Raw genomic sequence first — 57,671 nt, forward strand, 5'->3', positions numbered from 1 at the left:
AACGCTGTCAGGAAGGTTATTCTCGTTGACAGCGCAGGCGTTCTTCCAAAACGGACCTTTAAATACTATTACAAAGTGTATACGTATAAAACGTTGAAGAAATTATTGAAACTGCCTCTTATTAACAAATACGAGCAGACGATAATGGACCGTGTAAAAGGGAAAGTCGGCTCTTCTGATTATAAAGATGTTTCCGGCGTTATGCAGCAGACCTTTGTCAAAGTAGTCAATGAAGATTTAACCCATCATATGCCGGATATTAAAGTACCTGTTCTTCTTGTATGGGGAGAAAACGACGAAGCTACACCGGTAGCTGATGGAAAACGAATGGAAGAATTAATACCCGATGCGGGATTGGTCGTATTGAAACGTGCAGGCCATTATTCCTACCTCGATAATTTAAATGAATTTATCGTTATTATTGACCATTTCCTCCAAAAGGAAAAAAAGGAGGCGGCAAGCCTTGATTAGTCTGCTTATTTTACTGTTTATTATTGCCTGGGGGTATTATACGCTGCGTCTTGTGAAGCGAAGCACGCATATGCTCCAGCTGAACAGTTATAGAAACGAAAGAATCTGGAAATGGATGAAAGAACATCAGGACCGCGTGTTTCCTATTAGAAGCTTTTGGCCGCTGCTAGCGCTGCTGCCATTATTTGCAGGAAACGTCTGGCTCGCGCTGACCATTGGAATTATAGTATACGGTGTTAATGTATTAATGATGCAGGAGACAGCAGAGAAAAAGAAGCTGGTCGTAACCAAAAGAGTCCGGCGCCTGTTTATTACGGTTACGTTATTGTACGCAGCGGTTATTATCGTCGGGCTGTCGCTCAGTGCCGGTATTAACGGTTCTTATTTCTGGCTTATTGCCCTGGCCATTCTGACAAACATTTTCGTGTACTTTATGGTGATGATGGCAAACTTAATCAATATGCCTATTGAACGCCAGATTAACCAGCATTTCTTTAATGATGCGGAACGGATTATTAAGTCCATGCCTAATCTGGAAACCGTCGGAGTAACGGGAAGTTATGGCAAAACAAGCACAAAGCATGTGTTGGAAGCCGTTCTTTCCTCTCAGTTTAATGTTCTGATGACACCGGAGAGCTACAATACAAGAATGGGTATCACATTGACTATCCGTAATATGCTCAAGCCGTACCATGAAATTTTTATAGCGGAAATGGGTGCCAAACAAGAACATGACATTCAAGGCGTCTGTGACCTGGTCCACCAGAAATACGGTATTATTACAGCTATCGGTGAACAGCATCTGGAGACATTTAAGACGCTTGATACCATTAAGAAAACGAAGTTTGAAATTGTGGAAAGCCTGCCAAATGACGGCACCGCGTTTTTAAACAAAGACGATGAAAATATCATGTCCTATGAGCAGCGCAACCAGGTACGCACGATGTATTATGGAATCGATGCGGAAGATCTTCACTTCCGTGCAGATAATATTGCGTTTTCTTCTAAAGGGTCCACTTTTACTATTATGAAATATGATGGCAGCTCCGTGGATGTAGAGACAAAGCTGCTTGGTCGTCATAACATTTACAATATCCTGGCGGCAGTAGCTATTGGTTCGGAAAAAGGTATTCCGTTAGAGAAAATGGCACGTGCCGTGAAAAAGCTCCAGCCGGTGGAACACCGCCTGGAGCTCAAGAAGCCGCAGGGGAACATTACGATTATTGATGACGCCTTTAACTCCAATCCGGTAGGGTCAAGGATGGCACTTGAAGTGCTTGGCCAGATGCCGGAATACAAGATGCTGATTACTCCGGGAATGATTGAACTCGGAGATAAAGAGTACGACCTGAATAAAGCATTTGCCGAGTATGCGGCGGATGTGTGCGATTTTATTATTTTAGTAGGGAAAAAGCAGACAAAGCCTATGCAGGACGGCCTTCTGGAAAAAGAATTTCCGGAAGAGAAGTACTACGTAGCCGCTGACCTGCAGGATGCCTTAAATAAAATGCACGAGAAAGCTGTCCAAAAATCCATTGTGTTATTGGAAAACGATCTGCCGGACACATTTAATGAGTAGAGAATGCGAGGGACTTACCTATGAGAACTAGAGTTGGTGTTTTTTTCGGAGGAATATCTGTAGAGCACGAGGTATCGGTTATTTCAGCGGTACAGGCAATGCATGCCCTTGATGAAAAATTATACGAAGCAGTACCTGTTTATATTGCAAAAAACCGCCAGTGGTATACAGGAGAAGACCTCCGCGACATTGAAAACTATAAAGACCTTAACCAGCTGTTTGAAAAGCTGCAGAAAATTACTGTTACGGGCGGGGATGACGGCGGCGTAGTGCTGCAGAAAAAGCCTGTTCCTAAATTCGGGAAGCGTGTTGTCGCGGAAATTGACGTGGCTTTCCCTATTGTTCACGGTACGTTTGGAGAAGACGGCGTGCTGCAGGGATTCTTTGAACTAATGGATATTCCTTATGTAGGGTGTGACGTTATGTCCTCTGCTGTCGGTATGGATAAAGTGATCATGAAGCAGGTGCTCCGTGATGCACAGATTCCGGTTCTTGATGACATTTGGTTTTACGGTACGCACTGGTCCGACAATCCGGAAGGAATTACCGCGTTAGTAGAAGAAACGCTGGAGTATCCGGTAATTGTGAAGCCGGCTAATCTTGGATCAAGCGTAGGCATCAGCAAAGCCGGAGACCGCGATGAACTAAGAAGTGCGGTGGAAGAAGCGATGGAATTTGCCAGCAAAATTCTTGTAGAGCACATGGTTGAAGATATGAAGGAAATTAACTGTTCAGTTGTAGGCGACTACGAAGAAGTAGAAGCTTCCGTATTGGAAGAAGTATTGAAAACAGAAGACATTCTAAGCTATCAGGATAAGTATCAGGGCGGCGGCAAAGGCGGCGACGGTGCAAAAGGTATGGAAAGTACAGACCGTGTCATTCCAGCGCCCTTGGATGAAGAGCAGACAGAAGATATTCAGCAGCTGGCAAAAGATACGTTCCAGTCACTTGGCTGCAGCGGCGTCTCACGTATTGATTTTATGATCGACCAGGCAACTGATATGATCTATGTAAACGAAATTAATACAATCCCGGGCTCCCTTTCCTTTTATCTTTGGGACCCAGCGGGCAAAGATTATACAAGCTTGACGCATCAGCTGATTCAAATGGCGTTGAAGCGTAGAAGAGAACGCGAAAAACTTACGTTCTCGATTGACTCAAACTTATTTTCCACCCAGAGCGCAGGCGGGCTCAAAGGTGGAAAAAGCGGAGCTAAAACAGCATCCCGCAGCTAGTTGGAAAAACAGTAAGAATCGGAGAAATGTCTCCGGTTCTTTTTTCTTTTTCTGCAATAAAAAGATTGCATCCTATAATTTCATGGGGTATAATATCATTTGGCAGTAAGGAATTCATCTGTCTTTGTTTGTACGGCCCGTTGGTCAAGTGGTTAAGACACCGCCCTTTCACGGCGGTATCACGGGTTCGAATCCCGTACGGGTCACCATTATTTTTTTGTTTATACCAAGCAGATCAATGTGGAAAGTTTGTTTTGGAGGGGTAGCGAAGTTGGCCAAACGCGGCAGACTGTAAATCTGCTCCCTCTGGGTTCGGCGGTTCGAGTCCGTCCCCCTCCACCATTTAAAAATAGAACGAGCCATTAGCTCAGTTGGTAGAGCATCTGACTTTTAATCAGAGGGTCGGAGGTTCGAATCCTCCATGGCTCACCATTTTTCAATCATGACAATAAAGTCATGGTTTTTTTTGTGTTTTAAGAGAAGAAAATAGAATTTAAAATCGAGGATAAAAAGTAAAAAAAAGGAAAATATCTCTAATAATATGCATATAAAATACATAATTTTAAATAGCTCGTTATATTATCTTCCGAAAAGCAAAGCGGGAAAGAAAATTCATGCTACCTTGATGAAAGAATTTACTTTGAATATATGAGGTGGGGCGTAGCATGAGAGTTAAAGACATTTTTAAATTTAAAGATGAACGTATTAAAATTCTGCATTTCTGCTGGTTTGCTTTTTTTGTTTCTTTTTTCGCCTGGTATAATATGGCGCCGCTTGCTACAACTATGATGGATGATATGGGCTGGCTGACTACTCAGCATATAGCAGCACTAGGCATTATTAACGTAGCGCTGACAATTCCGGCCCGAATTGTAATAGGGAGTTTACTGGACCGCTTTGGACCGCGTATCGTTTATTCTTCTTTATTGGTACTTATGTCTTTTCCTACTTTTATATTTGCATTTGGAGACACCTGGATGCAGCTGATGATTTCGAGGTTGCTGCTTGGAAGCATCGGCGCAAGCTTTGTTGTTGGTATCCGGATGGTATCCGAATGGTTTCCGCCTAAGCATGTCGGCTTTGCAGAGGGTATATACGGCGGGTGGGGGAACTTCGGCTCCGCGGCCGCTGCGATGCTTCTTCCTTGGCTCGCGCTGACTCTTTTTGGAGGAGACCAGGGCTGGAGATATGCGGTAGCGTTTACCGGAGTCGTTACGTTTGTATATGGTTTTATCTTCTACTTTAACGTCAAAGATACACCGGACGGGCGGGCAATGATCAAGCCGAAGAAAGCAAGCGCCATGGAAGTAAGCAGCTATAAGGATATGGTCCAACTCATTTTCTGGACGCTTCCCCTCGGCGGAGCATTAGCTCTCAGCGTATGGAGAATTGAACAGCTCGGATTTGTGTCTGAACCGGCGTTGTATACAATATGGTCGCTTATTGTTGTTGTTGTTATTTATCAGGTATACAATATTTTAAAAGTGAATCTGCCCATTTTGAAAAAAGGGGTTCCGGAAGACGATCGTTATAACTTTAAAACGGTAGGGGCGTTGAATAGTACGTATTTTGCGAATTTTGGAGCCGAACTTGCCATTGTAGCGATGCTGCCGATGTTTTTCCAGCTTACCTTCTCGCTTTCTCCTGCCAATGCGGGGCTGATAGCTGCATCGTTTGCGTTTATTAATCTGCTGGCCCGGCCGCTTGGAGGCGTTCTTTCTGATAGAATGGGAAGCCGCCGGAAAATTATGCTGATTTATATGTTTGGTATCTCCTTTGGCCTGATTGGGATGGGAATGATCAATTCCGGTTGGCCGCTGTACTTAGCTGTACTGGTGACTATCTTTACTTCCATGTTTGTACAGGGAGCAGAAGGAGCCACGTTTGCGATGGTGCCGATGGTTAAAAAACGCATTACCGGTCAGGTAGCCGGTATGACAGGTGCTTACGGAAATGTCGGAGCTGCTGTGTACTTAACGCTTTATACGTTCGTTACGCCCCAGCAGTTTTTCTTTATACTGGCAGGGGGAGCGTTCGTCAGCTTTGTGATCTGTTATTTCACACTGGAAGAACCACAGAATTCTTTCAGCGAGGATTACTACTACTCTGAAGACGATCTTGCCCTCGCAAGGGAATCAGATGAGAAGATAGCTGAACAAGAAGTAGCCGCCTACAAGCGGTAAAATACAGAACGCCTAAAGCTTCGGCCTCTGCCGGAGCTTTTTTGGTGAACCGGCTTGAAAGCAAAAGCTTTGTTGACGGCAAAAAATATGAATGGTATAGTGGAACATGTCCTAGAAAAAAGGGAATGTTCATGCGGGTGTAGTTTAGTGGTAAAACCTCAGCCTTCCAAGCTGATGATGTGGGTTCGATTCCCATCACCCGCTCCATACATACTATGATAGAAGGGGCCTTAGCTCAGCTGGGAGAGCGCCTGCCTTGCACGCAGGAGGTCAGCGGTTCGATCCCGCTAGGCTCCACCATTTCTATAAAATACAAAGCTGTCGGCTGTAAGCCGGCGGCTTTTTTGTGCGTCCATTTGTTAAAATAGTCGTCAATATCCGAAACAGAAGAACCGTGGTACAATAAATTGTGCTTAATTGGAATAGAAATCCATTCCTCTTTGAAATCAACGGAAACGAACTATACATATATTTGTTTTGAAACGAAAGGGTTTATTCTGCGTAATTAAGAGACCCGGAAAGGGTGGAGGTCATACGAGATGGATGCGGTTGTCAAACGTCTGATTAAAGCGATAAAAAAAGAAGACGATCAGGATGCTTTTGCAGAGCTTGTGGACCTGTATAAAGATAAAGTGTACCAAATCGCATACCGGATGACCGGAAACGCTTATGAGGCTCAGGACGTTGCGCAGGAAGCATTTCTCCGGGCTTATGCCAATTTGGAAAGCTATGATGAATCCAGAAAGTTTTCCACATGGCTGTTTCGAATCACCACCAATCTCTGCATCGACCGGCTCCGCAAGAGAAAACCGGATTATTCCCTTGATGCGGAAATCCAGGGAACCGAAGGGCTGAGCGGCTATTCCCAGCTGTCTTCAGAAGACCTGCTGCCGGAAGAGCAGGTAGTAGCCTTTGAAATGCAGGAATGGGTGCAGACTGAAATTGCAAAGCTCCCTCCTAAATACCGGTCTGCTATTATTCTTCGATATATTGAAGATTTATCGATAAAAGAAATCGGCGATATTCTCGATCTTCCGGATAATACAGTAAAAACCCATATTCATCGTGGAAGAGAAGCGCTGCGTAAGCGGCTTAGAAATATTTAAGAGGGGAGGGACTGTCATGGCCTGCCAGAAAAAAGAAGAAAAACGAATCGATCAGTATGTAGATGGAGAACTAAATGCCGTCGAACGAAAAGAACTGTTTGCCCATTTTGAGAAATGTCCGGACTGCGCGGCGCACTACCGTGAGTTAAACAGAACCGTCATGTTTGTCCAGAGTACGTCCCATATAGAGGCGCCCATCCGCATGACAGACCAGATCATGCAGAACCTTCCTTCCAGAAAAAAGAAGCCCGGCTGGAAAAAGTGGGGCAGGAAACATCCGGTATTGGCAGCAGCGGCTATTTTTCTGCTGTTAATGTCATCAAGCATGATGTCTATCTGGAATGACCAAAGCGGCGGCCAGATCGCAGTAGCCGGAGGAGAAAATGTAGAAATTGATCATGAAAACGGCAAAGTGATTGTGCCCGCAGGAGAAGTTGTTCACGGGGATCTAATGGTCCGCAATGGTGAAGTAGAAGTGCATGGGGAAATACAGGGGGACCTTACAGTCATCAACGGAGAACCATATTTAGCTTCAGCCGGCCGGGTAGCCGGTGATATTGAAGACGTAGACCAGGCTTTGGAGTGGATGTGGTATTACGTCAAGAAATTCACGACGGAAGCATTTACCTGGAATACAGAAGAATAAAATCACATGTGCTATTTTTTTCATCGACAGTGAAACAAAGAAGGAACAAAGAACGTCTATACACACTTCAGAAAAGAAAAGACCACTGTCGTTTTCAAGAAGAACAATAGAGAACTTGTGCTATAATGAATCTGTTGTTTTCTTTTTTTCGTTAGACAAAAATGGAGGAAAAGCGCATGTTTTTTGGAGAGGATTTTAACCTGTTGCGAACCCTTGGCGCAGTAGTGGACATTGTGCTTGTTGCCTACGTAGTATATAAACTGATTACAGTAATCCGGGGAACAAGGGCAGTTCAGCTCGTTAAAGGGATCTTATTTATTCTTATTATATGGTTTTTAAGCAGTGTATTTGGCCTGAGAACACTGCAGTGGATTATGTCCCAAGCCGTTACATACGGGCTTCTGGCCATTATTATTATCTTTCAGCCGGAGCTTCGAAGAGCGCTTGAGCAGCTCGGAAGGGGCAGGTTATTTGGACGTGCTTTAATGGCTACAGAAGAGAGCTCACGAAAAACGGTGGATGCGATCACGAAATCTGTACGGTATATGTCCAAGCGCCGAATCGGTGCGTTGATATCCATTGAAAAAGGCACGGGCATGAATGATTATGTAGAAACAGGCATTCCAATGAATGCCACGGTTACCTCGGAACTGCTCATTAATATTTTTATTCCGAATGCTCCTTTGCACGATGGAGCGCTGATTATGCGAAACAATGAAATTGCAGCAGCGGCCTGCTATCTGCCGCTGTCCGAAAACCCTTTTATCTCAAAAGAACTGGGAACCAGGCACAGAGCAGCTCTTGGCATCAGTGAAGTGACGGACTGCCTGACAGTCGTAGTTTCTGAGGAAACCGGCAGTGTATCGGTGACCAAAAACGGAGAACTGCACCGTAATCTAGATGAAGAAACGCTTCTCGCCATGCTGGAAAAAGAACTGATTTCCGATGATCGTAACAGCAATGGTTTGTGGCAGTGGGGGAGGTCCTAATTATGATGGATAACATGTTTAGTAATAAATGGTTTGTCCGTTTTATATCCTTGTGCATTGCTATTATGCTGTTTATGATGATCAATATGAGTAATAATGTAAGCAATCAGGCAAGCGTACTGCCTGACCAGGAAGACAGCACGTTTGAACTGGAAGACGTGGAACTTATCGTAGATTATGATGAAGAAAATTATTCTGCTACAGCTACGACACCGGATGATCTGCGCGTTCAGCTTTCCGGCTCCCAGACCTCTCTTACATTGTTCCAGCTCTCCAATACGTCTTACGAAGTGTTTGTAGACGTGGAAGGACTTGGAACTGGGGAACACCAGGTGCCGATTGAAAACAGAAATTTCCCGGCTGACCTTGAAGTCTCTGTCACTCCGGAGTATGCTACGGTAGTGGTCGAAGAACTGGAGAGCGTTTCTTATCCGGTAGAAGTAGAGCTGACCAACGAAGATGAAACAGAAGAAACGTACCAGGCGGATGATTTCACAGTCACCCCCGGCAATGTTACTATTCAGGCCGGCTCCAGTGTACACGAAAGTATAAATGAAGTTTCCGCATTCGTCGATGTATCTGGAGCGGCCAGTACGATTGAAGGCGAGAAGGAAGTAGTCGCCTATGATGACCAGGGAAATGAGCTTAATGTCCAGATCGAGCCACAGGCTGTAAATGTAACAATGGGAGAAGAAGGCACATCAGCTGAAGTGCCGATTACTTTAACGAGAGAAGGAACACCGCAGGACGGAGTTAGTATTGCAGCCCTCAATCCTTCCCAGGAGGAAGCGTTGGTATCGGCACCACAGGATGTGCTTGATACCCTGGATACGATTGAAGCACCTGTTGATTTATCAGGTATTGGCGAAGGAGGCGGAACGATTGAAGTAGCGCTTCCGCTTCCGGAAGGAGCCAATGCTGTGCAGCCTGAAACGATTGAAGTAGAAGTTGAAACTGGAGAAGGCGGGACAACTTCCTTCTCCAATATTCCTATAAATGTTGAAAATGTTCCAGAAGGACGAACAGTGCAGTGGGAGTCTCCGGCAGGCGGAGCCATGAACGTATCAGTAGAAGGAACGGCTGATTCGCTTGAAGGCCTTAATGCCGGGGATATTTCTTTGAGTGCGGACTGGCAGGAGGGTGGGAGCACTGCTCCCGGTACAGCCAAAACTCTCACACTGCAGGCGTCCGGGCCGGATAATATAGAAGTTACTCCTGCCTCATCCGAGATAATCGTCTCTACTGTAGAGAATGAAGAAGACTCCGGGGGAGCTGCCGAAGAATCGGAAGAGCCGGACGAAGCCCAGACAGACCCTGAAACAGAAGAGGGTGGGGAAAATGCTCCGGAAAGTCCGGAGGAACCTTCGCCTGAGCCTTCCCCAGAGCAGCCTGAAGAAGAAACCCCAGTGGAGGAATCCCCTGCCGAACCCGATACTACAGAAGAGCCGGAAAATGGCCAGAACGATGTAGAAAGCAGTGAAAACGGGGAAGATACCACTGGAAGCGTGCAGACAAATCAAACAGATAATGAAAATGAAGGAGAGATAGATAATGGGTAAATATTTTGGGACGGATGGTGTTAGAGGTGTTGCCAATACGGAGCTTTCTCCTGAACTGGCATTTCGAATCGGCCGAGCCGGCGGGTACGTACTTACGAAAGAAACTGAAAACCCTAAAGTGCTTATTGGAAGAGATACACGCATTTCAGGTGAAATGCTTGAAGGAGCCCTGGTAGCAGGACTTCTTTCCATCGGAGCAGAAGTAATGAGGCTCGGTGTTGTTTCCACGCCGGGAGTTGCTTATTTAACAAAAGCATTAAGTGCCCAGGCCGGTGTAATGATTTCAGCTTCCCACAATCCGGTGGAAGATAATGGAATTAAATTTTTTGGATCGGACGGCTTTAAGCTGACGGATGCCCAGGAAGCAGAGATTGAAGTACTGCTGGATGGAGAGGATACTCTTCCACGGCCGACAGGAAAAAGCCTTGGCATCGTAAATGATTATTTTGAAGGCGGCCAGAAATATATCCATTTTCTCAAGCAGACTATCAACGAAGACTTTGCCGGCCTGCATGTAGCGCTTGACTGCGCACACGGAGCTGCCTCGGCACTTGCACCGCATCTGTTTGCAGATCTGGAAGCAGACATTTCTACGATGGGAAATAATCCGGACGGTTTGAATATAAATGACAATGTAGGATCGACCCACCCTGAAGGCCTTGCTGCTTTCGTGAAAGAAAAAGGAGCAGACATCGGACTTGCGTTTGATGGAGATGCGGACCGCTTGATCGCCGTTGATGAAAAAGGAACGCTTGTAGACGGTGACCAGATTATGTATATTTGCGCCAAGCACCTAAAGCAGGAAAACAGACTCACCGAGAACACACTGGTTACGACAGTAATGAGTAATCTTGGTTTGTATAAAGCATTGGAAAAAATCGGGGTAGAAACGAAAAGGACAGCAGTCGGAGACCGCTATGTCATGGAAGAAATGCGCAAAAATGGATTTACGCTCGGAGGCGAGCAGTCCGGTCATTTAATCTTCCTTGATCATATTACGACAGGAGATGGCATGCTTTCTGCGCTTCAGCTTGTTGATATTATGAAATCAACTGGAAAGAAACTGTCCGAGCTTGCTTCTGAAATGGAGATTTTCCCGCAGAAACTCGTAAATGTGAGAGTGCATAATAAACATGAAGTAGCGTCTAATCCGCATGTAAAAGAAGCCATTGATAAAGCAGAAAAAGAAATGGCCGGCAACGGACGTATCCTGGTGCGCCCTTCCGGAACAGAATCGCTTGTACGGGTTATGGCAGAAGCAGAAACCAAGGAATTGTGTAATCGTTACGTAGAAGAAATAGCAAGTATAGTTGAAGAACACATGGGAACCCAAAGAGCATAAAAGCGTCTTTCTGAGCATCTTGGGCCTGGCTGCCTGAGATGCTTTTTTTAGTTTGAATTTCTTTTTGTCTTTCCATTCCTTATCCCGGCTCTTGTTGATTGTTGGAAAGCCGTATTTCATTTTTGAAGGAGGAGCCGCACGTGCCGGAAAATGTTCTTTTTGCCTTTGCGTTGACTCTAATGGCAGGCCTGGCTACTGGAATAGGAAGCTTTCTGGCTTTCTTTACTTCTACGACTAATACTAAATTTCTTTCCGTATCGCTTGGGTTTTCGGCGGGCGTAATGATTTATATTTCGATGATTGAAATATATGTAAAGGCCCAGGAGTCTCTCGTAAGTGCTCTTGGGAACACGGGCGGCCAGTGGTCGACAGCCGGCGGTTTTTTTGGGGGCATGCTTTTGATTGCAGCCATTGACAGACTGATTCCCAAACAGGGCAATCCCCATGAATTAAAACGTGTGGAAGATATGGCTGTAGTCAACCGTTCCAGGCAGGAGCCGGACTTGTTGAAGATGGGGACATTTACGGCGCTGGCGATTGCCATTCATAATTTTCCGGAAGGGATCGCTACGTTTGCATCGGCTCTCGAAGATCCAACGCTTGGTATAGCGATTGCCGTCGCGATTGCCATTCATAACATTCCGGAAGGAATTGCCGTGTCGGTGCCCATCTATTTCGCTACTGGAAGTAAACGAAAGGCCTTTAAGCTGTCTTTTCTATCCGGCTTGTCCGAGCCGCTTGGGGCGATAATCGCTTTTTTATTTCTAATGCCTTTTTTAAACGATGTCACATTTGGCGTTATGTTTGCTGGAGTGGCAGGTATTATGGTATTTATTTCACTCGATGAGCTACTGCCTGCCGCGAAGCGGTATGATGAAACTCATCTTCCCATTTACGGATTGATTGCCGGAATGGCGGTCATGGCGGTCAGCCTGCTTTTATTTATCTAATAACCTACAAAGGATGTTCAATGACATGCAGGATATATGGACGCTTCTCAAATATTTGTTTCTGGGCCTTTTTCAGGGGATTACAGAACCTATCCCGATTTCTTCAAGCGGACATCTCGTTATTGTTCAGGAATTAATCGGTCTTGGCAATACAGGGCTTGAATTTCTGGTGCTCGTTAACTTTGGCTCGCTGATTGCTGTGCTGATAGTCTATTGGAATGATATTCTCAAACTTGCGACAAATGGTATTAGTTACGTTACGACAAGAAAGGCATCCGCACGCGGAGATTTCGATTTTATTTTGTATCTGGTAATCGCAACAATACCGGCAGGCGTTATCGGCCTGACGCTTGGAGACTTTATAGAAGCAGAGCTTGATAAAGTATGGATCGTGGGAGCTACGTTGATTGTAACTGGGTTTGCACTGTGGATTATCCGTAATCTGCGGGGCAGTAGAAACGATGGGCAGTTGAACTGGAAAGATGCTGTTATCATCGGTCTGGCTCAGGCTGTTGCTTTAATTCCAGGTATCAGCCGCTCCGGGGCAACAATTGTAGCTGCAATGCTGTTAGGTACAAAGCAGGAAACAGCACTTCGTTTTTCCTTTCTGCTTTATATTCCTATCAGCATCGGTACGACTGTGCTATCCTTAGATACGATCTTAGGAGAAAATCTTCCGGATATGTGGGTGAATTACCTGGTGGCTTTCGCAGCCTCCATTATCGCTTCCTACGTTTCCTTAAAGTGGTTTATGAACATTATGGCAAAAGGAAACTTGAAGTACTTTGCGATTTATTGCTTTGTTGTTGGTACCCTTGTACTTCTTTTTATCGGGTAATTGATAGAAAATATGCCAGGGAAAATGCCTGTGAGCACATGCTTACAGGCATTTTTATCTGGATAAGGTTTCAGTCCGTTGATATTTAGGGTAATCTATAAGAGTAGAATCATTTGTTCTCATAAAACGGCAGCTGAAGCCGAAAACCGGTTTCAGCCCTTTTTATGGAATGGGGTTCTTTTTTTAAGGACCGATAAGCTGTCTAATGGAAAAATTAATCATAGGAGAAGTGAACATGAAGAAAAATCACACAATGATGCAGTTTTTTGAATGGCACCTGGAAGCAGACGGGGCCCATTGGAACAGGCTTAAAGAAATGGCTTCTATGCTCAAGGAAAAAGGAATCGATTCAGTCTGGATTCCGCCGGCAGCTAAATCAGAAACACCCGACGATAATGGATATGGGGTATACGATCTGTACGACCTGGGAGAATTCGACCAAAAAGGGTCTGTACCGACAAAATATGGAACAAAAGAAGAGCTTTTGGAAGCTATTGCCTCCTGCCATGAGCAGGATATCTGTGTTTATGCGGATGTTGTGATGAATCATAAAGCAGCAGCGGACGAAAAAGAAACCTTTGAAGTTGTGAAAGTGAATGAAGAAGACCGCCATGAAGATATAGGAGAGCCTTTTGAAATGGAAGGCTGGACGAAGTTTACGTTCCCGGGTCGCGGTGACACCCACTCTGATTTCAAATGGAACCACACTCATTTTAACGGCACAGATTACAATGCCAGTGAAGATGAAGAAGGGATTTTCCGTATTCTAGGTGAAGACAAGACCTGGAACGAAAATGTAGCAGATGAATTCGGAAATTATGATTTTCTTATGTTTGCCAACTACGACTATAACAATCCGGAAGTCCGGGAAGAAATAATTTCATGGAGTCAATGGCTGACGGATACATTAGGGGTTGATGGTTATCGACTGGATGCCATTAAACATATAAACTATGATTTTGTGAAGGAATTTGCCGAGCAGGCGATGGAGCATGGGGGCGAGGACTTTTATATTGTCGGGGAATTCTGGCTCTCCGATCTTAAAGAATGCCAGGAGTTTCTGGATAACGTTGACTATAAGATTGACTTGTTTGATGTCTCGCTCCACTTTAATCTGCACAATGCCTCCAATGCGGGAGCGGACTATGACCTGCGTGAAATCTTTAATGATACGCTTGTTCAGTCCCACCCAATGCACGCAGTAACATTTGTGGATAATCACGATTCCCAGCCTGAAGAATCACTGGAGTCATGGGTGGAAGAACCGTTTAAACAAAGCGCCTATGCATTAATTCTGTTAAGGGAAGATGGTTATCCTTGTGTGTTTTACGGTGATTATTTCGGCATCAACGGTCCTGCACCGGAAGAAGGAAAAGCAGAAGAAATTGATCCGCTTTTATATGTGCGCAGGCATAAAGCCTACGGCGAACAGGAAGACTATTTTGAAGAAGCTAATCTAATAGGCTGGGTCCGCCGCGGAACCGAAGAAATGGAAGATTCCGGCTGCGCCGTTGTTATCTCCAATGAAGGGGACAACAGTTTAACGATGAATGTCGGAGAAGAGCATGCCGGTGAGGCATGGGTCGATTATACCCGTAACTGCAAAGACGAAATTATTATCGAAGAAGACGGCACTGCTTCCTTTCCTGTTATGGGAGAAAGCTTAAGCGTTTGGGCCACACCTGATAAATAAAAACAGAAGAATCCGGAAAAGTTACAGAAGAACTGTAACCCGGATTCTTTTTTTCGCGTCTAATGGTATGGGTTATCTTTACTTTACTTAATAATTCTTTTTAAAAAGATATTGCATTATATGGGAAAAGATAGTAAGATAACCATGATTCTATTTAACGAACAGGGGGATAGAGAAAACCGCATACTACAGCGCCTGAACTGTTCCGTACGGAGAACAATACGAGCAGTTGACGAGGAGGAGGTTCATCGAGCATCGGCGGATGCCTCCCGGTTGTCCGGCACAATCGTCAGCAGCAGGATTAAAACAAGGAGGCAACTCTTTGCACAACGTCCTTCTGCACCAGCCGATCAAACTAATAAAAAGAAAAGAGCGGGGTACAGCTTGCAGCCCCGAGGCACATGCTGTGGCCCGCCTTAGGAGGTCATCATTATATGTGTGGAATAGTAGGATATATAGGAAATGAACAGGCAGCAGATATTCTTTTAAAAGGCTTAAAGAAGCTGGAATACCGCGGGTACGACTCGGCTGGTATCGCTCTGGTAGGAAATGAAGGCGTAGATTTATACAAGGAACAGGGGCGCATCGCCGTTCTGGAAGAATCTGTTGGTACAAAAGCTTCCGGCACTATCGGCATCGGCCATACCCGCTGGGCTACCCACGGACCGCCAAGCCGCTTAAATGCCCACCCGCACCAGAGCACTTCTGAGCGTTTTACCATTGTTCATAATGGCGTTATTGAAAACTATAACGAGTTGAAAAAAGAATTTCTGAAGGATGTAAAACTAGTTAGTGATACGGATACAGAAGTCATCGTACAGATCGTCGAGTATTTTGTAAATGAAGGTTTGTCCACCGAAGATGCTTTCCGTCGCACTCTTTCCGTTCTTGAAGGTTCTTACGCCACCGCGCTGATTGATAACAACGATTCCGATGTGATCTATGTCGGCAAAAACAAAAGCCCGCTTCTTATCGGAGTAGGAAATGGCGTAAACGTTATTGCATCTGATGCAATGGCTATGCTTCATGTAACAAAAGAATTCATGGAAATCATGGACGGCGAAATTGTCGTGCTGACACAGAACAATGTGAAAGTGAAAACATTGGAAGGACAGCCGGTCAGCCGTGACACCTTCACAACCGATATCGACGAAAGCGACACGGAAAAAGGCACCTATTCTCACTTCATGCTGAAAGAAATCGACGAGCAGCCTTTTGTTATCCGTAACATTATCCAGAAATACCAGGATGAATCCGGAGAAATTAAGCTTGATGAAAATATCCGCACCGCCATTAATGATACAGACCGTATCTATATCATTGCTGCAGGTACAAGCTATCATGCCGGACTGGTTGGAAAAGAAATGCTGGAAAAAGTAGCAAAAAAACCAGTAGAAGTACACATTGCCAGCGAATTTCTCTATAATGAACCATTACTATCCAGCAATCCGCTTTTTATCTTTATTTCACAAAGCGGAGAAACGGCAGATTCCCGCGGCGTTCTTGTGAATGCCAAGAAAAACGGCTACCGTTCGATTACGATTACAAACGTGCCGGGCTCTACGCTTTCCCGTGAGGCAGATTTCACGCTTCATACGTACGCAGGCCCTGAAATCGCAGTAGCTTCTACAAAGGCCTATACAGCCCAAATGGCGGTATTCTCTATTCTTGCCATGGACAGTGCCCATGCCCAGGGAATTCAGACCGACTTCAATGCGATCCAGGAGCTCAGCCTTATTGCGAATGCCATGGAAGTGCTGTGTGACCAAAAGGACGTCATGGAGCAGGTTGCCCGTGATTATCTGCTGGAAACACGCAACTGCTTCTTTATCGGCCGCTCTATGGACTACAGCGTCGTTCAGGAAGGTGCTTTGAAGCTTAAAGAGATCTCTTATATCCAGGCAGAAGGATTTGCCGGAGGAGAGCTCAAGCACGGAACGATTGCCCTAATTGAAGATGGTACTCCGGTTATTGCGGTAACCACACAGAAAGCCACAAACCTTAACATCCGCGGCAACGTGCGTGAAGTAGAAGCACGAGGTGCCAATGCGTGCATCATCAGCACCGAAGACACGAAGCAGGACGGCGACCGTATTGTCCTGCCAACGATTAACGAACTGATGACACCGCTTGTCTCTGTTCTTCCGCTTCAGTTGATCTCCTACTATGCAGCCCTTCACAGAGGCTGCGACGTGGATAAGCCAAGAAACCTTGCGAAAAGTGTAACAGTGGAATAGAAATTTGAATGAATTAAAATAACCTTTAATGAAGTAAAACAAAGTTGGAAACCAAAATAATAAATGTAAGAGTCCTATCGAGAATGCTGGCGATAGGACTCTTTTTCGAAAAGAGAGAAGAGGGTATTCTTGTCTATATACACAGATGAATTGATAAAAGAAATTAATAAAGTAGTTAATCAAAAATCACCTATTGATTGAAGATCTTCCCATCCAAAAAGGTAGGAGGAGGCAAATAAGAAAATCCCCTTCTTACACTAGATTTATAAATTATGCTATTAAATACCATAATGAAAAAGGGAATCAAAATAAAAAAAGATCAGACGTGGAAAATCAACTTGATAAGTTTCGTAGCTAAGATTCTTCAAACTTAGGTATCGATAACCTGAATTCGTACATATATGCATTGGAATTAATGACAAAGAAGAGATGACGTCCTGATTTGGGCGTGGAGAACGATTCGAAAGTTGATAAAAAACAGTGGACTGGAAAACCACAACAACAACTTGGCAAGAGCTACTTGATAAAATAGTTGAAAACGGATAATTACCCGTAACATTAGAGGAGTTAAATCTGAAAGATGAGAATAAGAAACTATTATTTAGTACTATTAAAAATGTAATATCTGCCTGTGATGGCTATGATGAACAAGAAATAGATGAAAGAATAAAAATCTTAGAAGCATTTACAAGAGAATTTGTGCGGGATGAATATTAAGCAGGTTAGTAAAAAACAGCTATTTTCGGATAGATAGTTAAGTTTAGGTAAAAAAGATGTTATAAGGTCAATATTCATCAATGATACCCTAAACAGTTAATCTCATTGAAAGTGTTTTTCTAAAAACGCAAAATTAAGGCTTTAAACTTTTGATTTATGTATATAAGCTTAAAAAAATTGAAAAACGGCTGATTTTATTTTTTGTATTGACTAATTTAGAATAAAGCCTTAAAATTTGTAAACTTCTTTATCAGTGGTAATAGAAGATACAAAATATGGTATATTTGTAACAATGAAAATAAATATTGGGGGTGACAAGATTGTCTTTACCTGAACATTATATGAACCTTCCATTTGATCTCTCCGGCTCTCGTGCAAAGAATAGATTTCGTAATGAATTGCTATGGGGTTTAAAGAAGATGCTTGAATTGTATAAACAGAATGTTTCGTTTACGGTAGTTTTTGACTACAACTGCGATATTGAAATACATAAAAAAGATAGTATGGAATTTTATCAACTTAAAACTCAAAACAAAAACGGTTCATATACAGTAAAAAAGCTATTAGAAAAAAATACTTCTGGAGATTCTATCTTAGGCAAATTGTATTTATTAAAATACAATCCGCACAAGCAAGAAAATGACGAAATTAAAATTGCTCTGGTATCCAACGCCCCATTAAGTGATGGAAAGAAAACATATCATAATACGGAAATTATTAATTTAACATCTGTTGATGCGGGTGCAGTTGCAGATATGAAAGAAAAAATAAAAGAAGAATTACAATTAAATAAAGAAATCAGACTAAAAAATTCTCAATTTGAAAGAACAAGTATGGATCTTATAAGACCCGACAAGACATTAAAAGGTGAAATAGTAGACTTTTTCTTGGAAACTTTCCAGAATGAACCCAAAAAAGTAAATGCTCTCTTTAATTTATTGCAAGGTGAAATTCAAAGAAAAGCATCTTACGAACTTAAAATACCGGAATACGATAGTGTATTAAAAGAAAAAGGTATAGACAAAGCATACTTAGACGCCTTTCTCAACGAATACGTAGATATTGCCGATATCGCTGTTGAAAAAGCAAAAAGTTTTATAAGCGAGGCATATAAAGGAAGGTTTCGGAAAAAAGTTAACTTGTTAAGTTCGCTTACACAAATAATGGCACGATTAACTAGAAATGATAAACAAATTCAAAAATTAGAAGAAGAAGTAAAAAAATACTTCAATTCAAAAAATATTAAAGCATTGCCGGAAAAGGAAGAAGATATTATCCGGAAAATCACTTTAGAAATGGAAACTACAAAACCGATTGAAATAAGTGAAGAGGACATCGAATCCTTAGTAATTTTAGTGATGATGAAAATTGAGGAAGGAGTATATCCTATATGAATCGACTAATGATTAAAACCCTGTATTTATTTGATCCAACAAACAAATTGGCTAAAAGAGTGGATTTTAATGAAGGAATAAACATCATCACTTCTGATAAAGAGACTGGCAATAATGTAGGTAAATCTATTTTATTGAAAAGTATCTACCATACTTTAGGCGCCGACAATAAATTTGATGATAAATGGAAATCTTCTCCCAAAGTCTTCTTTTTGCATATAGAAATTAATGAAAAAACCTACTATGTATATAGAAGTGGTAGATTATTTAAGATATATGATAATAAATTTACTAAGCTGTTCAGCACAGTTAACCGAGTAGAGCTAGCTTTATTTTTGAAAGATTTGTATGGATTCAGTGTGAAGCTTCCAAATAAGGACACTGATGAAATTGAGATAGTTCCGCCAGTATACAGTTATTTACTAAACTATGTGGCTCAAGATAGAATGGATGGGCCAAAATTTAATTCTTTTGGAACTTTATTTCAATACAAAAATGACAAAAACAACATCCTCTTCAATCACTTTGGTATTTTTACAGATGAATATTTTGAAATAATTGATCTTATTGAAAAATTAAAAAACGAAGGCCAAGAGTTACACAGTGAAAGCATAGTTATTAACAATATGTTAAAAAGGGTTAAGAACTATTTAGAAGGAATGGATGCTCCTGCTGATATGGATGCACTGAAAGTGGAATTGGGGCAGAATAAGAGGGAGTACACGGAAATTGTAACAGATTTAAAAAAATATAAGAATAAACTAATTAACCTCCGAAATGAACAAATTAAATTATCAAATGACATACAAGAATTAAAAAAATGGAAAAATTTAAAAGAAAAAGACGTTAAAGCTGTAAATGATAACTTTTGCCCTACCTGTTCTCAGGAAATAGATGTGGGACAAACAAGGTTGAAAATAACGCAAAATAGTCAATTGGAAGATTTCTACATAATGAAAAGCGAATTGGACAGCTTATCACTTGATGTGGAAAGACGCCTTAAGTCAGAAGAAGCGTATTATGCTGCTTTATTGAATAAATTAAAGCAGTTTGAAAGTGAAATGAATAATCATAATAATCAAATCACGGATGCATTAAAACATCGGGGATATATAGAAACCCAAAGTAATATGCTACGTGAATCTGGAGTAGTTTTAGAAAAAATTAACTTAATTAAAGATAAAGAAAAAGAATTAGATAAGAAGCTAAAAAAATACGATAATTTAAAAAAGGAAGCAAATGAACGTTACGAAGAATTAATGGTTGAGTCGGCTGACAGGTTTGAATTAGAAGAAATTTCTAGGGATAAATTTAAAAAGTTGAATAATTCGTTTGAAGCTGGGGGAAGCAACCTTCCTATCGCTACTGTTATTTGGTACTTTAACCTTTTGAAAGTAAAAAACATCTTGAATCCGGAGACTATTCGATTTCCAGTAGTATTAGATAGTCCAAATAATGCAGAAATGGACGATGATAAATTAAACGCTCTTTTTGATTTTATTTTTACCCATAATGATTCAAATTCTCAATTGATTGTTTCTACACTAGGATTTAAGTTGGAAGATTATCCAGAGACAAAGTTTGCTTCTGTTACTCACTTAGAAACAAATAAATATCAGTTGCTTAATCAAGAAGATTATGAAGAGAATAAAGAATTGCTAAATATTATTTTCGAAGAAGAATAAAAAGTGATATCTTAAGCTTTTGTTAAATAAAGCCATATTCAGAGGTACATAGTATGCTAAATTTGAGTATTGCGAATTAATGAGGTGTAAATGTGATAACAGGTGAGATGAGAAATAGAGTAGACAAAATATGGGAGAGCTTTTGGACTGGTGGCATCACCAACCCTTTAACGGTAATTGAACAATTCACATATTTGCTCTACATCAAAGGATTAGATGATAGAGAAGTACGAAGAGAAAAAGATGCTGAACTGATAGGAATTGAACAAAATAGCTTATTTCCTGAGGACAAACCTCAGTTGCGCTGGTCTAATTTTTCTAACTTAGGGTCGGAAGAAATGTTTAGGGTAGTATCCCAGGAAGCTTTTCCTTTTATTAAGACTATGGGCGGGAAAGATTCTTCATATGCTAAGTACTTAAAAGATGCAGTGTTTGTTATTCCTACACCATCTCTTTTAGCCAAAGTAGTTGCCGGTATTGATAAACTACCACAAAATACTAGTGAAGAAGCGGAGAAAGATACGCTTGGTGATTTATATGAATATTTACTTTCTAAGTTAAGCTCGTCAGGGACTAACGGACAGTTTCGTACACCTAAGCACATTATTAATATGATGGTTCAATTAATGAAACCAACTCCTGAAGATATCATTGTAGATCCAGCCGCAGGTTCCGCCGGTTTCTTAGTCTCTGCGAGTGAATACTTACGCAAAAACCACAGTGATATGTTTTATGTGCAGGGATTAAGGGAGCATTTTAATAAAAGTATGTTTCACGGATTTGAAATAGATAATACAATGCTTCGTATTGGAGCTATGAATATGATGCTCCACGGTGTTGATGAACCGAACATTGGATACCGAGATAGCTTGTCAGAACAAAATAAAGAAAGAGAATTGTATACGTTAGTGCTAGCAAACCCACCGTTCAAGGGATCTCTTGATTATGAAACTGTTTCAGACGATTTATTAAAAATAACTAAGACAAAAAAGACAGAGTTATTATTTTTAAGTTTATTTTTGCGATTACTTAAAAAAGGTGGCCGGGCGGCATTTATTGTGCCTGATGGAGTATTATTTGGTGGTTCGAATGCACACAAAGCAATTCGAAAAGAAATTATAGAAAATCATAAAATGGAAGCTGTTATTAAAATGCCAAGTGGTGTATTTAAACCATATGCAGGGGTGTCTACCGCAGTAATAATTTTTACCAAAACTGGTTCCGGCGGGACAGAAAATGTTTGGTTCTATGATATGAAAGCAGATGGACTTTCTCTTGATGACAAAAGAGGACCAACCGAAGAAAATGATATTCCCGATATTATTGCTAGATTTCATAATCCTGAACCTGAGCATAGTCGGAAGAAAACTGAACAATCATTCTTTGTGCCAATCGATGATATTAGAAAGAATGATTACGATTTATCCATAAATAAATATAAAGAGATTAAGTATGAAGATATTGAATATGATTCACCGAATATTATTATCAACAGAATTAAAAAAGATGAAGAAGAGATTATCAAAGGGCTTAATGAAATTCATCAGCTAATTAAGGAGCTTTAAATGGAATGAATAATTATAAAGTAAAATATCTAGGGGATATTGCAACTTTTATAAACGGATATGCATTTAAACCAAATCATTGGGATATAAAAGGATATCCTATAATTAGGATACAAAACTTAAATAATCCTGATGCTGATTATAACTATTTTAACTCTGAAGAAATAAATGATAAATACTTTGTTGAGAAAGGTGATATTCTGATTTCCTGGTCTGCTAGTATTGGCGTTTATGAATGGGATAAAGAAAAAGCTGTATTAAACCAACATATATATAAAGTGCAATTCGATAAAGAAACCATAGATAAAAGTTATTTTAAATATGCTGTGGAATTCTTTATTAATAGAGCGCTAAATTATATGCACGGTTCCACGATGAAGCATTTCACTAAAAAATACTTTGAAAGTATTCAAATTCCTCTTCCGAGTATGGAGCATCAGAAAAAAATAGCAGCAATGTTACAAAAGACTAAATCACTAATTAATTTACGAAATCAGCAAATTTCAGCATTATCTTCTTTGTCTAAAAGTATATTTCTAGATATGTTTGGAAATCCTAATGATCCTAAAAATAAATATACTAAAAGGAAACTAGGCGAATTGTTTAAAGTGCAAACCGGTTTAACCCCTAGTCGAAAGAATGAAATGTATTGGAAGGAAGGTACTATTCCGTGGGTTAAAACAGCGGAGGTGAAAAATAACTTTATTAATCAAACAGAAGAATTTATTACCTCATTAGCATTAGAAAAAACTAATTTAAAAATTTTTCCTGCGAATACTATATTAATAGCTATGTATGGACAAGGGAAAACTAGAGGGAAGTCAGGAATTCTTACTTTTCCTACAAGTACGAATCAAGCTTGTGCTGCTTTACTTCCAAATATCAACACTAACAACATCTTTATTTGGTATCAATTGATGATACAGTACGAGACGCTTAGAAATCTTGGACGTGGAGGAAATCAACCTAATTTGAATTTAAATTTAATCAAAGAATTTGAAGTAATTCTTCCGCCTAATGATTTACAAAATAAATTTAGTGACATAATTGCTAAAAATGAAGAGCAGAAACAGTTATTAAAAGAAAGCTTAGATGATTTTGAATTTCTTTTTAAAGCATTAATGCAGGATTTTTTTGAAATGGAAAGACCTAAGGAGATTGAGCTTACAGAAATAATTTAACGACAGTACCTAAGGAGGTTAGTGAATGTCAAACTTTTCATTTATAAAGTTAAAATCCCAATATCGAACCTTTTCTGTTGCTTGTCTGGAAGCCGAAAAAAGCCTCCAAGTCAGCCCGGCTACGTGTGCTATCTTAACCCGGCGGGCATTGGAATTAGCTGTTAAGTGGATGTATAGCACAGATAAAGAATTGAAAGTTCCTTATCAAGATAACTTATCCAGCCTTGTCCACGAACGGAGTTTTAGGGACATCATTGATAATGATCTTTTCTCGTTGATTCGATTTATTATAAAACTAGGCAATGTCTCCGTCCATACCAATTCCAGAGTGTCCCGGAATGAAGCAGTGAAGGCACTGCAAAACCTTCACCAGTTTGTTGATTGGATTGATTACTGCTATTCAGAAGAATACAGTGGAGCTAAGTTTGATGAATCGCTTTTACTGACGGGGAATGAGACGCGCAAAAGGCCAGAAGAGTACCAGGATCTCTATGATAAATTAAGTTCAAAAGATCAAAAACTGGAAGAAATGATAAAACAAAATGAAGATTTGCAGAAACAGTTAACTAAAAATCGCGTACAGAACACTCAAGATTATAACTATCAAGTAGACGAAATTTCAGAGTTCCAAACTCGTAAGCTTTACATAGATTTGGACTTAAAGTTAGCCGGATGGGAATTTGGCCGTGACATTCTTGAAGAATATGAAGTAAGTGGAATGCCAAATAAGCGCGGCATCGGATTTGTTGACTATGTGCTATTGGGTGGTAATGGAAAACCAATAGCCGTAGTGGAAGCTAAAAGAGCATCTGTTGACCTTTACCAAGGAAAGCAGCAGGCTAAGTTATATGCCGATTGTATTGAGAAAATGCACGGTCAAAGACCTATTATTTTCTTTGCCAATGGATTTGATACACGTTTATGGGATGACGTGGAATATCCGGAGCGACAGGTGTCCGGCTTTTATACAAAAAGCGATTTAGAATTGTTAATTACAAGAAGGGTATTTAAGCGTCCTTTAAATAATATTGAAATCAGCGATACTATTACCAACCGCCCATATCAAAAAGAAGCTATAACGAATGTCTGTGAGGCTATTGGAGTAAAAGAACGCAAGTCACTTTTAGTAATGGCTACCGGTTCCGGTAAAACAAGGACAGCTATCTCCATTGTAGACGTGTTAGTGCGCCACAATTGGGTGAAAAATGTTCTGTTCTTGGCAGATAGAACCGCTTTGGTAAAGCAGGCGAAAAAAAACTTTAACGATTTGCTACCTTCTATGAGTTTATGTAATCTGCTGGATAATAAAGATGATCCGGAATTAAGTCGGATGGTCTTCTCGACTTATCCGACGATGATGAATGCTATTGATGACGCCAAGCGTAAAGATGGTCAGAAGTTATTTACAGTAGGTCATTTCGATTTAATTATTATTGATGAAAGTCACAGGAGCATTTATAAGAAGTATAAGTCTATTTTTGACTATTTTGATGGCACTTTACTTGGTTTGACAGCAACGCCTAAAGATGAAATTGACAAGAACACATATGACATTTTTGGTTTAGAAAGCGGGAATCCTACGTATGCGTATGAACTGGAACAGGCTGTGAATGACGGTTATTTAGTGGATTACCGCACAATAGAATCCACTTCCAAATTTATGGACGATGGTCTACGCTACGATGAATTATCAGAAGAAGAGAAAGATATGTATGAAGAAACATTTGAGGAAGATGAAAATGTTGGAGATGCTATTACCAGCGAGGCAGTGAATAAGTGGTTATTTAATGACAACACAATTGACCAAGTACTCAGTGAGGTAATGGGAAAAGGCGTTAAGGTAGAAGGAGGCGATAGGTTAGGAAAAACCATCGTTTTTGCTAAGAATTCTAAGCACGCCAAAAGAATTGTAGAACGGTTCAATCAACTTTATCCCCACTACAGTGGTAACTTCTGCCGCCAGGTCGATTATAATGTTAATTATGTAGATACTTTAATTTCTGACTTTTCTACCAAGGATAAAGGTCCACATATTGCTGTATCGGTTGATATGCTGGATACAGGAGTTGATATTCCAGAGGTAGTTAATCTTGTATTCTTTAAAAAAGTGCGGTCCAAATCAAAATTCTGGCAAATGATTGGGCGAGGCACCCGATTATGTGAAAATTTATTTGGACCCGCTCAGGATAAACAGTATTTTCAAGTATTCGATTACCTGCGCAATTTTGAATTTTTTCGTGAAAACAAAAGAGGTATTGAGGGCAATCTCACCGTAAGTCTTACACAGCGAATTTTTGAATTGAAGTTAGCTATTGCGAAAGAACTGCAAGCATTAGATTATCAAGAAGATGTGTATATCCAATACCGTCAAATATTAGTAGAAGATTTAAAGGGTGAGACTGAACGTTTAAATGAAGATAACTTCCAAGTTCGGATGCATTTGAAGTATGTTCATAAGTATAAAAACAAAGAAAACTGGATCGCTTTGTCAGTTGCGAATGTCAATGAAATCAAAGAACACCTCTCTCCACTTATCTTGTTAAAGGAAGATGATGAGATGGCTAAGCGTTTCGATAATGTAATGTACAACATCGAATTGGCCTATTTGACAGCTAACAAGGCAACTAAACCTATCCGAAGCGTAATTAGTACATCGGAAAACTTAGCTAGGTTGGGTACTATCCCTCAAATTAACCGTAATAAAGAGACATTGGTAAAAGTCCAATCAGAAGAATTTTGGGAAGAAGCAACTATTTTTGAATTGGATGAAGTCCGGATTGTGATTCGTGAATTAGTGAAATTTTTGGAACGTGAATATCAAAAAGATTACTTCACTAATTTTCAAGACACTTTTGAAACCGTTGTTTCAGAGGGCGGCCAAATATACGGAACCAATGAATTGCAAAATTATCGTAAAAGAGTGAATCAGTATCTTAAAGAACACCAAGATCAAATTGCTATTCATAAACTTAGAAACAACAAATTATTAACAGCCCAGGATGTGAAGTTACTAGAAGAAATATTATGGGTGGAATTAGGTTCTAAGGAAGAGTATGAAAATGAATTTGGAACTACTCCGGTTACAAAGCTCGTGAGACAGATATTAGGTTTGGATAAACAAGCAGCAAACGAAGCATTTTCTGAGTTTCTCTCATCTGAAAGGTTAAACACAAATCAAATTAAGTTTGTAAGACTTATAATAGATTATGTAGTGAAAAACGGATACCTAGAAAAGACGGTATTGGAAGAAGACCCTTTTCGTTCCTTAGGAAGTGTCTTTGAATTATTTAGGGATAACATTGAAGACGCCAGAAAAGTTATAAGCGTAGTAGATGAAATTAACAGAAATTTAGAATATGATGAAGAAGCATAGGAAATGATGCTTATATAAAAAAATTGACGTTATGATTGCATAAGAATGCACAAATGTGGCAAAAAGAAAAATGAAAGATTCTAATCTTTTAAGTTGATAGTCATACTATTAAACACAAGTAAATATTCAAAAAGACCGTTAATTCAATTTCTATTAATGGTCTTTTTAAATATAGTCGTACTCCAGATAAAAGCTTAGCTAACAAAATATAATCAATAAAAGTATATAGAAATTAAAAGTAAGAAAGAAAATGAAGTATATTTAAAGTCATTATACTTTTTGATGTTTTTAATAAGCTGAATAGAAGATAATACATTAATCAATCTAAGGGCGTCGGTTTTTTTGCAGTACATCGATTCATCTCGGCCGTGAAGAACCCAGTTCCTATTTATAAGACTCTTTCTACTCTTTTGGAATTTATGGCTTGCGAATAATTCTTTTTTTAAAGCAGTGGATTACAGAATAGATAGCAATCTTAGTGAACTTTTCCTTTTCTTCTTTAACCTCTTCTTTCATAAATTTAAATAAACAATATCCATATTCATCCGTGTGAAAAGTGGTAGTAATTTCGCCTTCAATAACAGAAAATAATATAGGTATAGTTAACCTATATTTGTCTTGTTCAAATCAATCAAAGCAATCTTCCATTGCCTCTTTCCATTTTGGGGAAATATTTTCAAGTATTAGCTTTTTTGTTTCATAATAGTATTCCCAACTTCTATGTGAGTAATAATTATAAAAATATTCATCTTTTTCTTTTAAGGGAACATCTAATAAATCATTGTTAAGATAATCAGCTAGACTAATTTGCTCAGTTAAAGTCCAACCATATTTTGAATAGTCATTTGTAATTCTTTCATAGTCAATCTGTAATTCAGGAATTTTAATTTTAGGGAAGGTGATATTTGGAATTCGAAAAACAGAAAAATCAACATTAGGGACCGTAAAATGAGAGATCTCAATTTTAGGAATTTAAGAAAGAGGAAAGATAATGTTAGGTAAATTTAGCTTAAAGTTACCAATTAATTCCCCATTGTCCTAATTATAGGCAGAGGGGCTTTTTTATTTTAAACTAAAAATAAACTTCGTTTTAATAATCAAGCAGCCTGCCATTATCATTCCACTGCCCGTACATTTTATTTTCTCTCGTGTTTTCAACGAACTTATCCAATCGTTTATAAAAAAGCTCAGGGTCATTTTTATAACATTGGATGGTATCAATTCGAATTCTTCGGTACAGTTCAGGGAAATGAAGGAAGTTCTGATATACCTGTTTCTCTTCTTTAAGGCGGCTTTCAATCTCTTCGTCAATCGTAAAAGATTCCGGCCGCATGTCGGGGAGAACCCTGCGCCCTTCTTCTTTCATTAAGCCCAGCTTATCCAGTCTTCTTACTCTCTCTTTATTTAACTCCGTCCAGTTGCTTTTCTTTTTTCGCGGGGAGAGCCTCTGTGCTGTTTCACCGGTATCCGAAAGCTTCTTTACGATGCCGTCAATCCAGCCAAAACATAACGCTTCTTCCACAGCATCCAGGTATAGAAGGGCTTCTGCTGTTTTACTTCTGCTTACAATGATCCAGCAGCATTTTTCTGACTCAGCATGCGTTTCAAGCCAATCTCTAAGTTCCTGCCTTGTTTTTACCAGAATTAAATTTTCAATTTCCATGTAGACACATCCTTATATAGAGTTGTACGAGAAAGGATTTGTATATGAATAATAATGATGCATTAAAAGACAATATTCAATTTCAATTCAGTATTTCCAGAGAGCTTCTGGACTATCACCTTTCTTCGCTGGAGCAGGAAGAATACATGTGGCGGCCGTCGAAAAGCAGTCTGTATATTAAAGAAGCAGAAGGAGTATGGTATGCAGAACTGCCTGAAACAGAGTCTTATGAGATAGGACCACCAAGTATTGCATGGACCCTGTGGCATATCACTTTTTGGTGGGAAATGGTCTTTAACCATTCTTTTGAAGAAGGGAATTTAACAAAAGAGGATGTAGAAGTTACGGCTGATGCAGAAGAAATAAAAGCTCATTTATATGACCTGGCTGATAGATGGGAAAAAAAGCTTTCCCAGTTAACGGAGGAGGAATGGACGAGCCGCCAGTACAGCTCCTTTCCTTTTAACAACGAAGTGGAATTTCATAAATTAGCCTCGTGGCTGAACCTCGAGCTGATGAAAAATGCCTCCGAGATAGGGTACGCGAGGTTTAATTACGCGACCTCCGGGAAGCAGTAATCAAGCATCCCATTCCAGTGTTATACGTAAAAGAAGCTCTGAGCTGGGTTTAACCGGTACAGAGCTTTTTTTGCTGCGTATAAAAGCTTGATTTATATCTTTTGAATATCATCGACAAGAGCGGGCAGCCCATGTTGAAACGTATGGTCATGGCCTTCGAGAATACGGGTTTCTGCATTGGGAAGCTGGGTTTTGAAGTATTCCAGGTGAGAGAATGGTACTATCTCATCATTCTGGCTGTGGTAAAGATGTATCCTGCGGATGGAAGGAAGTCGGGAGGCGAAATCGCCAGGAAAATTAAACTCTTCCGCCTGCCACCCTTTTCTCTCTCCCCAGTAAGGGGCGGCAACTAAAAACAATCCAGCGATCACTGGGATCTCCGTTTTTTCGGCAAGGTATTTAACAAGAACGGATCCTCCCAACGAATGGCCGACAAGAATCACCTCACGGTCCAGTCCAGTAAACTCTTTTTCAAGCTGCGTCTTCCAGAGGGAATACCTGGGATCTTCCGGATAGGGCATTTCCGGGGTCAGCAGCTGGTATTCCGCCCCGAGTACTTCTTTTAAATATGCTGTCAAACCACTGCTCCCCTCGTGAAGCTTCTGGGGTCCTGCACTATGAATGAACAGCACCTGTTTTGTCATTTCCTTCTCCTCCTTTCTGCCGGCAGGAAGGCTGGTGATTATATACTACCCGTTATTGCCATTATGTATGAGCGCTTTATATTTAAAACAAAAAAAGGACAACTGCGATAAGTAATCGGCAACTGTCCTTCTCTACTTTTATTATACCATTGGCAGAGGATTATTATCAGACTGTTAATCATTTATTAAATGCGTATGATTAATAAAACGGAGGCTTTTTTTATAAAGCAGATAACGATAAATGGGAGGGACAGATATGATATCTTATGTGCTGAAGTTCCAGGAAGTTGATAAAACAAGGAAATATGAGGTCGGGGGGAAGGGTGTTAATATAGGCGAACTGGTGAAGATGAAAGACATACAAGTTCCCGACGGATTCTGTGTGACTACAGATGCCTATAGAAAAGCTTTTGATCATAAGAAAAAGCTCGATATATTATTGGATCAGCTTGCTGTTATGAAAATAGAGGATCAGAAACGGATTAGTGAAGTCTGCAGGGATATCCGAAGTATTATGTTGGAAACAGATATTCCTCCTGATGTAATGGAGGCCGTTAGTCATGGTTTTACCCAATTCGGCGAAAAACAGGCGTATGCTGTACGATCCAGCGCAACAGCTGAAGATTTACCCCATGCCTCGTTTGCCGGACAGCAGGAGACGTATTTAAATGTTATCGGCAGAGAGGCAGTTCTATGGCATATCAGCAGGTGCTGGGCATCATTGTTTACGGACCGTGCGGTTATGTACCGAATGCAGAACGGGTTTGATCACAGAAAAGTATTTGTATCTGTTATTATTCAAAAAATGGCATACCCTCAGGCTTCAGGCGTTTTGTTTACTGCAGATCCGATTACATCCAACCGAAGGCAGCTGGCTATTGACGCTGTTTTTGGACTTGGAGACGCCCTTGTAGTCGGTCTGGTGTCTGCCGACCACTATAAGATACAGGACGGGGAAATCACCGAGAAAATGAGAGCGGTTAAAAAAACAGCGGTTTATGGATCCAAAGAGGGTGGCACAGAAATCCGGCAGATCGCTGAAGGACAGCAAAAAAAATCCGTACTGACAGATGAACAGATAGGCCGGCTGGAACGAATAGGAAGGCAGATCGAAGCACACTTTGGCAGTCCGCAGGATATTGAATGGTGTTTAGAAGGTGATGTCTTTTATATCGTGCAAAGCCGTCCAATTACGACGTTATATCCCATTCCTAAAACGGAAGAGGCGGGCCATCGTGTTTACGTGTCAGTCGGTCATCAACAAATGATGACCGATCCAATAAAGCCACTCGGGTTGTCCTTTTTTCTGTTAACCACGTATGCTCCAATGCATAAAGCAGGGGGACGATTATTTGTGGATGTTTCAAAAAGCCTAAGTACACCGACTTTGAGAAATATGCTGGTAAACACCCTGGGAGAATCCGATCCGCTCATAAAAGACGCGCTGATGACCATAATAGAACGGGGAGGCATTATTCCCTTGCAGTTCGATGATACAAGAGCAAAGAATGCCGACACTATAAGGAAAAAAGACTCGTTTGAGGAAGACGCTGAGCAGAGTGAACCCGGTCCAGCATTAGTTTCCGAATTAATTAAAGGCAGCGAAACTTCGATAGAGAAAGTAAAACAGCACATTCAAACGATTTCAGGGGCGGATGTATTTGATTTTATTTTGGAAGATATTCAGCAGTTAAAGAAAAATTTATTTGATCCGCAAAGTCTGGGGGTCATTACGACAGCAATGAATGCATCAGCCTGGATCAATGAATACGTGAACAAATGGCTGGGTGAAAAAAATGCAGCGGATGTTCTTTCTCAATCTGCAGCCTATAATATTACGTCTAAAATGGGCCTGGAGTTATTGGACGCCGCAGATGTAATTCGTCCGTATCCAGAAGTGATTGACTGCCTGGAGCGTGCAAAGGACAATTCTTTTTTAGAGGAACTGTTGCTTTTTGATGGAGGAGAAGAAGCCAAAAGTGCTATTGATCAATACCTTAGAAAGTATGGAATGCGGTGTGCCGGAGAGATTGATATTACACGAGCCCGCTGGAGTGAAAACCCCCTTACTCTTGTGTCCATACTTCTAAACAATATTAAAAATTTTGAGCCCGGCGCTTCCTTTAGGAAGTTTGAAAAGGGAAAGCAGGAAGCTTTGAAAAAAGAACAGGATATTCTGCGGCGGCTGAAAGAATTACCGGACGGAGAGAAAAAGGCGGCAGAAGCTAAACAAAAAATAGATCTTATCCGCCACTTTATTGGTTACAGGGAATATCCGAAATACGCCATGGTGAATCGGTACTTTCTTTATAAACAGGCGCTTTTGAAAGAAGCAGAGAAGCTTGTACGGGCCGGCGTAATTCAGGAAAAAGAAGATGTTTACTATCTTACTTTTGAAGAATTTCAAGAAGTTGCACGCGTGAAAAAACTAGATCGTTCTATTCTGCATGAACGAAAAGAAGAGTATGGCTTTTTTGAAAAGCTGACGCCTCCACGCGTTATTACTTCCAATGGTGAAATCATTAACGGAAAATACAGACGAGAGGATTTTCCAAGTGGAGCTGTTGTCGGTCTACCTGTTTCATCCGGCATAATTGAAGGACGGGCCCGTGTTATTTTGACTATGGAAATGGCCAATATGGATGAAGGGGATATACTAATCACTTCTTATACCGATCCCAGCTGGACCCCGTTGTTTTTACTAGTAAAAGGCCTGGTCACTGAAGTTGGCGGGCTGATGACCCATGGAGCTGTTGTCGCCCGTGAATATGGTCTTCCGGCAGTAGTAGGCGTGGAGAATGCGGTTAGCCTTATAAAGGATGGACAGCGAATACGTGTGAATGGGACAGAAGGGTATATTGAAATATTATAACAAAAGCGTTTCAGCCATAAAAAACCGGGCTTCCTGCAATAACAGGAGAGCCCGGTTCTATTTTTACTTATTTTTTAACATCGTAACGGTCTGCGTCCATGATCTTAACCCAGGCCTTAATAAAGTCTTTAACAAATTTCTCTTCGTTGTCGTCCTGCGCATACACTTCAGAGTGAGCGCGGAGAACGGAATGAGAACCGAAGACAAGGTCTACTCTTGATCCTGTGCGGACAAGTTCACCTGTTTTGCGGTCATATGCTTCGTAGATGCCGTTTTCGGTTTCTGACGGTTTCCAGTCTACACTCATATCCATAAGGTTCACGAAGAAGTCGTTGCTTAGAACGCCGGGACGGTCTGTATAGACGCCGTGCTTCGTGCCTTTGTAGTTTGCGTCAAGAGCGCGCATACCACCGACTAATACAGTCATTTCATGAGCGGAAAGCCCAAGAAGCTGTGCTTTGTCAACAAGCAGCTCTTCAAAAGAAACAGTATACTCTTTCTTTTGGTAGTTGCGGAAACCATCTGTTTCCGGCTCAAGCGCTTCAAAGTTTTCTACGTCTGTCTGCTCCTGCGTCGCGTCGCCGCGGCCCGGAGTAAATGGTACTTTCACGTCAAAGCCTGCTTCTTTCGCAGACTTTTCAATAGCCGCGCTTCCGCCGAGAACAATCAGGTCAGCAATGCTGACGTTCTTGTCGAGGCCTTTTTGAATCTCTTCCAATTTGCTGAGCACTTTGGAAAGTTCTTCCGGCTCATTTACTTCCCAGTCTTTCTGTGGAGAAAGACGGATACGTGCACCATTTGCGCCGCCGCGCTTGTCGGAATGGCGGAATGTGCTTGCAGAAGCCCATGCTGTTTTAACAAGCTGGCTTACAGAAAGGCCGGAATCAAGCAGCTTTCCTTTAAGCTCTTCAATTTCTGTTTCGTTGAGTTCGTAATCTACTTCAGGTACAGGATCCTGCCAGATAAATACTTCTTCCGGTACTTCCGGTCCGAGGTATCTGTCGCGTGGACCCATATCACGGTGAAGAAGCTTAAACCAGGCACGGGCGAATGCGTCAGCAAACTCGTCTGGATTCGCATAGAAGCGGCGGCAGATCTTTTCGTATTCCGGATCTACACGCATAGCCATATCAGCTGTTGTCATCATTGTTTTTACTTTCTTGGAAGAATCACCAGCGTCTGGCGCAAGGTGGTCTTCATCAGGAGAAACAGGTTCCCACTGGTACGCGCCAGCCGGGCTCTTTGTCAGTTCCCACTCATAGCCGAACAGCATATCAAAATAGCTTAGGTCCCATGTCGTTGGAGTAGGTGTCCAAGCGCCTTCAATCCCACTTGTGATCGTGTAAGGACCGTTTCCGCTTTCGTAGGTGCTCTTCCAGCCAAGGCCCTGATTCTCAAGCTGAGAGCCTTCTGGATCCTCACTCACGTGAGATGGGTCACCTGCGCCATGGGCTTTACCAAACGTATGGCCGCCGGCAGTAAGAGCTGCTGTTTCTTCGTCATTCATTCCCATTCTCTTAAACGTTTCACGGATATCGCGGGCACTGCCTGCAGGATCCGGCTTGCCGTTTGGACCTTCAGGGTTTACGTAAACTAAGCCCATTTGAACAGCGGCTAAAGGATTTTCAAGTTCGCGCTCACCGGAATAACGCTCATCGCCGAGCCAGTCTTTCTCTGGTCCCCAGTTTACGTCTTCTTCCGGGCTCCAGATATCAGGACGTCCGGCACCAAATCCAATGGTTTTTCCTCCCATGGATTCGATCGCTACATTTCCGGCAAGAACAAGAAGGTCAGCCCAGGAAATTTTGTTTCCGTATTTTTGCTTGATTGGCCATAAAAGGCGGCGTGCTTTATCAAGGTTTCCGTTATCAGGCCAGCTGTTTAAAGGAGCAAAACGCTGTGAGCCGCTTCCGCCGCCGCCGCGTCCGTCAGCTGTACGATATGTTCCGGCCGAGTGCCATGACATACGGATGAAAAATGGACCATAGTGTCCGTAATCTGCAGGCCACCAGTCCTGGTTGTCTGTCATTAGATCAAGAAGGTCCTTCTTCATCGCATCATAGTCCAGCTTTTTGAACTCTTCTGTATAGTCGAAGTCTTCTCCGAGTGGATTGGTCTTCGTATCGTGCTGGTGAAGAACGTTCAGGTCGAGAAGACCTGGCCACCAATCTTTATTTGTTGTTCCTTTTGTTCCGCTTACTGGTTTGCTTGGGGCGCCCTCGCCCGTGAATGGACACTGGCCGCCGGTTCCGTTATCTGACATATTCGTACATTCCCCTTTCTATTTTAAAAAATAAAACAGCAAAGATATCCAGCCTTTGGTAATGCATACTGAAATGCTAAGAGGCTGTATTAATTCTTACATTGTAATTATAATAAATTATAACGCAAATAAAAAGTAAAAAGAAGGATTTTCGGAAAATTACATGGAAAGTCCGGAAAAAAGCAAAGCTTATTGTACACATGCCCTGCAGATGGATTATTTAAACAAGTACCCGTAAAATATTCAGCTGATCGTACCCGGACTTTTATGAATCAGCACGGAAAAGAGCGGCGGGAGCCTTACCAAAGGAAGAGAAAGGAATGATCAAATGAGAATGCTGCCGCTGCATTATCACTTGTTTCTCAGAATCTGCAAAAATGAATGCACGAGAGCGGCTTCGTTTATAAATAGATGCGCAGCGTGTTAATGATAAGATTCCATGCCTGGTGAGCGGGCTCTTTTCTTCCATTATGAGTAAACGCGTGAAAGGTGCCGGGAAACGTATGAAAAGATGCAGTGGTGCCGGCCTCTTTTAAGCGGAAAGCGTAATCCTGTGCTTCGCGGGCGAGTGAATCAAATTCAGGTGTGAATAAAAGAGCAGGCGGAACTCCTTCCAAAGACGTCGCATAAAGAGGCGAAACATAAGGGTGGCGACGGTCCTGATGTTCCTTTAAGTAGCTTGCTGCAAATAAGTCCGCCACCGCTGTGGGAATCGCGCCGGAAATAGCCGGTTTGCAGCGGGGATTCGTATACAGGTCCAGAATCGGAGAATCGAGAATCTGAATCCGGGGTAAGGGAAGGCCTGCGTCCCGAAGAAATAATACAGAAGCTGCAGCCAGATTGCCGCCGGCGCTGTGGCCGCCAAGCGAAAAGCGTTTCATATCAAGCCCAAGCGCGGAACTGTGCTCATGCAGCCAGGAAAGAACATCACGGATCTCAAAGAGAGAAATAGGAAATTGTGTGTGGGGGGCCAGGTGGTATTCTACATTAACGACAGCGCAGGGCGTCTTTCCGGCCACATATTTTCCCCATCCCTTGTCATCACGAGCGCGTCCCATGAAAAATCCGCCTCCGTGCAGGTTCACAAACACTGGTAAATGCGTGTCAGGTTCTGTCTGCGGATAGTAAATATGAACAGACGTAAACCCAGCGGCTGTTTCGACCATGTAGGATCTATTTGTCGTATTCATCGAAGGCGGCATAATATGAAAAGGAGAAAACCGGCTCAGCGGCTTCTGCAGCGAGCGGAGCACAGTGGTGCCTATCTGCATTTTCCAGGCATGCATTTGAACTCCTCCTTGTAAAAGATACATGTATTATATCAGCTGCTTTTCATAACAGTGCCGGTTCTGCTTATTTGCCTTCATATCGTTTAATCCACTCTTCACATGTCCATTTAGAAGCTAGTTCTCCCATTAACTGATACGGGATTTTTTTTGGATTCGTAAAACGAATACAGCTTTTTCCCATATTCAATTTTGTATCCATATGAGCCGGGTATTCATTTTGGAACCATTCCAATAATTCCCGATCCGCGTAAATACCCATATGATAGACAGAAATATGGTTTTTTTGTACAGCCAGGCTGATGAATGGCAGAGGAGTATTTTTTTCAACGTGGTAACCTTCGGGATAAAAAGCTAAAGGAACTACGTAGGATGGCATGCCATTCTGTATTTTTAACTCAAAACCAGCAGGAAGGTTTTGATCGATCACTTGTTTCAGAGTCAGGAACGATTCTTTCCATTTTGCTTCTACGCTTTCCAGATACTGCTCTATATCAGACATAGGGTAGCACCTCCTCCTCGTTTTCAAACAGCTCTTTCTTCTCATCCTAAGCGTATTTTTCTCAAAAATCAAAGGCGTTTTTTGAGAAACCGTATGTAGGATCGAGACAAAGTTAGAAACGATGAATTCTTCCTTCACGCAAACATTTTATGCTCGTGAAAAAGGGATAACCGTTTGTTTTCCAGAATATAAAGAGCAATTGAAGAAATCGTTCATGAATCATCCTGACAAACGAATGGAGGAGTCAACATGGCAGAGGAACGAAAGGTTAAAGCATTTGATGGAACAGAATTGTTCAGCAAAAAAAATCCAGCAGAACAGCCTAAAGCGGCCGCAGTGATTGTCCACGGACTCGCAGAGCATATGGACCGCTACGAAGCACTAACAGAAACGTTGGTGGGGCACAACGTAACGGTGTACCGTTACGATCAGAGAGGACACGCCCGTTCCGGAGGCCGGCGCGTGTATTTCAGCGATTTTAATGAAATGCCGGATGATGCAAAAACAATGGTCGATACCGCCAAAACAGAAAATCCGGACCTGCCGGTGTTTTTAATCGGGCACAGCATGGGCGGCTTTACCGCAGCAGCTTTTGGTACAAAATATCCGGGAAGCGTTAAGGGTATTATTTTATCCGGTGCATTAACGAGGTACAATAAAGAAATTTTCGGTCCGATGCCTATAGATAAACCGGATGACTTTTATTTTGATAATGCACTTGGGGACGGGGTCTGCAGCGACCCTGAAGTCGTGAAGGCCTATGAAAATGATCCGCTGGTGGAAAAGAAAATTTCCGCCGGTCTGCTGAATGTGTTCCCGCCTGGTATCGAGTGGCTTAAACGCCGGTCGGCGGACTTCACGGACCCGGTACTTGTACTCCATGGCAATGAAGATGGACTCATTGCAGAAAAAGACTCCAGGGATTTTTATGCCGACACAGCTTCCCAAGATAAAACACTGAAGATTTATGCATTTTTGATGCACGAAATCTTTAATGAACCATCTAAATATGCTATTTATGAGGAAGTTACCGATTGGATCAATGAACGCGTATAATTAGAAATAAAGACAAGCCGCCAAGGAGCAAATTACATGACAGAGGTTACCATAAATCATCCTTTTTCCATTAAACAGACCGTTTTTAAAAACCGGCTTGTAAAGTCAGCCATGAGCGAAGCGATGGCCGGAAGAAATCATCTTCCGACAGAGAAACTTTTTACTCTTTATGAAACATGGGCAAAAGGAGGAAGCGGCCTCGTCATCACAGGAAACGTGATGGTTGACCCTCGGGCACTCGGGGAGCCGGGAAATGTGGTGTTGGAAAATGCGGAACACCTATCGGTTTTTCAAAAATGGGCGGAAGCCGGGAAGAAGCACAACACGCAGCTGTGGATGCAGATCAATCATCCCGGTAAGCAGGTCATTAAAGGAGTGGCGGAAGAAGCGGTAGCACCGTCTGCTGTTCCTTTTGAACCGGCTCTGCAGCGGTTTTTTCCGATGTGCCGGGCGTTGGAAGAGAAAGAAATTCTGGGAATTATCGATAAATTTGCCCGTACTGCAGAGCTTGCAAAGCGGGCCGGCTTTACAGGTGTTCAGATTCATGCGGCGCATGGGTACTTAATCAGCCAGTTTCTTTCACCGCGTCATAATGAGCGCACCGATCAGTGGGGAGGGCCGATAGAGAACCGCTTCCGTTTTCTTCGGGAGATTTATATGGCAGCCCGTGAAAAGACGGGCCCGGATTTTCCGATTGGCGTAAAAATTAACAGCTCCGACTTTATGAAAGCCGGTTTTTCTGAAGAAGAATCGCGATATGTGATCGGTGAATTAGATCGGTTGGGGGTGGATTTAATTGAAATATCCGGCGGAACCTATGAGCGTCCTGAAATGACAGGAAAAGGCGTACGGGCTTCCACCGCCGTAAGAGAGGCCTATTTTCTGGAGTATGCCGAAGCGTTGAAGCAGCAAAGCGATGTACCGCTTATCGTAACAGGGGGGTTCCGGACCCTGCATGGGATGAATGAAGCCCTGCAGAATCAGGCAACCGACTTTATTGGTATCGCCCGTCCGCTTGCGGTGTACCCGGACTATGCCAATCAGCTGCTCCTGGGAAGGGCCTCTGATTTTTCCATTAAACCAATTAAGACAGGAATTTCTTTTATCGATTCCAAAGGCATTCTGGAACTAACCTGGTACGCGCAGCAGCTGCACCGACTCGGAAGCGGTGAAAGAACGAAGCCGTCTTTTTCGCCGTTGCTGTCGCTTGGATTGACTGTGTGGAAAAATGGAAAAGGCGTATTGATGAAGCGACGGGCTTAACCAACGGTAATGATAGGAGGATATGAAATGGATAAAGCGTTAACGGAAGCATTTGACGATCTTTACCATGAAGATAAACAAATCCGATATCAGGCTTTTCTCGATGTGCTGGCGGCGGCAGAAGAAGAGAATAAATGGTCTTATGACGTCTGGGATAGTTTTGTTCAGGATTTAACACACAGTGATCCCCATCGCCGTTCCACGGCGGCACAGATGCTGTGCCGACTGGCGAAAAGCGATCCGGAAGAACGGATTTTCCCTATTTTTTCGGACCTGTACGACGCAACGAAAGATCCCAGGTTTGTTACGGCTCGTCATACGCTTCAGTCATTCTGGAGGATAGGACTTGGCGGGCCTCGTCAAAAAGAAACCGTCGTGGAAGCGTTGGAACACCGGTTCCGTGAATGTATCTCTGAGAAAAATGATACATTGATTCGTTCTGACATTCAGGAAGGGTTAAGGATGCTTTATGATGAAACAGGAGATACCTCTATTAAGGAAAAAGCGTTAAAATTGATCAACATAGAAGACAGGGAAAAGTACCAGCAGAAGTACAGGAAAATCTGGAAATAATAAGACGATAGCAGTAAACAAGCAGAGGCGCTGGGCCTCTGCTTGTTTACTGCTGATAAGGAAATATTTCGTCTGCAGTTATTTCTTTTCGTAGCGTCTAATCCTTAGTGATGCCTGTTCTTTATGACCCATAAAGCCTTCTAGTTCACACAGTCTTTCCGCGTATTTTCCGATTTCGACACTCGCTTCTTCCGTCACACGCTGATAGGTGCAGTTTTTAAGAAATTTACCAACCCACAGGCCGCCGGTGTATTTTGCTGCCTGCTTTGTAGGGAGGGTGTGATTGGTGCCGATTACTTTATCTCCGTAAGCAACATTTGTTTCTTGTCCAAGAAACAGCCCGCCGTAGTTGGTCAGGTTCTGCAGGAAATAATCGGGATCTTCGGTAAGCACTTCGACATGCTCGTACGCCAGCTTATCTGCCTCCACTACAGCTTCCTCCAGCGTGTCCACTAAAAGGATAGAGCCGTGGTCTCTCCAAGCGGCTTCCGCTATATCCGCAGTGGAAAGTGTCTGCAGTTGTCTGGCAATTTCTTCTTCCAGTGATTCAGCGAGGGGGCGGGAGGTGGTAATGACCGCACCTGGTGATGTCGGTCCATGTTCGGCCTGTCCCAGTATATCGGTAGCGACAATTTCTGCATCAGCTGTATGGTCAGCAATAACGAGTGTTTCTGTTGGACCGGCGAGTAAATCAATACCGACCTTGCCGAACAGCTGGCGTTTCGCTTCAGCGACAAATGCATTTCCCGGCCCGACAATCATGTCAACTGGTTCAATACTCTCTGTTCCTATTGCCATCGCAGTCATTGCCTGGACGCCGCCAAGAAGATAGATTTCATCGGCTCCTGCCATGTGCATGGCGGCAATTGTTGCTGCCGGCACTTCGCCATTGCTTGGAGGCGTACAGGCAATCACACGCTTTACTCCTGCTACTTTGGCAGTAAGAATGCTCATGTGGGAAGAGGCGACCATAGGGTAGCGTCCGCCGGGAATATAGCAGCCTACGCTGTTAACGGGAATATTCTTATGTCCGAGAAACACACCCGGTCTCGTTTCCACCTCAATATCCTGAATGGAGCTTCGCTGATGCTGCGCAAAATTTTTGATCTGCTCTTGAGCAAACTGAATATCTTCTATCACCTGATCTGGGAGTCCTCCTATAATAGTTTGGATGTCTTCAGACGAGAGTAAAAAGCTTTCAGGGCTCCATTTATCAAATTTTTCGGAAAGTTCCCGGACTGCATCGTCCCCCCGGTCTTCCACATCTTTGATAATGCCGTTTACCGCCTGTTCCACTTTGGTGCTCGCTTCCTGCTTCTGCTGATCCGACTGTCCTTCTTTTATATAAATTGCCACGTTGCATCCGCCCTTTACGTTTAGTATGAATACGTAGTCATTATAGAATGTAAACGCTTCTATGTAAATACCATTGTTATAAAAAGAAAATAAAACTGTTGGTATCGGTTTTAGTCCTGTTAATATAGTGTTTTTATGAAATGAACTTATACAGCTTATTTGTTCCGCGCTAATCCTGATTGACAAATTGCCGCTGAACTTTTAACATATTTATGAATACGTATTAATTAAAATGAAAGAGGTATGTAAAAATGGCTTCTTCCAAAGATGTAGCAAAAGCAGCCGGCGTTTCACAGTCTACGGTGTCGCGGGTGCTTAATGATCCGTCAAAAGTGAATGCAGAGACAGTGGCAAAGGTGCAGCAAGCAATGAAATCGTTAAATTACCGACCGAATTTAATTGCACGCAGCTTAAAGCAGCAAAAAACAAAATCGATCGCTCTTATCACTGGCCATTTACATAATCCATTTTTCGTTGATACAACGATGGCAATCATTGAATATGCCAAACAGCAGGGGTATCATACACTGGTATATTTTGAAGACCAGGGAGATAATATCTCCGTATACGAAGAAGTGTTAAAACAGCAGGTAGACGGTATTATTCTATCTTCCATCTTTTTTGAAGACCCTATTTACAAAGAATTAAAAAGCTCCGGTGTTCCATTTGTAATGTTTAATAGACGGCATCAGGCAGGAGGGAATTTCGTAGAAATAGATAACGAGAGAGCCGGCACGATGGCAGCCAATCATTTGTTAAAGCTTGGTCATACGAAGATTGCCTGGATTGGAGGGCAGACGCTTGCCTCTACCTTTCAGGGCCGTCTGGAAGGATATAAAAAAGCCATGCGGGCTGTCAATCATGAGGTGGATCCGGAATGGATCAAGGAGACTGATACGACAGAACCATCGGTAATGGAGGCAGTAGACAGCCTTCTGCTTTTGGATAATAAACCAACAGCTATTTTTGCAGCAACAGATTCGATGGCGCTTTTCTGCCAGAACTATTTGATGAAAATGGGGTACGCGATTCCGGATAACTTCAGTATCTGCGGCATGGATAATATTGATATTACGGCCCATGCGGGGATTCAAATGACGACCATTACCCATGACTCCAAAAAACCGATGGGCCTTCATGCAATAGAGCATCTTATCTATATGATGGAAGAGGAACATCAGCCCATTCAGGAAATGACGCTGACTTTACAGCCGAAGTTAATGATTCGCCATACGACAGGTCCTAAACGATAACCTTTCCGACATGGAAAGGGTTTTGTTGTATGAACATATAAAAATATAAATGTAAACGCTTTAATTTTGTATATTCATCTATATCTATTCGTGCTTGATCGTATTAGGATAAAGGAAACGAGTGGTGAAAGGGTGGAAACAACATGTTGGATGAAAGTACAAAAAAACGGTTTACGGAAATCGTAGGGGCAGATAATTTTTTTGATTCGCCTTCAGACATGCTTACCTATTCTTACGATGGCACTCCCGAATTTCAATCAATGCCGGATGGAGTCATCGCGCCACGGAATACTGAAGAGATAGCGGCGGTGGTTAAAATATGCAGCGAACAGGAAATTCCAATTGTACCGAGAGGCTCCGGTACTAATTTGTCTGCCGGCACATGTCCTACTTCCGGAGGCATTGTTCTGCTGTTTAAACACTTAACCCGCATTAAAGAAATCGATGAAAATAATTTAACTGTCACCGTAGAACCGGGAGTGATTACGCTCGATATGATCCATGCGGTTGAGGCGAAAGGGCTTTTCTATCCGCCGGATCCAAGCTCCATGAAAATTTCGACTATCGGCGGCAACGTGAGTGAAAATTCCGGTGGACTGCGCGGGCTGAAGTACGGTGTCACAAAAGACTATGTTCTCGGTATGACGGTGGTCGTAGCTAATGGGGATATTATTCACCTTGGCGGGAAGCTGACTAAAGATGTAGCGGGATATGATTTAAAAAGCCTGTTTGTTGGAGCGGAAGGGACGCTTGGGATCGTAACAGAAGTGATTCTAAAGCTGATTCCGATTCCGGAAACAAAACAGACGGTGCTTGCCGTGTATGATGATATTCAAGCCGCAGCCGATTCGGTATCGGCTATTATTTCCAATAAAATTATTCCGGCGACGCTGGAATTTCTCGATCAGGGAACGATCCGGGTCGTGGAAGATTTCGCCCACGTCGGGCTGCCGACAGAAGCGAGCGCTATTTTATTAATTGAACAGGATGGACCGGCGGCGGTAGTAGCCTCCGATATAGCAAAAATTACGGCGGTCTGCAAAGAAAATAAGGCGGTATCGGTTCAGGCAGCGGCCACTGAAGAAGAAGCGGAAGGCCTTCGCACCGCCAGAAGATCAGCACTTGCTGCCCTGGCACGCCTGCGGCCGACTACGATTTTAGAAGACGCCACCGTGCCCCGTTCGATGGTGGCTCCGATGGTAAAGGCGATCAACGAGATTGCAGAAAAACACCAGGTGACGATCTGTACATTTGGGCATGCCGGCGATGGTAACCTGCATCCAACCTGTCTGACAGATGCGCGTGATAAAGAAGAAATGGAACGGGTGGAAAAAGCTTTTGCTGATATTTTCCAAACATCGATTGATATGGGAGGCACCATTACCGGCGAGCACGGCGTAGGCGAAATGAAAGCGCCTTACCTTCACTTAAAGCTAGGCCGGGAGGGTATTGCTGCTATGCAGGCAATCAAAACGGGTCTTGATCCTAAAAATATTATGAATCCTAAAAAAATATTCGGGGAAGTTAAGCAAAAAGAGGTGACCTCATGAGTACGGAATCAAAAAAACAGGAAATGATTATTGACTGGCAGAAGCGGATGGATCAGGATGAAATGCTCAACTGCATGCGGTGTGGATTCTGTCTGCCGTCCTGTCCAACATATGAGGAATCCGGATTTCAGGAATCCCAGTCTCCACGAGGACGGATTGCGCTCATGAAAGGAGTCGCAGACGGACTGATAGAGCCGGATGAAAAAGTAGAAGAGTCTTTAAATCAATGCCTGGGCTGCCGGGCCTGCGAACCGGTCTGTCCTTCCGGGGTCAAATACGGCCACCTTCTGGAAGAAGTTAGGGATGTTGTGAACCAAAACAAAACGCACAGCCTGCCGGAGAAAGTGATCCGCCGCGGCGTATTCTATGAGCTGTTTCCCCATCAGAACCGGATGAGAATGGCAGTAGGGTTTCTCGGTTTGTATCAGCGTACCGGCCTGCAGAAAGCAGTCCGTAAAACAAAGCTGCTAAATAAGCTTCCACAGCCAATGGGGACGATGGAAAAGGTGCTCCCGCAGGTGCCGAAAATGCGGGATATGAAGAACCGCCCAGCGCATTATCATATGGAAAATCCACGAAAGCGTGTGGCATTTTTTTCCGGATGTTTAATGGATACGATGTTTATGAGCACGAATGACGCAACGGCAACGCTTCTGCAAAAAGCGGGATGCGATATTGTGATCCCGGAAAGCCAGGCCTGCTGCGGAGCACTTCACGGCCACAGCGGTGAGAAGGAAAAAGCGAAAGCTATGGCGAAACGTAATATAGAAGCATTTGAAGAATTGAATGTTGATTATATTGTGACCAACGCCGGCGGCTGCGGCGCATTCCTGATTGACTACGGCCACCTGCTGAAAGACGAACAGGAATGGGCAGAGCGGGCGGAAACATTTGCCGGCAAGCTCAAAGACATGTCGACGGTGCTTATGGAACTTGATTTTGCGGGCCGGGGTTACCGACTGCCGGAACAGGTGATTACGTACCAGGACTCGTGTCATCTTAAGAATGTTATGCATACGACAACCGAGCCGAGACAGCTGATTCAAAGCATTCAAGGAACAGAGTACAAAGAAATGAAAGATGCCGGACGCTGCTGCGGATCTGCCGGTATTTACAACATTGTTGAATCAGAGATGTCGATGAAGATTCTGGATTCAAAAATGACCAATGCGAAAGCGACCAAGGCGGCGACAATCGTCACGACTAACCCGGGCTGTCTGCTCCAAATGAAACTCGGAATAGAAAGAGAAGGGCTGACAGGTCAGGTCCGGGCTGTTCATCTGGCAGATCTGCTTTTGGAAGCAGTCGAATACGAAGAAAAAGAAACGTCTTCTGTATAAGGGGAAATAAGACGAGGTGGCTAATGTGAATGTAAACACAGCACTGGCAGAAAATATTGTAGAAGAAGTAAAGCGGGTTATCAAAGAAGATGTGATTTTTATTGATGATACAAGCACCATTATTGCTTCTACGGATCCAAGCCGAAAGGGTACTCTTCATGAGGGTGCCCAGCTTGTGCTGCGGACAAAGCAGAAGCTGTATATTGATGACGCCAATCTGGGGACGTTAAAAGGAGTTAAACAGGGTATTACGATGCCGCTGATTAACCATGGCAGTGTCGTAGGGATTATAGGTATCACAGGTGCTCCGGAAAAAGTAGAAGCATTTGCTGAGCTTACAAGACGCTTAACCGAGCTGATGATACATGAAGCTTTTCTATTGGAAGAACAAAAGTGGCAGGACCGGAGCGTAGAGGTATTTTTTAACGAATGGATCCGTTCAGAAAGTGTCGACCAGGAGTTAATGAATCACGGAATGAGGCTCGGGATACCGCTGGACCGCCCGTATTTATGCTGTCTTGTAGAAGCAAAAGAGCCGAAAAGCCAGCCCGCTCAGGCTGAACGCTATACCAGGTCCGCGTTTCATTCCTGTTTTCCAAGGAAGCAGAATTTTTTTGTGAGATGGGGAGAGGATTTATTTTTACTGATGATTGAAATAAGCGGCTCCCGGCAGCGAAAAGATTTTTCCAGCAAGCTGGAATCCTGCCGAAAAGAAATGGAAAAGCAGTACGACGGAATGGTCCGGATCGGGATCGGTTCCAGCCGGGATAACATCGTAATGGAAGAAGCCTACAAAAACGCGAAAAAAGCCCTGCAGGCAACGACCCAGGGCAAACGTTTAATTTTTTACGAAGATCTCTCGATTGAATTGGTGCTGAGCGATGTATCGGACGAAGCCAGAAGTACATTTCTAACCCGGGTGATCGAGCCGCTTCAGCAGAAAAAAGAGCTGGTGCAGACGCTTGAAGTATACCTGCACTGTAACCAATCTGTGAAAGAAACGGCCGGGGTGATGCATATTCATATTAATACGCTGCATTACCGCTTAAAGCAGATTAAAGAATGCACAGGCATTGATCCACGGACAACAGAAGGCATTGTTGCTTTTTATCTGGCTGTGGAGTTTTTGAAGTAGAAAAACGGAGAAGGACTTGCTTATATACCGTTTTTCTTTTACACTGGCTATACATCAAAAAAAATTGATATAATAAGGAGAAAGAAAAATGAAGCCGATAGAATTTCGTTCCGGCACGACGGCAGAGGTGATGGATTTTACTTCTTATGAAATAAAGTTTAAGGCACTGGCAGACAACACCCGCTTAAAAATTATGTATGAGCTCAATCAAAAATCTTCCATCTGTGTCTGCGATCTTACTGACCTTGTCGATCTTCCTCAGTCCAAGCTTTCCTATCATTTGAAAATTCTGCGGGAGGCCGGTTTGATTGAGAAAGAAAAAATCGGAACCTGGAACTACTACCACTTGAATAAAGAAGCAGTAAAAAATCTTTTGTCTGAAGAACTCTGCTGTATTTTTTATCCTTCTTCTTAATTTTGCCTCATACATCAAAAAAAATTGATATAAAAAGAAAGGATGACTCGTTATGACAAAGCATCTGCCTGTCGTTATCGTTGGAGGAGGGCCGGTAGGACTGGCTGCTGCAGCAGAGCTGCATGAAAAAGAAGAGGCATTTGTATTATTGGAAGCCGGGGAAGGGCCCGGTACGAACTTTCTGGATTACGGACACGTCCGCCTCTTTTCTCCCTGGAAGTACAATATGGATAATGCCGCCAAACGGTTATTGAATAAACACAAGGTGCCGCTCCCCGATCCAGAACAGCTGCCGCTCGGAAAAGATATCGTGACCGAGTATCTGCAGCCGCTCGTCGACCTTCCTGAAATGAAACCGAACATTTTATTTGGCAGCAAAGTGGTCCATATTTCCAGAAAAGGATTCGACAAAGTGAAATCAAAAGGCCGAAAGGAAGCGCCTTTTCAGATAATAACAGAGACTGCCAAAGGAGAGCGGAACACAATAGAAGCCAAAGCAATTATTGATGCAACCGGTACGTGGGGGCAGCCCAATTCCCTTGTACCCGGAGGTGATACCTCAGCAGAGAAGCATCTGACCCGTCTTGTTTACAGCATTCCTGACAGAGAAAAAAGCAGTTCTTCTGTGTATATAAATTCCAACACTGCTGTAGTGGGAAGTGGACACTCTGCGATGCAGTCTATTCTGGAGCTGTTGGAGCTGCAGGAGGTGTATCCGGAAACAACCGTTTCGTGGATTCATCGTAAGCCCACGACGGTAGATGCGCTTGGAGGCGGGGACCAGGACCAGCTGCCGGCGAGAGGCGACCTGGGGCAGCGCATTAAAGAGGCCTGGGACAACGGAAAAATCCAGGTGCATGAAGCATTTTATATTGAATCCGTGAAGGAGACAGGTAAGCAGCTGACTCTTTTGGGAAAACAGAACGACGAAGCAAGTGAAATAGGCCCGTTTGACTACATTATCTGCAATACAGGCTCACGGCCTTCTTTTCACTTTTTAGGGGAACTTCGCTGGGATAGAGATGCGGCGCTCGAATGTGTCCCGGCCCTGGCGACGTTAATTGACCCCAACATCCACAGCTGTGGAACCGTAAGGCCGCATGGGGAAAAGGAACTGCGTCAGCCTGAAGAAAGTGTGTATATTATTGGAGCGAAGAGCTATGGCAGAGCCCCGACGTTTTTATTAGCCACCGGCTACGAACAGGCCCGGTCAGTGGCAGCCTATATTGCAGGAGACAAAGCAGAAGCCGCAGAAGTCCACCTGGAACTGCCGGAAACCGGCGTGTGTTCGACTGTACCGGCCGGCGGGCCGTTAACGATTGCCGTCTCGAACAGCTGTTGTTCCTAACAAAAAACGACCGGGAATTGTCCCGGTCGTTTTTTATGTTAAAATCTAACTTTTTCCTGGTTGGTAACAATAAGTAGAATTTTTCCTTTTTCCAATTCTACGCGGAGCTTTTCTGCCTTTTCAGCGTCAAAGCCGATTCTTTTCAGCTTTACTTCAACCTTTGTCTGGCGGCCCCGGAAAATATTTTTGAGTACCGTGCCGACACCCATTTCTTTTCTGCCGATTTTCTTGGCATCTGTATTTTTTTTGTTGCGGCGGGTACGTCTGCGGTCAAAGGAAATAACATATAAGTCCTCACCGCTGACACCTGCTTTAGTCAGCTTGCCAATCGACTTTCCTAATGATTCATCGTTGTGAAAAAGCTTAAACTTGGGATCCAATGTCGTTCCTCCTTTGAATGTACACAATGGTTCTTTTGCATATTATAAATCTTTACCCTAAATGATGCGCGCTTAACCTTCATGATGAAATAGAGTAGTTGACATATCGAATATATTCGATATACAATAGGCCCATGAATAACATCGATCTTTTTAAAGCATTGTCAAACGAGACCCGATTGAATATTCTTATGTGGCTTAGGGAACCGGAAAAGCACTTTCCAAAGCAGCAGGCTCATCTTCCAAAGGATGTGAGCCTTGAAGGCGGCGTATGCGTGGGGGACATTCAGGAAAAAGTAAATGCTTCCCAGTCTACCGTATCCCACTATTTGAATATGATGCAGAAAGCAGGGCTTTTGGAATCCATTCGCTACGGCCAGTGGACATACTACCGCCGGAACGAAAAAACGATCAAAGAGCTTGCTTCATTTCTCGAAACAGAGATCTGAACCCGGATTTCTGTTTTTTCTTTGCTTATTTATATCGAATATTCTAGATATATAGATTAAGGAGTGGAAGCATGAAAATTATGGTATATATCCTGGCTTTAATAGCGGGTATGTCTTTAAGCCTGGAAGCAGCTATAGGAGGCGCTTTAGGAGAAAACATCGGTGAATTGGAAAGCACTTATTTTATTTTTATTATCGGAGCAATGGCTACATTTCTTATCGCTCTTTTCTTTGGTAAAGGAGACGTGAAGCAGATAACGAAAGTGCCGAGATGGCAGTTAATCGGAGGCGTTCTCGGGGTGATTTACCTGGCTTTTCTTATTATCAGTGTGAACCTCGTAGGTGTAGGTACAGCTGTTACAGCCGTTATTATCGGTCAGCTTGTCATGAGCATGATCGTTGACCATTTTGGGTGGCTCGGGACACCGAAGGCCCGGTTTAACGTAAACCGTCTTATTGCAGGCGGCCTGTTGATTGCATCATTATTTTTAATTTTATAGGAGGACGAACGCATGCTCACAGCAGCAATATTTATTCCACTGATGGCAGGGATCGGACTGAGCCTGCAGTCGGCAGTTAATGGAACACTTGGAAACAAAATTGGGACGATTGAAAGTGCATTTCTAACATTTTTTACAGGAGCTATTATTTTAACAATTGTTATTCCATTCTTTGGCGGGGGAACGATACTAGATGTCTTTCAGGTTCCTGCCTGGCAGCTCGTTTGTGCCATATTTGGGTTTTTGTATTTATCTTTGATGGTGTTCTCGGTGCCGCGTATCGGTGTTACGGTGGCGGTCGTCAATGTGATTGTCGGGCAGCTTGCCGCAAGTATGGTCATTGATCACTTCGGCTGGTTTCACACGCCGACAGCCGCATTTGATCTGCAGCGTTTTTTCGGTGTGCTCCTGCTTTTGGCGGCGCTGTACTTCTTATTTAAAAAAGATAAGAAAAAAACGGCAGTAGAAACCGTTTAATCTGCATGTATATGTATAAAAGCCGGAATGGATGTCTCCACTCCGGTTTTTTTATTTGTCTTCTTTTAACTGGGCATATGCTTCAAGACCTGATGTTACCGCGCTGCTCATAGCAGCACCGCCGCCGAATGCTGCTGCCACTGCCAACGTTTCTTTGATCTGCTGTTCGCTGCAGCCGTGATGAATACATTGATCCATGTGATAGACAATACAGGTTTCGTCGGCATCTTTAATGCTGATAGCCAAAGCGCTTAAATGTTTCTGGGCAGCGGAAATTTCTCCATCTGCAAAGCAGCTTCCTGTAAAGTGGTTGTACTGGGAAGCAATCTCCGGGAACGTGCTGCTGAAGCTGTCTACGCCTTCAAGGTACTGTTTTTTGATTTCTTTTGCATCTATCTTAGCCATTACAAAAAACCTCCTTATAACCTTTTAAGTAAATTCCCCTTCTAATCCTTTTTAAACATGTGGAAATATTTGTTTATGAAGTATACAGATCAGGGAATGAGAATGAAAGAACGCTCAAATTAAGTAAGGAGGTCGTAAAATGGCAACAACAGAAGAAGTGCTGGGCCGGGACGCAGAATACTTACTAGGACATGAGAGCAAAACAATTTCAAAAGAGGATCTTCACGTACCGGGGCCGGATTTCGTAGATCGTGTGTACAAGTCTACGGACCGTTCTCCGGTAGTACTGCGCAACCTGCAGAGTTTGTTTGATCATGGGCAGCTTGGTGGAACGGGGTATTTATCCATTCTTCCAGTGGATCAGGGTATTGAACACTCTGCCGGAGCCTCATTTGCCCCAAATCCCATCTATTTTGATCCGGAAAACATCGTTAAACTTGCGATCGAAAGCAGGTGCAATGCGGTCGCATCTACTATTGGGGTGCTGGGATCCATTGCACGGGATTATGCGCATAAGATTCCATTTATTGCAAAAATTAATCATAACGAACTGTTAACGTATCCAAATACGCACGACCAGATTATGTTTGGCTCGGTAGAGCAGGCTCATAAAATGGGAGCGGCGGCCGTCGGAGCTACCATTTATTTCGGCTCCGAGGAAAGCGGCAGGCAGATCCAGGAAGTGACAAAAGCCTTCGAACGAGCGCATGAGCTTGGAATGGCGACTATTTTATGGGCGTACCTCCGCAACCCTGGTTTTAACAAAGACGGGACTGATTATCATACGTCTTCGGATTTATCCAGTCAGGCCGTTCACCTGTCGGCGAGCCTGCAGGCGGATATTGTCAAACAAAAGCTTCCTACGAATAACGGCGGCTACACGACACTTGGGTTTGGGAAAACCCATGATAAAGTATATTCCGATCTGACGAGCGACCACCCGATTGACCTTACACGCTATCAAGTCGTCAATTCCTTTATGGGAAGAGCCGGTCTTATTAATTCAGGCGGGGGTTCTGCAGATAATGACTTTGCGGAAGCCGTGAAGACAGCTGTAATTAATAAAAGGGCCGGAGGAATGGGACTTATTATGGGAAGAAAAGCGTTCCAGCGCCCGATGAAAGAAGGAGCCGAAATTATCCGGGCCGTGCAGAGCGTTTACGCTGATGAATCAGTGACGCTGGCGTAGCATAAATAGAGCGCCTGGTGCTTTACTTCCAGGTGCTTTTCTTACATAGCAGTGAAAACCGAGGGCATTATGGATGAAGTTAATAAATGGATATCCTAAAAAGCCGGATACTCTTAATGGAGTATCCGGTTCTTCACTTATTCTATTGTACAGGTACCTGGTTGACCCGCAGCGCCTGCGGAAGGTCGGATACGACTTGTACATTTTTAAAAGAAATGCCAAGCTGTACTGCCTGCTGTGCCATATATGGGCGCATCCCGGATAGAGTCGTTTCAATGCCCAGTAACTGCAGGGCCGAAATGAGCTGCTTGATTTTTTCAGCTACTAACGCATTGATATGCAGCACGCCGGATAAATCAATGTACAGCCGATCCATCTGTTTGAGGGCACACTGTTTTAATGTATGTTCTACAATTACATCGCCGCGCTCGACATCGATATTTCCGACGAGCGGCAGAAGGCCGATGCCCGGCTGAAGCAGAATAATGGGAGCAGTGAGTTCCAGGATCATGTTTTCTTTATCCTGAATTTCTCCATCCATATGAAGAAGAGCCTGCTGCATAAAGGCGCTGCTGGCATAGTCAAACGCCCGCAGTGCCTTGCGCTGCCATTCCAGGACGTGCTCGATAGGTACGGAGTTATTATATTGCTTAATAAAGTATTCTATATGATCAAAAATGATTTCTCTATATTTGGTGAACTCTTCCTGAACCAGAAGAAGCGGCTTCCATATCTCGCGGCTCTCATCAACGACTTCTTCAATCTTGGCCTGAAATCGATCATAAAAGCCGGGTTCATCATCTTGAAACACATGAAGAAGTTCTGTAATGAATTGTTCCTTCATTTCTTCCAGTTTTTCAGCGATAGTGGCATCTGGCACATTAACACGGTTGTCTTTATAGGACTCTTTCCACAAATCTTTCATGGAGTCCAGGTTTTCGGATAGGTATTGGTGCAGGGACTTATTTATTTGATCTTTATCGTAATCCATCCTTCATTTCCCCCACTGTTGATAATGTAGTTCTTATCCAGTATAGAGGCAGGGGGAAGATAGCACAAGAAATATTGAATAAACAGGGCCTCAGGCTTTTAAAACGACTTGAATTTTCCCACTTTCTGTATAAAAAGTATCGATCTTTCCAACAGGAATGTACTGCATCTGCTTGATGACTTCCATATGAAAACCGATCAGGTCCCCGTCGATGGAAAAGTAAGGGGGACGGTTAAACAGCTTTTTGTGGATCCAGGCAGCATCCAGGGGAGCCGTTCGTCTTAATCGGAAATAAATCGTGCGGTCTTCTGTATGAGCAGGTTCTAAATAAATCGAATATTTTACAGGGACGCGCATTTTCGTGAACGTGCCATCGATACGAATCATCTGATCAAGGATAGCGGCATGAGTCACTTCCACTTGTTCTATCTTTTTTATTTGAAGCAGTTTTAAAAGCATCGATTCATTGATAGGGACAGTGACCCCATTTTCAGCATAATGCTGGACTTTCTTTTTCATTTCATTTAAAAAACGATCCATACAGCATCCTCCTTTTATTTTAAAAGCTTTTCATTGAATATTATCGCAGGCCGGGCAAATATGATACATTTCCTATAGAAGAAAGGGGATAGAACAAAAATGAATACGAAAGAAATGGAACAGATTCAGGTACTGCAAAACGAAATAGATTTCTCCGGTGCTTTTGCTGCACGAGGAGAAGACAAACAGGGAAGCGGAAGCAGCGGCTTTGCGAACCTGCCCGAAAAGTGGGAAAACCAGGTGACTACAAGGTTTAATATGGCTTCCGCCAGCCAGATTTTCACAGCAGCGGCAGTGTGTCAGCTGATAGAAGAAGAAAAGCTGGATTTTGATACATTATTAAAAGACTGTCTGGATATTACATTCCCTTATTTTGATGAAGATATTACTATAAAACATCTGCTTCTTCATACGTCGGGCATTCCTGATTATTTTGAGGAAGAAACAATGAGGGCATATGAAGATCTGTGGATTCAGAAACCAATGTACCGGATGAGAAAAACGAGCGACTACCTGCCGTTGTTTCAGCAGAAAAATATGGTATCTCCCGTCGAGGCAATGTTTCATGCCAATCACGCAGGGTACATTCTGCTTGGATTGATCATTGAACAGGTGTCCGGCATGGAATGCAGCGAGTATGTAGAGCAGCAGGTATTTCAAAAAGCCGGTATGAAAGACACGGGCTATTTTAGACTGGACCAGCTTCCGGAGAGAACTGCTTCCGGCTATATAGAAACAAAAGAAGGCAAAGTTAAAACCAACCAGTATGCCATTCCAATTAAAGGCGGACCAGACCGTGGAGCCTATACGACGGCAGCGGACATGGTGCTTTTCTGGGAAGCGCTGATGAGTTATAAACTGTTCTCAGAGGAAATGACAACCGCCTTTTTAGAGCCGCAGGTATCCCTTTCAGAATCTATTTCGTACGGATATGTTGGGTACATCGAAAGAAATGAGACAGAAGTAGTGAAGTACATCCTAATGGGATATGACCCGGGTGCTAACTTCCGATCCTTTTACAGGCTGGATCAAAGCCTGGCAGTTGTTGTGTGCTCTAATAAAGAAGACGGAGCCCATGAGATGATTAGAAAAATTGAAGAAATTTGTATAAAGTAATTTGAAACAAATCTAAAGCAGCAGTTGGTTGCCGGTATATATTTAAATTGTAATCATCATAAACACTTGGGAAGCTGGAAAACAGCTTCTTTTTTTTGCATTGATTTAAATGGTGTAATAATAAATAGGTAGAAAAGATAATCGAAATATATTACTATTAATATAATACTTTAGTACTAATAAAAGGAGGTAAATGTCAAGAAAAAGAAGAGAATGTCTGATTCTAGCGCTCTATTTTTTTATTTAAGGGTAGAAAGTAGTGGGGTATATGAAGTGCAGAAAATGTAACACTGAATTATTGAGTTCAGAAAAGTTCTGTTCTCAATGTGGCGAACGTACAACAAAAGTAAAGCAGAAGCGAAAAGCACCGAACAAGTTTTTAATAGCCGGCTTTGGAATTTTAGCAGCTGTATTGATAGCCTTCTTTATATGGGGAAATCAGGCCGGTGACCCTCAAAATGTGGTAGCTTCATTTGAAAAGGCGCTTATTGAAGAAGATTTAGATACCTTGGCTGATATCATTCATTCTTCAAGTAGTGAGCTTACTGTAGAAGAAAGTGATCTGGAAAATGTCGTAGCGCAGATGAATGAATATCCGAACTATCGTGAAGAAATGATCACAGACTTAAAAGAAGAAGCGGCAGCAGCGGAGTTTAATCAAATGGAACATAATGAGAGTTCAAGCGTTCATTTATTTTCTTTAACTAATGGACCGAAAAGGTTTGGTCTATTTGATCAATTCTACATAAAGATGCCTGGTTTTTATTTAGATTTAACAACAAATATGGAAGGTGCGAGTATATTTGTTGATGAAGAACTGGTGGGTGAGTATACGGGAGAAGAGCCGCTTATTTATGGGCCGGTACATCCAGGTGAATACGATGTGACCGCTTCATTTGAGGGAGAATTCGCCAAAATAGAAGAATCAAAAACGGTCCAGCTTTATGATTCATTTGTTACGACTATAGAAGAAAGCGTTTATCTTGAGGGTGGAAGTACCAGGGTTATTGTGGAAGAAAGCTGGGTTGAAGGCTATGATCTTCCCATTACTGTACTAATAGACGGAGAGCCGATTGGAATGGGTTTAGAGAATGATGGTCTAATTGAACCTATTGCGCTGGATGGAACCCATGAAATAAAGGCTCAGGCTGAAGCTCCATGGGGCATCGTAGAAACCTCCCCAACAGTAATTGACTCGTCATCGACTTATCTTTCGTTTACTGAGATAGAATCCGATCTTCAGGAGGAATTGGGTGCTTTATCTCTTGATTTCATGCTGGCTAGTTTTGAAGGAAAAGAACTGGACATGGTTACACCTGAACTGAAAGAAAAAATAGAGGCAGAAATAGCCCTTTCAGAAAATGAAGGTGTTGATTACAAAAGTTCAATGAATGCTTTTTCTTACGACAGGGAAGGTTTTTTTGTAGAAGAAGATATAGAAACGGATCAATTAGTGCTGACAGGCCAAACAGAAATGAGCTACGACGCGTCATATACGTATGAAGGTGAAAAAGAAGTAGAAGTAGAAACGTATTCCGATGGAATGGATTTTTGGTATTCCTACGATAAAGATACGGATACGTGGATTATTTCAGGATATTTGTTAAACGATTTCAGTTCTTTGAGTAGTCCAACTGAAATTTTTGAAGAAACTAATTTATAGAAAGCAGGGATAAAATGAACTGTCAGCAGTGTGGAGAAATACTAAATGAAGAGGCGAAGTTCTGTACGAATTGCGGAGTACCTACAAGTCATATGCAGGGCTCAGCGGAACCAGGAGCGGATGAAGAAACAGCAGCTACGATAGAGGGAGTTCAGGAAAGAGCCATTCCAACTCCTAATAAAGCAGTGGAATATTTGAATTTTGCCAAGCAGGCCCTGCTTAATCCGGTAGGCACAGCTTCATACGTAAATGGAAACAGCTGGATTTTTGCTCTATGTTCGGTCCTTGCATTTCTTATCTTTATTCCAATAAACATATACACGTTTTTAAGGCAGGTTACGTTTGAAGCTGTTTATTTTTCCTTTAGTAATTGGTTTGTACAGCCAATATTATATATAGCCATTTTTTTAGGAATGCTTACTTTAATTCTGTTCATGTTTTCTTCTGTAATGAAAAGCAGATTAACATATAAAGAAGTATTTTCCCGGTGGGGAGTCTATATGACTCCGGCTGCGGCTGTAATGGTTTTAGCTTTTCCTTTTATATTAATAAATATCTATTCGCTTGCTTCTGTTCTATTTAGTATCAGCTATATTTCTTTTCTGGTAAGTATTCCAGCAATACTGTTTACGCTTCCTAATTCAAAAATAACAAAGGGAAATAAACTGGAATTCAACCCTTTTTATGCTAGTGTTATTACTATAATACTGCTTAGTCTGGTAGCATACTTCATAGGAGAAAGTATTTTGGGTCAGGTTATCAGCGATATTATGAATTATTCTATGCCGGGGTATTATTGAGATTCTCTATTGAAAAAGCAGCCGAAGCCGGCTGCTTTTTTTGTGTATTAAAGTTTTAATTTTATGTGGACTTTGCGGTTCTCAAAATAATAGGAGTCAAACTGGCCGACAGGAATATACTGCAGCTGTTTCACGGAATCGAGGTGAAAGCCAACCACTTTTCCTTTCATGGTCATCATCGGAGGCTGATGAAAAATCTTTTTTCGCAGCCATTTTGCATTAATGGGACAGATTTTTTTAACTTTAAAAAAGATGGAACGGTCAATCGTATAAGCGGGACGCAGCTGCACGTTGAAATGAACGGGAATATGCATTTTTGTAAACGTTCCATCTATCCGCAGCTTGCGTTTTTCTACGGTAACATTTGTGATTTTCACATTGTCGATTTTCTTTACGTTCATCAGCTTGAGAAGCATCTCTTCGGTAAGCGTGATGGTCATCTTTCCCTGGGCGCCTTCTTTTACTTTTTCTTTAATGGTGGATAAGTCCAAAATCGATGTCCTCCTTCAGGATCTTTCTTATCCCTTCCCTTTTATAGTGTGAAGAAAAACCTCATCCGGCAGGAAGATCCGCCGTCATGGAGAATCTACTATAATACAGCTACCATTATTACACAATGGAAGGGAAGAACGTATTGTGAGTATAGTAAAGCATTCCGATTGGAAAGATACGAAGCGCACCCTTCACTTAATCTCCCAGATTCTCGGAAAAATCAGGCTGGAATTGGCTGCTCAAGAACCGCAGTGGGCCCACGTAATGTTGTCGTTAACACCTGGTGGTTTTTCTACAGGCTTATTGTATCATGACACTCATACCGTTCAAGTTGACGTGGATATTAGGCAAAATGAAGTGAGGGTGCAGGTGGATGACCAGCAGGAATCTACTGCGCTGGAAGACGGAAAAACTGTGAAAGAATACTATGAGTGGATTTTTCAAACGTTGGACAGGCACGGCGTTTCTATTTCTATTTTTCCAAAACCGCAGGAAATGAAAATCGACGCGATGCTCGATGAAGATACGATTAACCACACCTACCGTCAGTCGGAAGCACTGGAGGGTCTTGCGCTGTTTCAAATGGCATTGCGCGAGCAGCGGGCTTTCATCAGCTCCATGCGCTGCCGCAAAGTCATGCCGGGTTTATTCTGGGGCACGTTCGATGTTTCCACGCTGATTGTAAGCAATGTTCCAGAACCGTTCCCGGAAGACAGACCGATAGAAAAAGCAGCGTTTGACGAGCAGTTTATTGAATACGGATTTTGGCTCGGTGACGACGCAGTGGATGAGCCTTCCTTTTTCGTTCTGCCGTATCCATTTTTAAACA

48 protein-coding genes and 5 tRNA genes (2 of these 53 running past the window's edge) are annotated in these 57,671 nt (G+C 42.6%); 42 read left to right on the forward strand and 11 right to left on the reverse strand.

The features are described from left to right. From AC5W14_RS04060 to AC5W14_RS04170, 23 genes are all read left to right on the forward strand, one after another. Positions 1–471: the 3' portion of an alpha/beta fold hydrolase gene (locus AC5W14_RS04060; protein ID WP_496060027.1), read on the forward strand. 312 nt of this gene lie to the left of the window's left edge; only the last 471 of its 783 coding nucleotides appear in the window; its start codon lies beyond the left edge, outside the window; its stop codon occupies positions 469–471. Next, the gene (locus tag AC5W14_RS04065; protein WP_496193723.1) at positions 464–2,050 is read left to right on the forward strand and encodes a UDP-N-acetylmuramoyl-tripeptide--D-alanyl-D-alanine ligase; all 1,587 of its coding nucleotides are present in this window, start codon (positions 464–466) and stop codon (positions 2,048–2,050) included. The genes AC5W14_RS04060 and AC5W14_RS04065 overlap by 8 nt, the downstream gene beginning before the upstream one ends. A gap of 20 nt (positions 2,051–2,070) precedes the next feature. Next, entirely contained in the window at positions 2,071–3,285 is a 1,215-nt protein-coding gene (locus AC5W14_RS04070; protein ID WP_496193724.1) for a D-alanine--D-alanine ligase family protein, read from the forward strand. A 134-nt stretch (positions 3,286–3,419) separates the two neighbouring features. Then, positions 3,420–3,494 (forward strand) — tRNA-Glu (locus tag AC5W14_RS04075). A gap of 47 nt (positions 3,495–3,541) precedes the next feature. Continuing rightward, a tRNA-Tyr gene (locus tag AC5W14_RS04080) sits at positions 3,542–3,627 on the forward strand. A 14-nt stretch (positions 3,628–3,641) separates the two neighbouring features. After that, positions 3,642–3,717: transfer RNA gene (locus tag AC5W14_RS04085), tRNA-Lys, on the forward strand. Between the two features lie 233 nt (positions 3,718–3,950). Next, positions 3,951–5,468 carry a NarK family nitrate/nitrite MFS transporter gene (locus AC5W14_RS04090; RefSeq protein WP_496193725.1) on the forward strand — a complete coding sequence of 506 codons (1,518 nt, stop codon included), beginning with the start codon at positions 3,951–3,953 and terminating at the stop codon, positions 5,466–5,468. A gap of 133 nt (positions 5,469–5,601) precedes the next feature. Next, a tRNA-Gly gene (locus AC5W14_RS04095) sits at positions 5,602–5,675 on the forward strand. 17 nt (positions 5,676–5,692) lie between these two features. After that, positions 5,693–5,768, forward strand: a tRNA-Ala gene (locus AC5W14_RS04100). Positions 5,769–6,007: 239 nt separating this feature from the next. Then, complete coding sequence (sigW, locus tag AC5W14_RS04105; RefSeq protein ID WP_496060023.1) at positions 6,008–6,574, forward strand: RNA polymerase sigma factor SigW; 567 nt, start codon at positions 6,008–6,010, stop codon at positions 6,572–6,574. A gap of 16 nt (positions 6,575–6,590) precedes the next feature. Then, on the forward strand, positions 6,591–7,220 hold the full coding sequence (locus AC5W14_RS04110) for a zf-HC2 domain-containing protein (RefSeq protein WP_496193726.1): 630 nt from the start codon (positions 6,591–6,593) through the stop codon (positions 7,218–7,220). 176 nt (positions 7,221–7,396) lie between these two features. Further along, on the forward strand, positions 7,397–8,209 hold the full coding sequence (gene cdaA, locus AC5W14_RS04115) for a diadenylate cyclase CdaA (protein ID WP_496060021.1): 813 nt from the start codon (positions 7,397–7,399) through the stop codon (positions 8,207–8,209). 2 nt (positions 8,210–8,211) lie between these two features. Next, a complete protein-coding gene (locus AC5W14_RS04120) occupies positions 8,212–9,768 on the forward strand; it encodes a CdaR family protein (protein ID WP_496193727.1) in 1,557 nt (518 codons plus the stop codon). Next, a complete protein-coding gene (glmM, locus tag AC5W14_RS04125) occupies positions 9,761–11,110 on the forward strand; it encodes a phosphoglucosamine mutase (protein WP_496193728.1) in 1,350 nt (449 codons plus the stop codon). Before AC5W14_RS04120 ends, glmM begins: the two co-directional genes overlap by 8 nt. A gap of 140 nt (positions 11,111–11,250) precedes the next feature. Next, positions 11,251–12,060 carry a zinc transporter ZupT gene (gene zupT, locus AC5W14_RS04130; protein ID WP_496060018.1) on the forward strand — a complete coding sequence of 270 codons (810 nt, stop codon included), beginning with the start codon at positions 11,251–11,253 and terminating at the stop codon, positions 12,058–12,060. 25 nt (positions 12,061–12,085) lie between these two features. Continuing rightward, complete coding sequence (locus AC5W14_RS04135; RefSeq protein WP_496193729.1) at positions 12,086–12,898, forward strand: undecaprenyl-diphosphate phosphatase; 813 nt, start codon at positions 12,086–12,088, stop codon at positions 12,896–12,898. Between the two features lie 235 nt (positions 12,899–13,133). After that, entirely contained in the window at positions 13,134–14,591 is a 1,458-nt protein-coding gene (locus AC5W14_RS04140) for an alpha-amylase (RefSeq protein WP_496193730.1), read from the forward strand. A gap of 434 nt (positions 14,592–15,025) precedes the next feature. Then, on the forward strand, positions 15,026–16,828 hold the full coding sequence (gene glmS, locus AC5W14_RS04145; protein WP_496193731.1) for a glutamine--fructose-6-phosphate transaminase (isomerizing): 1,803 nt from the start codon (positions 15,026–15,028) through the stop codon (positions 16,826–16,828). A 1,058-nt stretch (positions 16,829–17,886) separates the two neighbouring features. After that, entirely contained in the window at positions 17,887–18,939 is a 1,053-nt protein-coding gene (locus AC5W14_RS04150) for a dsDNA nuclease domain-containing protein (protein WP_496193732.1), read from the forward strand. Further along, positions 18,936–20,624: a hypothetical protein gene (locus AC5W14_RS04155; protein ID WP_496193733.1), complete on the forward strand. Its 1,689-nt coding sequence runs from the start codon at positions 18,936–18,938 to the stop codon at positions 20,622–20,624. Before AC5W14_RS04150 ends, AC5W14_RS04155 begins: the two co-directional genes overlap by 4 nt. A 92-nt stretch (positions 20,625–20,716) precedes the next feature. Continuing rightward, positions 20,717–22,189: a class I SAM-dependent DNA methyltransferase gene (locus tag AC5W14_RS04160; protein WP_496193734.1), complete on the forward strand. Its 1,473-nt coding sequence runs from the start codon at positions 20,717–20,719 to the stop codon at positions 22,187–22,189. Positions 22,190–22,194: 5 nt separating this feature from the next. Continuing rightward, the gene (locus tag AC5W14_RS04165) at positions 22,195–23,370 is read left to right on the forward strand and encodes a restriction endonuclease subunit S (protein WP_496193735.1); all 1,176 of its coding nucleotides are present in this window, start codon (positions 22,195–22,197) and stop codon (positions 23,368–23,370) included. Between the two features lie 25 nt (positions 23,371–23,395). After that, the gene (locus tag AC5W14_RS04170) at positions 23,396–26,743 is read left to right on the forward strand and encodes a DEAD/DEAH box helicase family protein (protein WP_496193736.1); all 3,348 of its coding nucleotides are present in this window, start codon (positions 23,396–23,398) and stop codon (positions 26,741–26,743) included. A 1,090-nt stretch (positions 26,744–27,833) separates the two neighbouring features. Here the strand turns inward: AC5W14_RS04170 and AC5W14_RS04175 are convergent. Beyond that, the gene (locus AC5W14_RS04175) at positions 27,834–28,406 is read right to left on the reverse strand and encodes a YdeI/OmpD-associated family protein (protein ID WP_496193737.1); all 573 of its coding nucleotides are present in this window, start codon (positions 28,404–28,406) and stop codon (positions 27,834–27,836) included. 44 nt (positions 28,407–28,450) lie between these two features. Between AC5W14_RS04175 and AC5W14_RS04180 the strand changes: the two genes are divergently transcribed. Beyond that, on the forward strand, positions 28,451–28,984 hold the full coding sequence (locus AC5W14_RS04180) for a DinB family protein (protein ID WP_496193738.1): 534 nt from the start codon (positions 28,451–28,453) through the stop codon (positions 28,982–28,984). Positions 28,985–29,076: 92 nt separating this feature from the next. Here the strand turns inward: AC5W14_RS04180 and AC5W14_RS04185 are convergent, their stop codons facing one another. Next, positions 29,077–29,628 carry an alpha/beta fold hydrolase gene (locus AC5W14_RS04185; protein ID WP_496193739.1) on the reverse strand — a complete coding sequence of 184 codons (552 nt, stop codon included), beginning with the start codon at positions 29,626–29,628 and terminating at the stop codon, positions 29,077–29,079. Positions 29,629–29,884: 256 nt separating this feature from the next. Between AC5W14_RS04185 and ppsA the strand changes: the two genes are divergently transcribed. Beyond that, positions 29,885–32,500, forward strand: a complete 2,616-nt coding sequence (gene ppsA, locus AC5W14_RS04190) for a phosphoenolpyruvate synthase (protein WP_496193740.1) — start codon at positions 29,885–29,887, stop codon at positions 32,498–32,500. Between the two features lie 67 nt (positions 32,501–32,567). Here the strand turns inward: ppsA and katG are convergent, their stop codons facing one another. The 3 genes from katG to AC5W14_RS04205 all read right to left on the reverse strand — a co-directional run bounded on the left by katG (position 32,568) and on the right by AC5W14_RS04205 (position 36,551). Then, positions 32,568–34,763, reverse strand: a complete 2,196-nt coding sequence (katG, locus tag AC5W14_RS04195) for a catalase/peroxidase HPI (protein ID WP_496060009.1) — start codon at positions 34,761–34,763, stop codon at positions 32,568–32,570. Between the two features lie 401 nt (positions 34,764–35,164). After that, on the reverse strand, positions 35,165–36,049 hold the full coding sequence (locus tag AC5W14_RS04200; RefSeq protein WP_496193741.1) for an alpha/beta hydrolase: 885 nt from the start codon (positions 36,047–36,049) through the stop codon (positions 35,165–35,167). A 67-nt stretch (positions 36,050–36,116) separates the two neighbouring features. Beyond that, positions 36,117–36,551, reverse strand: coding sequence for a DUF1801 domain-containing protein (locus tag AC5W14_RS04205; protein ID WP_496193742.1), 435 nt, complete (start codon positions 36,549–36,551; stop codon positions 36,117–36,119). Positions 36,552–36,800: 249 nt separating this feature from the next. Between AC5W14_RS04205 and AC5W14_RS04210 the strand changes: the two genes are divergently transcribed. Genes AC5W14_RS04210 through AC5W14_RS04220 form a run of 3 tightly spaced genes read left to right on the forward strand, consistent with a single transcriptional unit; the run spans position 36,801 to position 39,443 of the window. Beyond that, entirely contained in the window at positions 36,801–37,607 is an 807-nt protein-coding gene (locus tag AC5W14_RS04210; RefSeq protein ID WP_496060006.1) for an alpha/beta hydrolase, read from the forward strand. A gap of 36 nt (positions 37,608–37,643) precedes the next feature. Beyond that, the gene (locus AC5W14_RS04215) at positions 37,644–38,870 is read left to right on the forward strand and encodes an NADH:flavin oxidoreductase/NADH oxidase family protein (RefSeq protein ID WP_496193743.1); all 1,227 of its coding nucleotides are present in this window, start codon (positions 37,644–37,646) and stop codon (positions 38,868–38,870) included. 27 nt (positions 38,871–38,897) lie between these two features. Beyond that, positions 38,898–39,443 (forward strand): hypothetical protein, encoded by a 546-nt coding sequence (locus AC5W14_RS04220; protein ID WP_496193744.1) that lies wholly within the window; start codon positions 38,898–38,900, stop codon positions 39,441–39,443. A gap of 78 nt (positions 39,444–39,521) precedes the next feature. Here the strand turns inward: AC5W14_RS04220 and hisD are convergent, their stop codons facing one another. Beyond that, positions 39,522–40,799: a histidinol dehydrogenase gene (gene hisD, locus AC5W14_RS04225; protein ID WP_496193745.1), complete on the reverse strand. Its 1,278-nt coding sequence runs from the start codon at positions 40,797–40,799 to the stop codon at positions 39,522–39,524. A 251-nt stretch (positions 40,800–41,050) separates the two neighbouring features. Between hisD and AC5W14_RS04230 the strand changes: the two genes are divergently transcribed. The 6 genes from AC5W14_RS04230 to AC5W14_RS04255 all read left to right on the forward strand — a co-directional run bounded on the left by AC5W14_RS04230 (position 41,051) and on the right by AC5W14_RS04255 (position 47,840). Further along, positions 41,051–42,052, forward strand: a complete 1,002-nt coding sequence (locus AC5W14_RS04230; protein ID WP_496060002.1) for a LacI family DNA-binding transcriptional regulator — start codon at positions 41,051–41,053, stop codon at positions 42,050–42,052. Between the two features lie 143 nt (positions 42,053–42,195). Continuing rightward, positions 42,196–43,602: a glycolate oxidase subunit GlcD gene (gene glcD, locus AC5W14_RS04235; protein ID WP_496060001.1), complete on the forward strand. Its 1,407-nt coding sequence runs from the start codon at positions 42,196–42,198 to the stop codon at positions 43,600–43,602. Beyond that, on the forward strand, positions 43,599–44,942 hold the full coding sequence (locus AC5W14_RS04240; RefSeq protein WP_496193746.1) for a (Fe-S)-binding protein: 1,344 nt from the start codon (positions 43,599–43,601) through the stop codon (positions 44,940–44,942). Before glcD ends, AC5W14_RS04240 begins: the two co-directional genes overlap by 4 nt. Positions 44,943–44,958: 16 nt before the next feature. Continuing rightward, positions 44,959–46,077: a CdaR family transcriptional regulator gene (locus tag AC5W14_RS04245; RefSeq protein WP_496193747.1), complete on the forward strand. Its 1,119-nt coding sequence runs from the start codon at positions 44,959–44,961 to the stop codon at positions 46,075–46,077. A gap of 88 nt (positions 46,078–46,165) precedes the next feature. Continuing rightward, the gene (locus AC5W14_RS04250; RefSeq protein WP_496059998.1) at positions 46,166–46,492 is read left to right on the forward strand and encodes an ArsR/SmtB family transcription factor; all 327 of its coding nucleotides are present in this window, start codon (positions 46,166–46,168) and stop codon (positions 46,490–46,492) included. 52 nt (positions 46,493–46,544) lie between these two features. After that, complete coding sequence (locus tag AC5W14_RS04255; RefSeq protein WP_496193748.1) at positions 46,545–47,840, forward strand: NAD(P)-binding domain-containing protein; 1,296 nt, start codon at positions 46,545–46,547, stop codon at positions 47,838–47,840. A gap of 38 nt (positions 47,841–47,878) precedes the next feature. Here the strand turns inward: AC5W14_RS04255 and AC5W14_RS04260 are convergent, their stop codons facing one another. Continuing rightward, positions 47,879–48,220: a YflT domain-containing protein gene (locus AC5W14_RS04260; protein WP_170146884.1), complete on the reverse strand. Its 342-nt coding sequence runs from the start codon at positions 48,218–48,220 to the stop codon at positions 47,879–47,881. Between the two features lie 134 nt (positions 48,221–48,354). On the opposite strand from AC5W14_RS04260, the gene AC5W14_RS04265 reads away from it, so the two are divergent. The 3 genes from AC5W14_RS04265 (at position 48,355) to AC5W14_RS04275 (ending at position 49,646) form a co-directional block, all read left to right on the forward strand. Then, the gene (locus AC5W14_RS04265) at positions 48,355–48,669 is read left to right on the forward strand and encodes an ArsR/SmtB family transcription factor (protein WP_496059996.1); all 315 of its coding nucleotides are present in this window, start codon (positions 48,355–48,357) and stop codon (positions 48,667–48,669) included. Between the two features lie 71 nt (positions 48,670–48,740). Next, entirely contained in the window at positions 48,741–49,169 is a 429-nt protein-coding gene (locus tag AC5W14_RS04270) for a DMT family transporter (RefSeq protein ID WP_496059995.1), read from the forward strand. 12 nt (positions 49,170–49,181) lie between these two features. Beyond that, positions 49,182–49,646, forward strand: coding sequence for a DMT family transporter (locus tag AC5W14_RS04275; protein ID WP_496193749.1), 465 nt, complete (start codon positions 49,182–49,184; stop codon positions 49,644–49,646). Positions 49,647–49,697: 51 nt separating this feature from the next. Here AC5W14_RS04275 and AC5W14_RS04280 read toward each other — a convergent pair whose 3' ends face one another. Continuing rightward, on the reverse strand, positions 49,698–50,051 hold the full coding sequence (locus AC5W14_RS04280; protein WP_496059993.1) for a carboxymuconolactone decarboxylase family protein: 354 nt from the start codon (positions 50,049–50,051) through the stop codon (positions 49,698–49,700). Positions 50,052–50,190: 139 nt separating this feature from the next. Here AC5W14_RS04280 and AC5W14_RS04285 point away from each other — a divergent pair, with 139 nt between their 5' ends. Further along, complete coding sequence (locus AC5W14_RS04285) at positions 50,191–51,240, forward strand: class I fructose-bisphosphate aldolase (RefSeq protein WP_496059992.1); 1,050 nt, start codon at positions 50,191–50,193, stop codon at positions 51,238–51,240. A gap of 142 nt (positions 51,241–51,382) precedes the next feature. On the opposite strand, the gene AC5W14_RS04290 is transcribed toward AC5W14_RS04285, so the two are convergent. Continuing rightward, entirely contained in the window at positions 51,383–52,231 is an 849-nt protein-coding gene (locus AC5W14_RS04290; protein WP_496059991.1) for an STAS domain-containing protein, read from the reverse strand. Positions 52,232–52,321: 90 nt separating this feature from the next. Next, entirely contained in the window at positions 52,322–52,771 is a 450-nt protein-coding gene (locus AC5W14_RS04295; RefSeq protein WP_496059990.1) for a hypothetical protein, read from the reverse strand. A gap of 99 nt (positions 52,772–52,870) precedes the next feature. Here AC5W14_RS04295 and AC5W14_RS04300 point away from each other — a divergent pair, with 99 nt between their 5' ends. The 3 genes from AC5W14_RS04300 (at position 52,871) to AC5W14_RS04310 (ending at position 56,350) form a co-directional block, all read left to right on the forward strand. After that, positions 52,871–53,887, forward strand: coding sequence for a serine hydrolase domain-containing protein (locus AC5W14_RS04300; RefSeq protein WP_496193750.1), 1,017 nt, complete (start codon positions 52,871–52,873; stop codon positions 53,885–53,887). Positions 53,888–54,185: 298 nt separating this feature from the next. After that, a complete protein-coding gene (locus AC5W14_RS04305; protein ID WP_496193751.1) occupies positions 54,186–55,550 on the forward strand; it encodes a TcaA 3rd/4th domain-containing protein in 1,365 nt (454 codons plus the stop codon). Between the two features lie 14 nt (positions 55,551–55,564). Further along, complete coding sequence (locus AC5W14_RS04310; protein ID WP_496059987.1) at positions 55,565–56,350, forward strand: hypothetical protein; 786 nt, start codon at positions 55,565–55,567, stop codon at positions 56,348–56,350. Positions 56,351–56,397: 47 nt separating this feature from the next. Here the strand turns inward: AC5W14_RS04310 and AC5W14_RS04315 are convergent, their stop codons facing one another. Further along, complete coding sequence (locus tag AC5W14_RS04315; protein WP_496059986.1) at positions 56,398–56,841, reverse strand: hypothetical protein; 444 nt, start codon at positions 56,839–56,841, stop codon at positions 56,398–56,400. 145 nt (positions 56,842–56,986) lie between these two features. Here AC5W14_RS04315 and AC5W14_RS04320 point away from each other — a divergent pair, with 145 nt between their 5' ends. Next, positions 56,987–57,671, forward strand: partial view of a DUF5996 family protein gene (locus AC5W14_RS04320; protein WP_496193752.1) — the 5' portion only. The gene runs 215 nt beyond the window's last position; only the first 685 of its 900 coding nucleotides appear in the window; it begins with the start codon at positions 56,987–56,989; its stop codon lies beyond the right edge, outside the window.

The organism is Sinobaca sp. TMA16-18, from assembly GCF_059510535.1.

What these genes read in the sequence shown, in the direction of transcription:
- AC5W14_RS04070 (WP_496193724.1), top strand. Translation starts at nt 2,071, where the DNA reads ATGAGAACTAGAGTTGGTGTTTTTTTCGGAGGAATATCTGTAGAGCAC.
- AC5W14_RS04090 (WP_496193725.1), top strand. Translation starts at nt 3,951, where the DNA reads ATGAGAGTTAAAGACATTTTTAAATTTAAAGATGAACGTATTAAAATT.
- sigW (WP_496060023.1), top strand. Translation starts at nt 6,008, where the DNA reads ATGGATGCGGTTGTCAAACGTCTGATTAAAGCGATAAAAAAAGAAGAC.
- AC5W14_RS04110 (WP_496193726.1), top strand. Translation starts at nt 6,591, where the DNA reads ATGGCCTGCCAGAAAAAAGAAGAAAAACGAATCGATCAGTATGTAGAT.
- cdaA (WP_496060021.1), top strand. Translation starts at nt 7,397, where the DNA reads ATGTTTTTTGGAGAGGATTTTAACCTGTTGCGAACCCTTGGCGCAGTA.
- AC5W14_RS04120 (WP_496193727.1), top strand. Translation starts at nt 8,212, where the DNA reads ATGATGGATAACATGTTTAGTAATAAATGGTTTGTCCGTTTTATATCC.
- glmM (WP_496193728.1), top strand. Translation starts at nt 9,761, where the DNA reads ATGGGTAAATATTTTGGGACGGATGGTGTTAGAGGTGTTGCCAATACG.
- AC5W14_RS04135 (WP_496193729.1), top strand. Translation starts at nt 12,086, where the DNA reads ATGCAGGATATATGGACGCTTCTCAAATATTTGTTTCTGGGCCTTTTT.
- AC5W14_RS04140 (WP_496193730.1), top strand. Translation starts at nt 13,134, where the DNA reads ATGAAGAAAAATCACACAATGATGCAGTTTTTTGAATGGCACCTGGAA.
- glmS (WP_496193731.1), top strand. Translation starts at nt 15,026, where the DNA reads ATGTGTGGAATAGTAGGATATATAGGAAATGAACAGGCAGCAGATATT.
- AC5W14_RS04150 (WP_496193732.1), top strand. Translation starts at nt 17,887, where the DNA reads ATGAACCTTCCATTTGATCTCTCCGGCTCTCGTGCAAAGAATAGATTT.
- AC5W14_RS04155 (WP_496193733.1), top strand. Translation starts at nt 18,936, where the DNA reads ATGAATCGACTAATGATTAAAACCCTGTATTTATTTGATCCAACAAAC.
- AC5W14_RS04165 (WP_496193735.1), top strand. Translation starts at nt 22,195, where the DNA reads ATGAATAATTATAAAGTAAAATATCTAGGGGATATTGCAACTTTTATA.
- AC5W14_RS04170 (WP_496193736.1), top strand. Translation starts at nt 23,396, where the DNA reads ATGTCAAACTTTTCATTTATAAAGTTAAAATCCCAATATCGAACCTTT.
- AC5W14_RS04175 (WP_496193737.1), bottom strand. Translation starts at nt 28,406, where the DNA reads ATGGAAATTGAAAATTTAATTCTGGTAAAAACAAGGCAGGAACTTAGA.
- AC5W14_RS04180 (WP_496193738.1), top strand. Translation starts at nt 28,451, where the DNA reads ATGAATAATAATGATGCATTAAAAGACAATATTCAATTTCAATTCAGT.
- AC5W14_RS04185 (WP_496193739.1), bottom strand. Translation starts at nt 29,628, where the DNA reads ATGACAAAACAGGTGCTGTTCATTCATAGTGCAGGACCCCAGAAGCTT.
- ppsA (WP_496193740.1), top strand. Translation starts at nt 29,885, where the DNA reads ATGATATCTTATGTGCTGAAGTTCCAGGAAGTTGATAAAACAAGGAAA.
- katG (WP_496060009.1), bottom strand. Translation starts at nt 34,763, where the DNA reads ATGTCAGATAACGGAACCGGCGGCCAGTGTCCATTCACGGGCGAGGGC.
- AC5W14_RS04200 (WP_496193741.1), bottom strand. Translation starts at nt 36,049, where the DNA reads ATGCATGCCTGGAAAATGCAGATAGGCACCACTGTGCTCCGCTCGCTG.
- AC5W14_RS04205 (WP_496193742.1), bottom strand. Translation starts at nt 36,551, where the DNA reads ATGTCTGATATAGAGCAGTATCTGGAAAGCGTAGAAGCAAAATGGAAA.
- AC5W14_RS04210 (WP_496060006.1), top strand. Translation starts at nt 36,801, where the DNA reads ATGGCAGAGGAACGAAAGGTTAAAGCATTTGATGGAACAGAATTGTTC.
- AC5W14_RS04215 (WP_496193743.1), top strand. Translation starts at nt 37,644, where the DNA reads ATGACAGAGGTTACCATAAATCATCCTTTTTCCATTAAACAGACCGTT.
- AC5W14_RS04220 (WP_496193744.1), top strand. Translation starts at nt 38,898, where the DNA reads ATGGATAAAGCGTTAACGGAAGCATTTGACGATCTTTACCATGAAGAT.
- AC5W14_RS04230 (WP_496060002.1), top strand. Translation starts at nt 41,051, where the DNA reads ATGGCTTCTTCCAAAGATGTAGCAAAAGCAGCCGGCGTTTCACAGTCT.
- glcD (WP_496060001.1), top strand. Translation starts at nt 42,196, where the DNA reads ATGTTGGATGAAAGTACAAAAAAACGGTTTACGGAAATCGTAGGGGCA.
- AC5W14_RS04240 (WP_496193746.1), top strand. Translation starts at nt 43,599, where the DNA reads ATGAGTACGGAATCAAAAAAACAGGAAATGATTATTGACTGGCAGAAG.
- AC5W14_RS04250 (WP_496059998.1), top strand. Translation starts at nt 46,166, where the DNA reads ATGAAGCCGATAGAATTTCGTTCCGGCACGACGGCAGAGGTGATGGAT.
- AC5W14_RS04255 (WP_496193748.1), top strand. Translation starts at nt 46,545, where the DNA reads ATGACAAAGCATCTGCCTGTCGTTATCGTTGGAGGAGGGCCGGTAGGA.
- AC5W14_RS04265 (WP_496059996.1), top strand. Translation starts at nt 48,355, where the DNA reads ATGAATAACATCGATCTTTTTAAAGCATTGTCAAACGAGACCCGATTG.
- AC5W14_RS04270 (WP_496059995.1), top strand. Translation starts at nt 48,741, where the DNA reads ATGAAAATTATGGTATATATCCTGGCTTTAATAGCGGGTATGTCTTTA.
- AC5W14_RS04275 (WP_496193749.1), top strand. Translation starts at nt 49,182, where the DNA reads ATGCTCACAGCAGCAATATTTATTCCACTGATGGCAGGGATCGGACTG.
- AC5W14_RS04280 (WP_496059993.1), bottom strand. Translation starts at nt 50,051, where the DNA reads ATGGCTAAGATAGATGCAAAAGAAATCAAAAAACAGTACCTTGAAGGC.
- AC5W14_RS04285 (WP_496059992.1), top strand. Translation starts at nt 50,191, where the DNA reads ATGGCAACAACAGAAGAAGTGCTGGGCCGGGACGCAGAATACTTACTA.
- AC5W14_RS04290 (WP_496059991.1), bottom strand. Translation starts at nt 52,231, where the DNA reads ATGGATTACGATAAAGATCAAATAAATAAGTCCCTGCACCAATACCTA.
- AC5W14_RS04295 (WP_496059990.1), bottom strand. Translation starts at nt 52,771, where the DNA reads ATGGATCGTTTTTTAAATGAAATGAAAAAGAAAGTCCAGCATTATGCT.
- AC5W14_RS04300 (WP_496193750.1), top strand. Translation starts at nt 52,871, where the DNA reads ATGAATACGAAAGAAATGGAACAGATTCAGGTACTGCAAAACGAAATA.
- AC5W14_RS04310 (WP_496059987.1), top strand. Translation starts at nt 55,565, where the DNA reads ATGAACTGTCAGCAGTGTGGAGAAATACTAAATGAAGAGGCGAAGTTC.